This is a genomic window from Nonomuraea sp. 3N208, assembly GCF_052245935.1.
In the GTDB taxonomy this organism is placed as follows: Bacteria; Actinomycetota; Actinomycetes; order Streptosporangiales; family Streptosporangiaceae; genus Nonomuraea.
On sequence record NZ_JBQQBR010000024.1, the window covers coordinates 1 to 56,027 of the forward strand.

The 56,027-nt window shown below is 67.0% G+C and carries 55 protein-coding genes and 1 pseudogene (1 of these 56 running past the window's edge); 28 read left to right on the forward strand and 28 right to left on the reverse strand.

Annotated features, from left to right (window positions below; genetic code table 11):
- Window positions 1-257 precede the first annotated feature (257 nt).
- The 5 genes from ACTWPT_RS32395 to ACTWPT_RS32415 all read right to left on the reverse strand — a co-directional run bounded on the left by ACTWPT_RS32395 (window position 258) and on the right by ACTWPT_RS32415 (window position 11,171).
- The gene (locus tag ACTWPT_RS32395; protein WP_443181300.1) at window positions 258-2,489 is read right to left on the reverse strand and encodes a hypothetical protein; all 2,232 of its coding nucleotides are present in this window, start codon (window positions 2,487-2,489) and stop codon (window positions 258-260) included.
- Between the two features lie 477 nt (window positions 2,490-2,966).
- Window positions 2,967-4,193: an IS30 family transposase gene (locus ACTWPT_RS32400; RefSeq protein ID WP_443181301.1), complete on the reverse strand. Its 1,227-nt coding sequence runs from the start codon at window positions 4,191-4,193 to the stop codon at window positions 2,967-2,969.
- Between the two features lie 609 nt (window positions 4,194-4,802).
- Complete coding sequence (locus ACTWPT_RS32405; RefSeq protein ID WP_443181302.1) at window positions 4,803-5,831, reverse strand: MFS transporter; 1,029 nt, start codon at window positions 5,829-5,831, stop codon at window positions 4,803-4,805.
- Between the two features lie 371 nt (window positions 5,832-6,202).
- On the reverse strand, window positions 6,203-10,471 hold the full coding sequence (locus ACTWPT_RS32410) for a rhamnogalacturonan lyase family protein (protein ID WP_443181303.1): 4,269 nt from the start codon (window positions 10,469-10,471) through the stop codon (window positions 6,203-6,205).
- Between the two features lie 292 nt (window positions 10,472-10,763).
- Window positions 10,764-11,171 carry a MerR family transcriptional regulator gene (locus tag ACTWPT_RS32415; RefSeq protein ID WP_443181304.1) on the reverse strand — a complete coding sequence of 136 codons (408 nt, stop codon included), beginning with the start codon at window positions 11,169-11,171 and terminating at the stop codon, window positions 10,764-10,766.
- A 50-nt stretch (window positions 11,172-11,221) separates the two neighbouring features.
- Between ACTWPT_RS32415 and ACTWPT_RS32420 the strand changes: the two genes are divergently transcribed.
- From ACTWPT_RS32420 to ACTWPT_RS32435, 4 genes are all read left to right on the forward strand, one after another.
- Window positions 11,222-12,151, forward strand: a complete 930-nt coding sequence (locus ACTWPT_RS32420) for an NAD(P)-dependent oxidoreductase (RefSeq protein WP_443181305.1) — start codon at window positions 11,222-11,224, stop codon at window positions 12,149-12,151.
- A complete protein-coding gene (locus tag ACTWPT_RS32425) occupies window positions 12,148-12,579 on the forward strand; it encodes a PPOX class F420-dependent oxidoreductase (protein WP_443181306.1) in 432 nt (143 codons plus the stop codon). The genes ACTWPT_RS32420 and ACTWPT_RS32425 overlap by 4 nt, the downstream gene beginning before the upstream one ends.
- A 171-nt stretch (window positions 12,580-12,750) precedes the next feature.
- Window positions 12,751-13,149 (forward strand): hypothetical protein, encoded by a 399-nt coding sequence (locus tag ACTWPT_RS32430; protein ID WP_443181307.1) that lies wholly within the window; start codon window positions 12,751-12,753, stop codon window positions 13,147-13,149.
- 65 nt (window positions 13,150-13,214) lie between these two features.
- Entirely contained in the window at window positions 13,215-13,844 is a 630-nt protein-coding gene (locus tag ACTWPT_RS32435) for a GNAT family N-acetyltransferase (RefSeq protein WP_443181308.1), read from the forward strand.
- Window positions 13,845-13,890: 46 nt separating this feature from the next.
- Here the strand turns inward: ACTWPT_RS32435 and ACTWPT_RS32440 are convergent, their stop codons facing one another.
- Window positions 13,891-14,373 (reverse strand): GNAT family N-acetyltransferase, encoded by a 483-nt coding sequence (locus tag ACTWPT_RS32440; RefSeq protein ID WP_443181309.1) that lies wholly within the window; start codon window positions 14,371-14,373, stop codon window positions 13,891-13,893.
- 30 nt (window positions 14,374-14,403) lie between these two features.
- Between ACTWPT_RS32440 and ACTWPT_RS32445 the strand changes: the two genes are divergently transcribed.
- Together ACTWPT_RS32445 and ACTWPT_RS32450 are read left to right on the forward strand one after the other, a co-directional pair.
- Window positions 14,404-14,709 (forward strand): Cpe/LpqF family protein, encoded by a 306-nt coding sequence (locus ACTWPT_RS32445; protein WP_443181310.1) that lies wholly within the window; start codon window positions 14,404-14,406, stop codon window positions 14,707-14,709.
- Window positions 14,706-15,245, forward strand: a complete 540-nt coding sequence (locus ACTWPT_RS32450) for an ATP-binding protein (protein WP_443181311.1) — start codon at window positions 14,706-14,708, stop codon at window positions 15,243-15,245. Before ACTWPT_RS32445 ends, ACTWPT_RS32450 begins: the two co-directional genes overlap by 4 nt.
- Window positions 15,246-15,255: 10 nt before the next feature.
- Here ACTWPT_RS32450 and ACTWPT_RS32455 read toward each other — a convergent pair whose 3' ends face one another.
- The 4 genes from ACTWPT_RS32455 to ACTWPT_RS32470 form a co-directional block, all read right to left on the reverse strand.
- Window positions 15,256-16,653: an MFS transporter gene (locus tag ACTWPT_RS32455; RefSeq protein WP_443181312.1), complete on the reverse strand. Its 1,398-nt coding sequence runs from the start codon at window positions 16,651-16,653 to the stop codon at window positions 15,256-15,258.
- 4 nt (window positions 16,654-16,657) lie between these two features.
- Complete coding sequence (locus ACTWPT_RS32460; RefSeq protein WP_443181313.1) at window positions 16,658-18,010, reverse strand: DNA-3-methyladenine glycosylase 2 family protein; 1,353 nt, start codon at window positions 18,008-18,010, stop codon at window positions 16,658-16,660.
- Window positions 18,011-18,185: 175 nt separating this feature from the next.
- Window positions 18,186-18,623 carry a GbsR/MarR family transcriptional regulator gene (locus tag ACTWPT_RS32465; RefSeq protein ID WP_443181314.1) on the reverse strand — a complete coding sequence of 146 codons (438 nt, stop codon included), beginning with the start codon at window positions 18,621-18,623 and terminating at the stop codon, window positions 18,186-18,188.
- Between the two features lie 9 nt (window positions 18,624-18,632).
- On the reverse strand, window positions 18,633-19,256 hold the full coding sequence (locus tag ACTWPT_RS32470) for an FMN-binding negative transcriptional regulator (protein ID WP_443181315.1): 624 nt from the start codon (window positions 19,254-19,256) through the stop codon (window positions 18,633-18,635).
- 34 nt (window positions 19,257-19,290) lie between these two features.
- Between ACTWPT_RS32470 and ACTWPT_RS32475 the strand changes: the two genes are divergently transcribed.
- Window positions 19,291-20,619 (forward strand): aminotransferase class I/II-fold pyridoxal phosphate-dependent enzyme, encoded by a 1,329-nt coding sequence (locus ACTWPT_RS32475; protein ID WP_443181316.1) that lies wholly within the window; start codon window positions 19,291-19,293, stop codon window positions 20,617-20,619.
- A gap of 3 nt (window positions 20,620-20,622) precedes the next feature.
- Here the strand turns inward: ACTWPT_RS32475 and ACTWPT_RS32480 are convergent, their stop codons facing one another.
- Complete coding sequence (locus ACTWPT_RS32480; RefSeq protein ID WP_443181317.1) at window positions 20,623-21,969, reverse strand: MFS transporter; 1,347 nt, start codon at window positions 21,967-21,969, stop codon at window positions 20,623-20,625.
- A gap of 214 nt (window positions 21,970-22,183) precedes the next feature.
- Window positions 22,184-22,327: a hypothetical protein gene (locus tag ACTWPT_RS32485; protein ID WP_443181318.1), complete on the reverse strand. Its 144-nt coding sequence runs from the start codon at window positions 22,325-22,327 to the stop codon at window positions 22,184-22,186.
- Between the two features lie 830 nt (window positions 22,328-23,157).
- Between ACTWPT_RS32485 and ACTWPT_RS32490 the strand changes: the two genes are divergently transcribed.
- Window positions 23,158-23,550, forward strand: coding sequence for an ImmA/IrrE family metallo-endopeptidase (locus tag ACTWPT_RS32490; protein WP_443181319.1), 393 nt, complete (start codon window positions 23,158-23,160; stop codon window positions 23,548-23,550).
- A gap of 437 nt (window positions 23,551-23,987) precedes the next feature.
- Window positions 23,988-24,269, forward strand: coding sequence for a hypothetical protein (locus tag ACTWPT_RS32495; RefSeq protein WP_443181320.1), 282 nt, complete (start codon window positions 23,988-23,990; stop codon window positions 24,267-24,269).
- Between the two features lie 192 nt (window positions 24,270-24,461).
- Here ACTWPT_RS32495 and ACTWPT_RS32500 read toward each other — a convergent pair whose 3' ends face one another.
- The 3 genes from ACTWPT_RS32500 to ACTWPT_RS32510 form a co-directional block, all read right to left on the reverse strand.
- Window positions 24,462-24,941, reverse strand: coding sequence for an RICIN domain-containing protein (locus tag ACTWPT_RS32500; protein WP_443181321.1), 480 nt, complete (start codon window positions 24,939-24,941; stop codon window positions 24,462-24,464).
- 423 nt (window positions 24,942-25,364) lie between these two features.
- Window positions 25,365-25,649 carry an ATP-binding cassette domain-containing protein gene (locus ACTWPT_RS32505; RefSeq protein ID WP_443181322.1) on the reverse strand — a complete coding sequence of 95 codons (285 nt, stop codon included), beginning with the start codon at window positions 25,647-25,649 and terminating at the stop codon, window positions 25,365-25,367.
- Entirely contained in the window at window positions 25,646-25,885 is a 240-nt protein-coding gene (locus ACTWPT_RS32510; RefSeq protein ID WP_443181323.1) for a hypothetical protein, read from the reverse strand. Before ACTWPT_RS32510 ends, ACTWPT_RS32505 begins: the two co-directional genes overlap by 4 nt.
- Before the next feature lie 465 nt (window positions 25,886-26,350).
- Here ACTWPT_RS32510 and ACTWPT_RS32515 point away from each other — a divergent pair, with 465 nt between their 5' ends.
- Both ACTWPT_RS32515 and ACTWPT_RS32520 read left to right on the forward strand, forming a co-directional pair.
- Complete coding sequence (locus tag ACTWPT_RS32515; RefSeq protein ID WP_443181324.1) at window positions 26,351-26,887, forward strand: LuxR C-terminal-related transcriptional regulator; 537 nt, start codon at window positions 26,351-26,353, stop codon at window positions 26,885-26,887.
- Window positions 26,888-27,208: 321 nt separating this feature from the next.
- A complete protein-coding gene (locus ACTWPT_RS32520) occupies window positions 27,209-28,087 on the forward strand; it encodes a hypothetical protein (protein ID WP_443181325.1) in 879 nt (292 codons plus the stop codon).
- Between the two features lie 836 nt (window positions 28,088-28,923).
- Here the strand turns inward: ACTWPT_RS32520 and ACTWPT_RS32525 are convergent.
- The gene (locus ACTWPT_RS32525) at window positions 28,924-29,331 is read right to left on the reverse strand and encodes a hypothetical protein (RefSeq protein WP_443181326.1); all 408 of its coding nucleotides are present in this window, start codon (window positions 29,329-29,331) and stop codon (window positions 28,924-28,926) included.
- A 708-nt stretch (window positions 29,332-30,039) separates the two neighbouring features.
- On the opposite strand from ACTWPT_RS32525, the gene ACTWPT_RS32530 reads away from it, so the two are divergent.
- On the forward strand, window positions 30,040-30,687 hold the full coding sequence (locus ACTWPT_RS32530; RefSeq protein WP_443181327.1) for a M23 family metallopeptidase: 648 nt from the start codon (window positions 30,040-30,042) through the stop codon (window positions 30,685-30,687).
- A 427-nt stretch (window positions 30,688-31,114) separates the two neighbouring features.
- On the opposite strand, the gene ACTWPT_RS32535 is transcribed toward ACTWPT_RS32530, so the two are convergent.
- Entirely contained in the window at window positions 31,115-32,431 is a 1,317-nt protein-coding gene (locus ACTWPT_RS32535) for a hypothetical protein (protein ID WP_443181328.1), read from the reverse strand.
- A gap of 811 nt (window positions 32,432-33,242) precedes the next feature.
- Entirely contained in the window at window positions 33,243-34,277 is a 1,035-nt protein-coding gene (locus ACTWPT_RS32540) for a hypothetical protein (protein WP_443181329.1), read from the reverse strand.
- Between ACTWPT_RS32540 and ACTWPT_RS32545 the strand changes: the two genes are divergently transcribed.
- The 5 genes from ACTWPT_RS32545 (at window position 34,276) to ACTWPT_RS32565 (ending at window position 36,553) form a co-directional block, all read left to right on the forward strand.
- Window positions 34,276-34,599, forward strand: coding sequence for a hypothetical protein (locus ACTWPT_RS32545; RefSeq protein ID WP_443181330.1), 324 nt, complete (start codon window positions 34,276-34,278; stop codon window positions 34,597-34,599). The two genes, ACTWPT_RS32540 and ACTWPT_RS32545, sit on opposite strands and share 2 nt — an antisense overlap.
- 1 nt (window position 34,600) lies before the next feature.
- Window positions 34,601-35,053, forward strand: coding sequence for an NUDIX hydrolase (locus ACTWPT_RS32550; protein WP_443181485.1), 453 nt, complete (start codon window positions 34,601-34,603; stop codon window positions 35,051-35,053).
- Between the two features lie 215 nt (window positions 35,054-35,268).
- Window positions 35,269-35,721: an SRPBCC family protein gene (locus ACTWPT_RS32555; RefSeq protein WP_443181331.1), complete on the forward strand. Its 453-nt coding sequence runs from the start codon at window positions 35,269-35,271 to the stop codon at window positions 35,719-35,721.
- Window positions 35,718-36,062: an ArsR/SmtB family transcription factor gene (locus ACTWPT_RS32560; RefSeq protein ID WP_443181332.1), complete on the forward strand. Its 345-nt coding sequence runs from the start codon at window positions 35,718-35,720 to the stop codon at window positions 36,060-36,062. Before ACTWPT_RS32555 ends, ACTWPT_RS32560 begins: the two co-directional genes overlap by 4 nt.
- Before the next feature lie 47 nt (window positions 36,063-36,109).
- The gene (locus ACTWPT_RS32565; protein ID WP_443181333.1) at window positions 36,110-36,553 is read left to right on the forward strand and encodes an SRPBCC family protein; all 444 of its coding nucleotides are present in this window, start codon (window positions 36,110-36,112) and stop codon (window positions 36,551-36,553) included.
- Window positions 36,554-36,819: 266 nt separating this feature from the next.
- Here the strand turns inward: ACTWPT_RS32565 and ACTWPT_RS32570 are convergent, their stop codons facing one another.
- Complete coding sequence (locus ACTWPT_RS32570) at window positions 36,820-37,599, reverse strand: L,D-transpeptidase (RefSeq protein ID WP_443181334.1); 780 nt, start codon at window positions 37,597-37,599, stop codon at window positions 36,820-36,822.
- Between the two features lie 217 nt (window positions 37,600-37,816).
- Between ACTWPT_RS32570 and ACTWPT_RS32575 the strand changes: the two genes are divergently transcribed.
- Both ACTWPT_RS32575 and ACTWPT_RS32580 read left to right on the forward strand, forming a co-directional pair.
- The gene (locus ACTWPT_RS32575) at window positions 37,817-38,617 is read left to right on the forward strand and encodes a hypothetical protein (protein WP_443181335.1); all 801 of its coding nucleotides are present in this window, start codon (window positions 37,817-37,819) and stop codon (window positions 38,615-38,617) included.
- A 268-nt stretch (window positions 38,618-38,885) separates the two neighbouring features.
- On the forward strand, window positions 38,886-39,206 hold the full coding sequence (locus ACTWPT_RS32580) for a type II toxin-antitoxin system Phd/YefM family antitoxin (RefSeq protein ID WP_443181336.1): 321 nt from the start codon (window positions 38,886-38,888) through the stop codon (window positions 39,204-39,206).
- Between the two features lie 241 nt (window positions 39,207-39,447).
- On the opposite strand, the gene ACTWPT_RS32585 is transcribed toward ACTWPT_RS32580, so the two are convergent.
- From ACTWPT_RS32585 to ACTWPT_RS32595, 3 genes are read right to left on the reverse strand one after another with little or no spacing between them, the layout of a single operon-like run.
- Window positions 39,448-40,953, reverse strand: a complete 1,506-nt coding sequence (locus ACTWPT_RS32585; protein WP_443181337.1) for a tripartite tricarboxylate transporter permease — start codon at window positions 40,951-40,953, stop codon at window positions 39,448-39,450.
- 20 nt (window positions 40,954-40,973) lie between these two features.
- Entirely contained in the window at window positions 40,974-41,435 is a 462-nt protein-coding gene (locus tag ACTWPT_RS32590) for a tripartite tricarboxylate transporter TctB family protein (RefSeq protein ID WP_443181338.1), read from the reverse strand.
- Window position 41,436: 1 nt separating this feature from the next.
- Entirely contained in the window at window positions 41,437-42,462 is a 1,026-nt protein-coding gene (locus ACTWPT_RS32595) for a tripartite tricarboxylate transporter substrate-binding protein (RefSeq protein WP_443181339.1), read from the reverse strand.
- A 173-nt stretch (window positions 42,463-42,635) separates the two neighbouring features.
- On the opposite strand from ACTWPT_RS32595, the gene ACTWPT_RS32600 reads away from it, so the two are divergent.
- Both ACTWPT_RS32600 and ACTWPT_RS32605 read left to right on the forward strand, forming a co-directional pair.
- Window positions 42,636-43,319 carry a response regulator transcription factor gene (locus ACTWPT_RS32600; RefSeq protein WP_443181340.1) on the forward strand — a complete coding sequence of 228 codons (684 nt, stop codon included), beginning with the start codon at window positions 42,636-42,638 and terminating at the stop codon, window positions 43,317-43,319.
- 6 nt (window positions 43,320-43,325) lie between these two features.
- Window positions 43,326-44,801, forward strand: a complete 1,476-nt coding sequence (locus ACTWPT_RS32605; protein WP_443181341.1) for a sensor histidine kinase — start codon at window positions 43,326-43,328, stop codon at window positions 44,799-44,801.
- 102 nt (window positions 44,802-44,903) lie between these two features.
- Here ACTWPT_RS32605 and ACTWPT_RS32610 read toward each other — a convergent pair whose 3' ends face one another.
- Window positions 44,904-46,424, reverse strand: coding sequence for a carboxylesterase/lipase family protein (locus tag ACTWPT_RS32610; protein ID WP_443181342.1), 1,521 nt, complete (start codon window positions 46,422-46,424; stop codon window positions 44,904-44,906).
- A gap of 80 nt (window positions 46,425-46,504) precedes the next feature.
- On the opposite strand from ACTWPT_RS32610, the gene ACTWPT_RS32615 reads away from it, so the two are divergent.
- Complete coding sequence (locus ACTWPT_RS32615; protein WP_443181343.1) at window positions 46,505-47,101, forward strand: TetR/AcrR family transcriptional regulator; 597 nt, start codon at window positions 46,505-46,507, stop codon at window positions 47,099-47,101.
- Window positions 47,101-48,732, forward strand: coding sequence for a CocE/NonD family hydrolase (locus tag ACTWPT_RS32620; RefSeq protein WP_443181486.1), 1,632 nt, complete (start codon window positions 47,101-47,103; stop codon window positions 48,730-48,732). The genes ACTWPT_RS32615 and ACTWPT_RS32620 overlap by 1 nt, the downstream gene beginning before the upstream one ends.
- 46 nt (window positions 48,733-48,778) lie before the next feature.
- On the opposite strand, the gene ACTWPT_RS32625 is transcribed toward ACTWPT_RS32620, so the two are convergent.
- Window positions 48,779-49,726, reverse strand: coding sequence for an NAD(+)/NADH kinase (locus ACTWPT_RS32625; RefSeq protein ID WP_443181344.1), 948 nt, complete (start codon window positions 49,724-49,726; stop codon window positions 48,779-48,781).
- Window positions 49,727-49,749: 23 nt separating this feature from the next.
- Between ACTWPT_RS32625 and ACTWPT_RS32630 the strand changes: the two genes are divergently transcribed.
- Window positions 49,750-50,040 (forward strand): hypothetical protein, encoded by a 291-nt coding sequence (locus ACTWPT_RS32630; protein ID WP_443181345.1) that lies wholly within the window; start codon window positions 49,750-49,752, stop codon window positions 50,038-50,040.
- A 4-nt stretch (window positions 50,041-50,044) separates the two neighbouring features.
- Here the strand turns inward: ACTWPT_RS32630 and ACTWPT_RS32635 are convergent, their stop codons facing one another.
- The 3 genes from ACTWPT_RS32635 to ACTWPT_RS32645 form a co-directional block, all read right to left on the reverse strand.
- The gene (locus ACTWPT_RS32635; protein ID WP_443181346.1) at window positions 50,045-51,004 is read right to left on the reverse strand and encodes a TAXI family TRAP transporter solute-binding subunit; all 960 of its coding nucleotides are present in this window, start codon (window positions 51,002-51,004) and stop codon (window positions 50,045-50,047) included.
- Between the two features lie 265 nt (window positions 51,005-51,269).
- Complete coding sequence (locus tag ACTWPT_RS32640) at window positions 51,270-51,950, reverse strand: hypothetical protein (RefSeq protein ID WP_443181347.1); 681 nt, start codon at window positions 51,948-51,950, stop codon at window positions 51,270-51,272.
- Between the two features lie 95 nt (window positions 51,951-52,045).
- A complete protein-coding gene (locus ACTWPT_RS32645; protein WP_443181348.1) occupies window positions 52,046-52,900 on the reverse strand; it encodes a helix-turn-helix transcriptional regulator in 855 nt (284 codons plus the stop codon).
- Window positions 52,901-53,036: 136 nt separating this feature from the next.
- On the opposite strand from ACTWPT_RS32645, the gene ACTWPT_RS32650 reads away from it, so the two are divergent.
- Together ACTWPT_RS32650 and ACTWPT_RS32655 are read left to right on the forward strand one after the other, a co-directional pair.
- Entirely contained in the window at window positions 53,037-53,921 is an 885-nt protein-coding gene (locus tag ACTWPT_RS32650; RefSeq protein WP_443181349.1) for an NmrA/HSCARG family protein, read from the forward strand.
- A gap of 19 nt (window positions 53,922-53,940) precedes the next feature.
- Window positions 53,941-54,453 (forward strand): cupin domain-containing protein, encoded by a 513-nt coding sequence (locus tag ACTWPT_RS32655; RefSeq protein ID WP_443181350.1) that lies wholly within the window; start codon window positions 53,941-53,943, stop codon window positions 54,451-54,453.
- A 112-nt stretch (window positions 54,454-54,565) separates the two neighbouring features.
- Here ACTWPT_RS32655 and ACTWPT_RS32660 read toward each other — a convergent pair whose 3' ends face one another.
- Window positions 54,566-55,174 carry a flavin reductase family protein gene (locus tag ACTWPT_RS32660; protein ID WP_443181351.1) on the reverse strand — a complete coding sequence of 203 codons (609 nt, stop codon included), beginning with the start codon at window positions 55,172-55,174 and terminating at the stop codon, window positions 54,566-54,568.
- 105 nt (window positions 55,175-55,279) lie between these two features.
- Between ACTWPT_RS32660 and ACTWPT_RS32665 the strand changes: the two are divergent.
- Window positions 55,280-55,531 (forward strand): annotated as a pseudogene (locus ACTWPT_RS32665) (IS110 family transposase); the annotation flags it as partial.
- A 362-nt stretch (window positions 55,532-55,893) separates the two neighbouring features.
- Window positions 55,894-56,027, forward strand: partial view of a hypothetical protein gene (locus ACTWPT_RS32670; RefSeq protein ID WP_443181352.1) — the 5' end (the start) only. It continues 1,411 nt past the right edge of the window; only the first 134 of its 1,545 coding nucleotides appear in the window; it begins with the start codon at window positions 55,894-55,896; its stop codon lies beyond the right edge, outside the window.

A 56,027-nucleotide genomic window follows, 5' to 3' on the forward strand; every position in this document is an offset into this window, starting at 1 on the left:
GGCCGGTGGCGAACCCTCCAGCACATCACCGTCAGCCCCAGCCGAATCGGCGACATCGCCCGCGCAGCGCTTGTCCTCACCCATTTCGAGCACGACTACCTACCGGCAATTGGCTGAGATCACGTCAGTGCAGTTCCTGGATACTGCTGGAACACGGTCCCCGGCGGTACCGGCGCCCCCTGGTGTTTCAGCACTTGCGCATGGTGGCCCTGCGGTTTTGGCCTCTCGGCCGATCAATCCCACGTTGCGGCGGACGTTTAGGTTAGGTATCCCGGAACGTGTAGTCCCCAGCTGTGCCGAAAATCATCGATCAGTCGTGCGGCGAGTTCGGGGTTGACTCCAAACGCTAGGCGTGCCGAGGCCATGTAGTTGAAAGTAGCAGGGTAGGCTTCATCATCTGTAGCCATGGCAACGTTATGGTTGGCGAGCTTTTGGTCGAAAACATCACTTACCGTTAAGCAGAAATATATGTATGTCGCTAGTTCTTTCCGAAGAGCCTGCGCCGTTTCTGCTTCGTCCTCGGTGCTGGAACTTAGTTCGTCGAGTAGGTCTTCTATCGGCACGGCAGATCTGATGTCGTGAGCCAGGCGATGAAGCTGCCGTAGTAGTGCAGTCGCATCCCTGGCGGCAGGATTTGTGAGTGCCGCTACAGTTTTGCCATAAATTTCGTTCCTGGCGATTCGCTCCGAGATTTCGGCTAGTGACGACTTCTCGCTTCCGATCCGGATAACTTGCCGAGCTACCCGAATTAGATCGCGTGCTAGGCCGCCAGATAGTACGTGACACAGGGCTACATACGGTTCGGTTAACCCTATAACGCGTTCGTAGAGAAGTCGGCGAGACTCAGCGTACGTAAGCGGTGCGACTCGGATGATCTCATCAAAGGCGCTATCGAAAACATCTCTCAATGGAAAACCTCGGCGCTCGAAGGCCATAAGAGCATCATCCGACACCGATACGAGGAAGTATACGTTGGGTACTCCAAAGACGCTCTTGATTTCATTGAGAAATCTCTCAACCTGCTCGCCGGAGCCTATCTTATCTAGCTCATCGACGCCGATGAAAAGCTGGTCATCCGTCTGGCGAAGATGACGGCCTACGGTCTCTGTGAAGGCACGGAACTCTCGGACGAGTTCGGGATAGGTGTACGGCTGCTCTGCGCTTGCGTAACCGTGTGATGCTTGCACCTCTAGCCCTATACCGAGCTTGAGGCCTCCACTCCACCCCGATGTGCGTGTCTGGAGATAGCGAATACGCTTTAAGTTGCGCTTCGCACGTGAGCGAAGCCGTCGCTCCGCACGGAAGGATAATTCGCGTACCAGGATGTTGCGCACGTCGCGATATGTGGTCCAGGTCACGACAGAGAGTCCGAGTGTGATGGCTGCTAATGATAGAAATGGTGACAAGTTGGCGTAGAATCCGACAAGCAGCAGCACTACCGTCCAGAGCAGCTTGAACGTAAAGACGCCAAGGCCGTAGATCGTGTCAGCGACTAGCCATAGCAGGCGTTTACTCCACGTGATTTGACGCTTCCATGCTGTCTGTCGCCGTTTCCAACTGCGTCTCGGATGGCGGAAGCGCGAATGGACTGCCCGGCATAAGGCTGCAAATAGATAAAGAACAAACTCGCGGGCTACGTAATCGACCGGTGCAGATACGAGGCAGCTCACGTCGCTTGGATAACTGTGGCTCCCGACTCGGCAATAGGCGCGTATTAGGGCGGACTTGCCTGCGCCGCGCTGTCCCGCGATCCCGATGCTTCCGCCTTGTAGCATCTCGACAAGTTCGTCAACCCGCTCATATGCTGACGTAGATACATAATATTCAGTTCCATGTAGGTCGCTCAGTCCAGGGCTTGAGGTGACGGCGAACTGTTGCGTAAGTCGATCCTCGCGCGCCTCATTTATGGCGAGGCGTAGCAGCCGGATAATGAGTCCACTCGTCTGCACTCTGCTGATGAGGGTGGCGCGTGTCTTCTTCAAGACCGCAGCAGCATCGTGATCGTATATTTTTAGAAGCGCACTTACGCCGCGCTCGCGAGAAAGCACGGTCTTTGTGCCCGTCGCTAGGCCAGCCAAGAGTAATGCCATAAGTCCCAGATCGCGGACGGAGCTGAAGAAGGTAAGCCAAATGCTAAGAAATCCTCCGAGCATTATCATGAGGAATCCTGTCGCGCTGGCCCATTTGGCAACTCGCTGCAGAAGTCCCGTGCGCATATCTTGTGAGGCTCGGTCGATGAATTCCTGCACTGTGGTGTTGAACTGATTAAGTGCCCTTTTGTAGGCGCGATAGCCCTGAACTTCGTTGATGGGAAGATCTAGGAGCATGCTGAAAGAAATGGTTTTTAGTCGTTGTTGGTTAATGGCGAGATCTTTGGATGCCGACTGAATTTCGTCTGTAAAAAGCTCTGCCAGTACGAGCCTCTCCAGCGATCTTCTTAGGCGGGTGTCACGAGAGAGCCAATGAGCTGGAGCGTTCGATTCGGGCACGGGTGCCTCACGGCTTAATTCGAGTTTGGGATGACCGTAGCTGAGGTCAGCGAGTCAGCAATAGGCTCGCACATGCCAATCAGGTACTCGATGTCTTTCGGACAAAGGTACATAGACATACCTCTAGCGCCATGGCCAATCTGGCCGATCTGGTCGCTTAGCTCGCAGTCGAGAGGTCGTTCACCCTTGGGCTGCTCGACATCGGCAGGACGCAGGAGCGTTGCGGGACGTGCTGATGAAGGAGGCGGTGTCTCAGATGAGTGACGTTCTGCGTGACAACGGCCGCAGATCAAGATGGACGTCAGCGAACGTTGGCGGCCCGTCGTCGCAGGCGGCAGTCTTTCCGCTCCCGAGACGAGACAGTGTTCGAGTTGCCTGATAAGGAAGAGGTCCCAGGTTCAAGTCCTGGTAGCCCCACCCAGCTAGAAGCCCCGTCAGGATGATGGCGAATTCCAGGGGTCGTCGCAACACGCATGATCAATTAGTGGTTGCGAGCAGCATAGCGAGTCGCTCGGCTGGGGTTTCCCAGTCGAGCGTCTTTCTGGGTCTGGCGTTCAATTCAGCAGCGACGGCGTCGAGCTGGTCGCGGGTGTGGACCGACAGGTCCGTTCCCTTGGGGAAGTACTGGCGCAGCAGGCCGTTCGTGTTCTCGTTGGAGCCGCGCTGCCACGGGCTGGCCGGGTCGCAGAAGTAGACCGGCATGTCAGCGGCGACGGAGAACTCGTGGTGGCGGCCCATCTCGCTGCCCTGGTCCCAGGTCAGGGAGCGCTTGAGATGGGTCGGCAGCGTCGCGACCGTGTCTAGCAGGGCGTCGCGCATGCGCTCGGCGCTGCGGTCGATCGGCAGGTGGACGAGCATCACGTAGCGCGTGGTGCGCTCGACCAGGGTGCCGATGGCCGAGCTGCCGTTCTTGCCGATGATGCAGTCGCCTTCCCAGTGGCCGGGCACGGCCCGGTCATCGGCCTCGGCCGGTCGCTCGCTGAGCATGACCATGGGCGCGCTGTAGCGGGGCTGACGCTGCTGGGCCAGGCGGCGCGGCTTGCGCATCGTGCGGCCGGTGCGCAGTGCCCGGATCAGCTCGCGACGCAGTTCGCCGCGGCCTTGGACGTAGAGCGCCTGGTAGATGGTCTCGTGACACACATGCATCGCCGCCCGCTCGGGGAAGGTCCTGCGCAGGCTCTGGACGATCTGCTCGGGACTCCAGCGCTGGTGCAGGTGGTCTTGAATGTATGCCCGTAACTCCGGGTTCTGGCCGATCTTGCTGGGCTTGGGGCGGGGCCGGCGCGCGTCGGCGCGGGCCTGGGCCGCGTGCGGGCGGTACTGGCCGCCTGTGGGGTGGCGGTTGCGGCGGATCTCCCGGCTGATGGTCGAGGGCGCACGGCCGAGCTCGCGCGCGATCTCCCGGATCGACGCCTTCTCCCGCACCCGGTCGGCGATGTGGATCCGCTCGTCTTCTCGCAGGTAGCGGGACGCGTCAGAAGGGGGCACCGTCGGTCGTCTGACCGGCGGTGCCCCCTTCTTCTTCGCCTTGTTCGGCGCCGAGCCGTTCCGCCACCGCTTCCCGGTCCGCCGGTTGATCCCGACGATCCGGCACGCCTCCTGGCTGCTGAACCCTTGATCCATAAGGCGGAAGTATGCCTCCCGCTCTCGGGTTAGCTTCTTCCGCCCCTGAGGCGTCCGAATCTCGCGGATCTCGAACTCCATCGCACTCCCCAAGCTGGGGTGTTGCGACGACCGCTAGAACGGAAGGATCCGGACGGGGCTTTGACGGCAGTAGAGACGGCAACGCTACCCGTCCCCGAAGAGCTCTCCCAAGATTCTTCCGATGGCATCCCTGTGTGCTTCCTGATCTCCGTGCGTGTAGATCTCCATCGTGACGGCAATGCGCGCGTGTGGCTGAGGTGAGCCCGATCTTCCCGCCCGCCACGTCCAGGCAGGAGAGAATGTGCTTGATCGCACCAGCAACCGGAGCGTGAACGTGCCGACCTTGCCCCCGAAGCCTTCCAACGCCATACGGCTCACCGTTAGCGCCGTCCACAATGAGACAACATTGATCTTCGAACCATGGGGGACTGAACTCGTCATTCCTCTTGGCACGCATGTGATCGTCGAGCTTCACGAGAGCGTGAGGGACCCTGTTGAGAGGACACCTCTCGATCTCGTTGAGGTCTCACATGTAGATAACGGGATCATCTTTGCGTGTAACGATCCGCATCCTAGGGTGTGGAGCGCGTCAGGCGACGAGATCCCGCTGAAAGGATCGTGACGGCAGTGGAGACGGCAACGTCCCCGAACTTCGCCCGTTGATTCCGGTCAAAAGCCGCCGAAGATCACCCGGGCATAGCCGTACCGGTTCACCAGACGGGGTGTGAGGATGGGTGCCAGCACGGCGTCGCAGCCCATCACGATCAGGGCGATCGCGGTCTGCAGCGGGGACCAGCCGCGCAACTCCTGCAGGTATAGCGTGACGATGAACTGGAAGCCGAAGAACGCACCCAGGAAGAGCAGCGCGCCGACGTTGGCCCGCACCATCGCGGCCTTGCGGAAGATCCCCAGCCGGACGAGCGGCGCCTTGGCACGCAGTTCGATCACGATGAAGGCCGCCACGAGCGCCAGCCCGGAGGCGAGCGCGCCGAGGGTCAGCCCGAGCCCTTCACCGCGATGCTCGATCCGGACGATGCCATAGGCGAGCAGCAGCATCGCGGCGGCGGCGCTGGCCGCGCCGGCCAGGTCGTAGCCGCGCTGCGCGGGCTCGGGGCGGGCCTCGGCGGGCAGCAGCTTGAGCGCCGCGAGCAGGATGGCGCCGGCCAGGAATACGGGGGCGAAGAACACCCAGCGCCAGCCGAGTTCGGTCAGCAGCCCACCGATGACGAGGCCCAGCGAGAAGCCGCCGGCGCCGACGCCGGCGAAGACCAGCAGGGCCTTGTTGCGCTGTGGCCCCTCCGGATAAGAGGTAGTGATGATCGACATAGCCGCGGGGGTCATGAAGGCCGCCGCCACGCCGGTGACGAAGCGGGCTAAGACCAGCATCCAGCCGTCGGTCGCGAAGCCGCCCAGCATGGAGAAAACCAGAAAGACGCCGAGCCAGGTCAGGAACATCCGCCGCCTGCCCAGCAGGTCGGCGGCCCGGCCGCCGAGCAGGGTGAAGCCGGCGTAACCGAGCACGTAGCCGCTCATCACCCACGCGGCGGTACCGGTAGTCAGGCCCAGGTCGGCGCGGATGGCGGGGACGGCGACGGCCAGCATGGCGACGTCGCTGCCCTCAAGAAAGATCGTGCCGCACAGCACGAGCAGCAGGACCCAGTTCCGTCCGCTCATGCGGGCCGCGTGGGTGGTGGGCACTGATGCGCTCCTCTCCGGTTGAGTCGCTTGCACGTCGCCGGAAGGGACTGACCATGGAAAGCTTAAAGCTCACCCGGGTGCCGGTCGCCAAGACCGCGATGCTCCTCCGCGGAGGTGTCCGGGGCCACTGTCAACCCGGACCTCACGACCCAGTTCTGGTTCACCAAAGGCAGTGGCCGGCTTGAGGTCGGCAGGCCGGTGCAGTGGGTCTGGGGGACGTACGACGTGGAATGGACGTTCGTCGAAGTCACCGAGTCGGATTCACCGGCGATGGCGATGACGGATCAGGTACGTCGCCGACTCGAGGGGAGGACCTCCGTGTGGTGCGGAACCTGGGTCCGGCACCACGGCGGAGGTCCTCCGGGTACGGGCTAGCGCGCCCGCGTGTAGATGATGCGCGGGGCCTCCGGGGCGGCCATGCCGTTCCCGATGAAGAAGCCCGCCTGCGGGGGCTGGTTGTAGCCGACGTTCTGCCACGCCACTGAGAGCCGGTAGACCGGGTCGTGCATCAGCGTGGGGATTCTCAGGTCGGTCACGTCGACGGTCGTGTAGAGGCGCAGCTTGGTGCTGTCCTGGGACCGCCAGATGATCTCCTCCCGCCAGTCCCCGACCAGGTCGGCCTGAAGCGTCGGCGTCCCCTTGGTGGAGTTGTTCGAGTAGGTGCCCTCCGCGCGGAGGATCTCCTTGCTCGTCGTGCCGTCCCACTTGGAGATCGTGCCCACGCCGACGCCCTTGGCCTGGTCGTAGGTGTGGTCGACGATCTCGCGCAGCGGGTCGCCGTCCCACCAGGCGAGGAAGTTCGCAGCCGGGATCGACTGCCCGAGCAGTTCGCCGGAGGCGGAGCGTAGCTCACCCTGCCTGGAGTTCCATTCGCCCGTCGCGGTGACCGCCCACGCCTCGGCGCCCGGGTGCTTGGGGTCGATGTCGGCGGAGGCGGCGCGGCCGGTGTCCTTCGTGGCCGGCATCGACCACAGCACCTCGCCCGTGTCGGCGTCCCTGAAGGTGGCGCCGCGGCTGCCGCTGGAGCCCATGTCCTCGTGGGCTGCGAACACCTCGTACCCGGGCCGGCTCGGGTCCAGGTCGGTGACGTGCAGCGCGTCGCCGTGACCCAGGCGGGTGCTGTACAGGCCCTCGCCGTCGTCGTCGACGGCCATCGAGCCGAACACGATCTCGTCCTTCTGGTCGCCGTCGAGGTCCAGGACGGACAGGTTGTGGTTGCCCTGTCCCGCGAAGGCGCCGTTGCCGGGGGTGTTGGAGTCGAAGACCCACCGCTGCTTCAGGTCCTTGCCGTCGAAGTCGTAGGCGGCCAGGACGGTGCGCGTGTAATAACCGCGGCTGAAGACGACCGACGGGTGCTCGCCATCGAGGTAGGCGACGGCCGCGAGGAAGCGGTCCACGCGGTTGCCGTACGCGTCGCCCCACGCCGCCACGTCGCCGCGCGGGGGAGTGTAGTCGACGGTGTCGATCGCCTTGCCGGTGTCCCCTTCGAAGACCGTCAGGTACTCGGGACCCGACAGCACGTACCCGCTGGAGTTGCGGTAGTCCCGGCTGGGGTTGCCCAGGACGGTGCCCGTGGCGTCGACGGTGCCGTCGGCGGTCTTCATGACCACCTCCGACGTGCCGTCGCCGTCGAGGTCGTAGACCATCAGCTGGGTGTAGTGGGCTCCCGCGCGGATGTTCTTGCCGAGCGAGATGCGCCACTTCCGCTTGCCCGCCATCGTGTACGCGTCCACGTAGACGAGCCCGGTGTAGCCGGCCTGGGAGTTGTCCTTGGCGTTGCTCGGGTTCCAGACGAGGACCAGCTCGAGCTCGCCGTCGCCGTCCAGGTCGCCGACCGAGGCGTCGCCCGCGCTGTAGGTGTGGGGCTGGCCGTCCTTGGTGTAGTCGTCGGCCGGCTTGTCCAGCGGGATCTCCGCGTACGGCTGGCTCCACACGCCGAACTCGGCCGTCGGGTCGCCGCCCACGGGGACCACCCGATAGACGGATTGTGCTGTTCCCTCAGGGTCGAGGTGGTTCGTGGCGCCGGTGATGTCCTTGATCTTCTTTCCGTCGCGCCAGATCTCGAACGCCTGGCCGGCGTCGTCCAGCCCGAGCAGCCGCCAGCCGAGGTAGACCCCCGAGCCGGTGGCGACGGCGACCGGCGCCCGGTTCAGGCGCTCCATCTGCCGCTTCAGCTTGGCGGCCGCCCGCGAGGCGGTCGACGGCGAGGGCTCGGAGGCGCCGCCCCTGTTGACGGCCACGATCCGGTAGTGGAAGGGGACCGTCGTGAGGACCTTGTCGTCGGTGAACGACGGGTCCTGCGTGCTCCCGATCAGCTTGTACGGCCCCTCCTCCTTCTCGGCCCGCTGGACCCGGTACAGCAGCGCGCCCTCGACCCCGGTCCAGCGCAGTTCCACGCTGTCCTTCTCGACCTGGCCCAGGCGGGGCGCCTGCGGCACGGCCGGCGGCGTCACCGAGTCGTCCACAGTGGCGACCTTGACCGCGGCCGAGGGCACCGACTCGTCTCCGGCTGGGTCGAGAGCGGTCACTGTGTAGTCGTAGCGGGAGCCGATCTGAGCGGTCGTGTCGGTGTAGGAGGTGTCCGTCACCTTGCCGAGCAGGGTGGGCTTCGCGTCGCCCTCCTCGGCCCGGAAGACCCGGTAGCCGGCCGCCCCGTCCGTCGCGGTCCAGGTCAACGGGACGCTGGCGGTGATCCCTTCGAAGGAGACCGTTCCGGCAGCCAGGCCCTCGGGGGCCGTCAGGATCGGGGTGATCTCCAGGCCGTTGAGGTGGGCGGTGGTGCCCGACACCACGACGTTCAGCTGCCCGTCGGTGACCTTGATCCCGGAGATGGCGGTCGTGGCGACGCTTCTGCTGCCGGAGACGGCGACGGCGGTGCCGCCCTCCGCGGAGATGTTCGTTCGCGCGGTGCCCAGCAGGTCGCCCACGTACGCCTTCAGGCCGTACAGGCCGTTCGGCACGTCCACCTTGAACTCGTAGGAGCCGCCGAAATAGGCCACGAAGTCCCTGCCGAGGTCGTCCAGCGCGCTGCCGCGGTCCCGGTCGATCATGTTCGCGGAGCTGGTGAGGCCGAAGCCCTTCTCAGGGGTGTAGATCGTCGCCCGCGTGACCTGGGTGTACCCGGCGGCGACCGGCCCGGTGGCGGGACCGAAGTCGTACTTGTACAGGGCGCGCTTGGTGGTGATCGTCACGGGGTCGGACGGCTCGGAGTCGCCGCGCCCGTTCACCGCCACCACGCGGAACTCGTAGGTCTTGCCCTCTGCCAGGCCCGAGACCGAGGCCTGCGGGATCGCCGAGGTCGTTGCCAGGGCGCCGTCGCGGAGCACCTTGTAGACGTCGGCGGACTCGGTGGCGTCCCACTTCAGCACGGCGCCCGCGTTAGAGATGCCGCCCGCCACCAGTCCGGTGGGCTTGGCGGGGACGGCGGCGGGCGGCTCGATCTCCCGCACCAGCCCCGACAGCGGCAGTCCCAGCGCCTTCACGCCGCCCGCGACCAGGCGAGCCATCTGGATGGCACCGTACTCCTGGAAGTGGGTGTTGTCCGTGGCGCCGTTCGGCCAGGCGCCGTAGACGCCCGCGGGGACGTGCAGGAACACCGACTTGGCGGCCTCCGGCCCGATGCCGTCCAGGTATTCCCTGCTCAGGGTGGACAGGTCGACCAGGGCGACGTTCTCCTCCTGGGCCAGCTCCTTCATCTTCGCCACGTAATCCGGGAAGGAGACGTTGAACTTGCCGGTCGTGGCGTTGTAGTCGAGCCGGGAGACGGGCGTGACCAGGATCGGGGTCGCGCCCCGCTGCTTGGCGCCGTTGACGTAGACCTTCAGGTACTCCTTGTAGTCCGCGGGGGAGGCGTACCTGTCGGGGATGCCGACCGTCGCGTCGTTGTGCCCGAACTGGACGAAGAAGTAGTCGCCGGGCCTGATGGCGCGCAGGACCGTGTCGAGGCGGCCCTGGGTGATGAAGTTCTTGGAGCTGCGGCCGCCGATGGCGTGGTTGTCGAAGGCGACGCCGGTGGTGAAGAACTGCTCGATCATCTGGCCCCACCCGGCCTCGGGCGCCCAGTACGGGTCATAGGTCTGGACGGTCGAGTCGCCCGCGATGTAGGCCGTCGGGATCGTGCCGGGGGTGCGGTCGGCCTGCCGCGTGATCGCCAGCGAGTTGATTTTGGGGGCGGTCCCGGAGAAGACGAAGTCCATCTTCCCGTCCACCAGGGCGATGCCGAAGGACATCTCCAGGTACTGGCCGGCCGCCTTGGCGGTCTGCTGCACCTTGGTCATCGACTCGACCGTGATGGCGAGGTCGGACGCCTCAGTGGCGTCACCGGCGATGAGCGAGACGGTGTAGTCGCCGTTGGGCAGGTCGACGCTGAAGGTGGCGCCACCGGTGGCGACGAAGTCGGATCGGAGCGCGTCGCCCGTGGCTCGGTCGGCCGAGGTCAGACCTGAGGTGTCGGCGAAGCCGTATCCCTGGGCGGAGCTGTAGCCGGTGGTCTCGGTGACGCGTGTGTAGCCCTGCTGAAGAGCGCTGTCGGAGGTGCCGAAGTCGAAGGCACGGTCAGCCTCCCCGGCCTGGGCCTGGGCCTGGGTCGGTGTTAACGTTAACAAGCCCAGCATGAGGGCAATGGCCGCGGTCTTGCGCATGGGGCGTCCATTCGGGGTGGTGCTTTGGGGGGAAAGGGGGTTTCGGCGCTATTGAATCGTTTTAATCGAAGGTCCGAAACCAAGTGTGATCGGAAACTCACACCGATGTCAACGGGGAAGTGACTCCGTCGCTGATGTCCGCGCACGAGGTGTCATCTCCAGGGCTTCTCGCCGCTGGCCCGCATCGGCCCACGCCTCGTGGGCGGCTACCGCGCCAGCACGATTTGAGCCCTTGTACCCGGTAGAGGTCCAGGCCCGTTACGCAGCTTCCGACGTGTCCGCCGGAGCGGGATCACGCTGGTGTCGACTCCAGCGTGGGGGAGTCGCATCGCTGATAGTGCTGGGACACACGCTGTTCTGTGGCGTCGATGTAGTCGTGGAGGGCCTGGCGGGAGCGGATGAGCGTGTCGATGTGCTCGTCCAGCCCGTGCAGGCGTGCCCGGAGGGCGTCCAGGAGCTCGGGGCAGGGCTCGAGCTCGGGGGCGGCGCCGGTGGCGCAGGGCAGCATGAACCCGATTTCCTGGGTCGACAGTCCGGCTTCGAGAAGCCTCCTGATCTGAGTCACGGTCAGGACGGCATCGTCGGCGTATTCGCGGTAGCCATTGGCGCCGCGCCTCGGCTCGAGCAAGCCCTGCGCCTCGTAGTAACGCAGCTGATGTGCATGGACTCCGGTCAGCCGGCTGAGCTCCCCGATCAGCATGCTCGCTCCCCCTTGACCTTCATACCGGTGTGAACGTTCAAGATTCTGCCATGACCACCAACCCATCCAGGGGGCACATGATGCAGAGTCGCGATACCGGCAACACTCCCGTGACGGTCATAGGGCTGGGCCTGATGGGCCAGGCGCTGGCTGGAGCGTTCCTGCGCGACGGGCACCCCACGACCGTGTGGAACCGCACGGCGGCGAAGGCCGAACAACTCGTCGCGCAGGGCGCGAGGCTCGCCGGGTCGGTCGGCGACGCCGTCTCGGCCAGCCCGCTCGTGGTCGTCTGCGTCTCGGATTACGACGCCGTGCACACGCTCCTCGATCCGCTGGGCGAGGTCCTCGACGGTCGGGTCCTGGTGAACCTGACGTCGGGCACGTCGCAGGTGGCTCGTGAGCGTGCCGAGTGGGCGGAGCGGCGGGGCAGCGCCTACCTCGACGGCGCGATCATGGCGATCCCTCAGGGCATCGGCACGGCGGACGCCGCCATCCTCTACAGCGGGTCGCAGTCGGCCTTCGACCGGTACGAGCCGGCCCTGAGGCGCCTGGGTGCGGGAACGACGTACCTCGGCGGCGACCCCGGCCTGGCGTCGCTGTACGAGGTGGCCGTGCTGAGCCTGATGTGGAACATTCTGAACGGCTTCCTGCAGGGTGCCGCCTTGCTGGGCGCGGCGGGTGTGGACGCCGCGACGTTCGCTCCCATCGCGAAGGCCGGGATCGGGACCGTGGCCGACTGGCTGTCCGGCTACGCGCAGCAGATCGACGACGGCACGTACCCGGCCCTTGATTCCACCATCGACACTCACCTGGCCGCCATGGAGCACGTCATCCACGAGAGCGAGTTCCTCGGTGTCAATGTCGAGCTTCCGAGGTTCGTCAAGGCCCTGACCGACCGGGCGGTAGCCGATGGGCATGGCGGCAACGGCTACGCGGCGATGATCGAGCTGTTCCGCAAGCCTTCAGAGGTGCGCTCATGATCGCCGCACCGTTCAACCCACAGACGCTGCTCGCGGAAAGCCGGCTCGGTGTCCTCGCCACGATCAAGTCGGACGGCCGCCCGCAGCTTTCCCCCGTCATGCCCTTCTACGACCAGGACGCCGGTGTCATCTACGTGTCGATGAACGAGGGAGCAGCCAAGACGGCGAACCTGCGCCGGGACCCGCGAGCCGCACTGGAGGTCACCAGCCCCGACGGCTGGGCGTGGGCCACCGCCGAGGGCACGGCGATACTCACCGGGCCGGGAACCGATCCTTACGGTCCCGAGGTCGAGGCACTGGTGGACTACTACCGCATCGCCGCTGGGGAGCACCCGAATTGGGACGAGTATCGGTCGGTGATGGTGTCCGACCGTAGGGTGCTGATGGTGATGAGGGTGGAGCACGTGTACGGCGCCCAGATCCGCTGACAGCGCACCTAAGAGGTGGGGCCGGCCCTTCGTCCGCGGCTTGTTCCGGATGTGTGGGACTGATCACCTCCGATGTGTGGACTCCTGCACAGAGAGCCGCGCGGGATCTCCGTAATGTCCCTGCTGCCGGATCAACCGGCGCACACATCAGAGAACGGGGAGGCACCCATCATGCGTAAGACCCTTGCCGCCGTCACGCTCGCCGGCTCCATGGCCGTCACCGCGCTCGCGCTGACCCCCGCGGCCCAGGCCGCCACCCACAGCGCCAGCACCACCACGGTCAGCTGGGGCAAGTTCTTCTCCAGCGACCACAAGGCCTACACCTTCGGCAAGACGTTCAACCACGGCGGCGCCGTGCACACCACCTGGTACGGCGTCGACAAGGTCGGCGGGAAGAAGGGCTGGGTGTGGTTCGAGTACTACAAGAACGGCTCCTGGCACCGCTTCAACCACTCCTGGGACGGCAAGGCCACCGGCAGCTGGAAGGGCCACGGGATCAAGAAGATCTACACCTTCACCTGCTGGGCCGGCAAGTTCGACAACTGCGGCAAGAAGTACCGCATCTACTAGATTCCTGGCCATCCGCCTGTACGTGCCCGGCGTGCAGTACCAACTGACTGTCCTACCGTCGGTGGATGATCCGTTTGCACGACATTCTCGCCGATGCTGCCAGAGGGCACCTGCCCCAGCCAGGAGCGGGTCCCACCATCGTTCCGCAGCCATCCCGTCGTGACGCGGGAGTGATCGCCTTTACCGCTCACAACGTCATCTTCGCCGACCTCGACCAGGCGTGGATCAGCTCCCGGCTTCCCGTTGGGGACCTTTCGGCCCCGCTCAACCCACCGTTCCTCAGGGAATTGGAAGCGCGCATGGAGCGCAGGGTGAACAACATCGACATGCTGGCCATGGCCAGCCCCCGCGCCGGCCGTCCGCCGATCGATCTGGTTGAAGTCATGGACGATGCTCATCCTCGTGTCCAGCGTGCGCGCCGGTATCGCGACGAGGTGCGTGTCTGGAACTGCCCGGGAGGGGTTCTGATCATCGGGCGTGGCGTTGCCGGTCGGTGGGAGGTCGCGATCGAAGTCGATCCGGCCAGCCAGGGACGCGGCCTGGGCCGGGCCCTTGCCGGTGCGGCGAGGCAGCTCACCGGGCATCCGCTCTGGGCTCAGATCGCTCCGGGCAACGCGGCGAGCGTCCGGGCGTTTCTCGCGGCCGGGTACGTCCCGATCGGGGCAGAAGCACTCCTTGTCCCAGTTTCTCCCTGATCGCCGAACTCTGGAGGCTCAGGCTGCCCGAGGCCCTACACGGGTTTCATGCGGTCCATTCCCAGCGGACTTCGCCGTAGTGCCATCGCTCAGTAGGCCGCAGGCCGGCTGAGGTGGCGACGGCAGCGGACGCCGCATGGTCGGGGTGGATGTGCGCGACGATCGTGCCGATCCCCCGTCTCTTGAGCCAGTCGACCAGGGCCTTGGCGGATGCGGTGGCCAGGCCGCGGCCCTGCCATGGTGTCCCGATCACCCAGGCGATTTCGGCGGTTCCGTCGTCGATCGTGGCCTGCACATATCCGACGAGAAGTTCTTCCTCACAGGACCAGACCACCCAGTTGCACCAGCCGGGAGGTCCGGCGATCAACCGCTCGTAGCGAGCGCGTAGTTCCCCAGCGGTGAGTGGGGCGCCCCCGGTGAACGTGTAGAGGCCGGGGTCGGACAGTACGACGGCCATCTCATCGGCGTACTCGGCACGTAGCGGGAGAAGGGTAAGGACCGGGGTCTCGATGGTGTCTATTGGTAGCATTTCCGCCTTGCCGCTTGATCGCTAGGAGTCTTGGGTGCGACTGCCCTCGGCATAACTGGTCTGCTCGTTCTGTTCGCTGTCTTTTTGACGGGATGTGCGGGTGCTGACGGAGCCAACGAGGTTGCTGTCCCGGACAGCCCGGCCGGCGAGCAACTGCAGTGGTACATGGGAGCCGTCAACCGCATACCGATTTCCGGGGATGAGCTTAACGAGCACCTGAGCCAGGATTTCCTCAAGGGTGTGCCGCCGGAGAAGTTCAATGAGCTCGCAGAGAGCCTGGCCGGTCTGAAGCTGAATGAGCTGAGCAGCGCGAAGCCGACTAGAGTCACGACATGATCATTTGGTTGAACGGGACGTTCGGCGCAGGAAAGACCAGCACTGCGAAGGAGCTCGTCCCGCTCGTCCCCGATGCCCGACACTTCGATCCCGAGAAGGTCGGCGAGATGTTGACGACCGTCTCGGACATGCCGAGGCTCGGCGACTTCCAGCACTGGCCGCCCTGGCGCAGGCTCGTCGTGGAGGCGGCCGCGCAGCTGCTCGACTACGTCGGCGGGGTGCTCGTCATGCCGCAGACCGTCCTGATCGAGGACTACTGGAAGGAGATCCGGGGGGGTTTGCGGGATGCGGGGATCCCCGTTCACCACTTCGTGCTGCACACCGACCACGACACGCTGGCGCGCAGGATCATGGGGGACCCGCCGATCTCGCAGTGGCGGATGGATCATCTCCCCGTCTACCGCGAGGCGTTCTCCTGGCTCAGCCGGGAGGGCAAGGTCGTCGACACGACCCACATCCCGCCGGTCGAGGTGGCCAGGAGCATCGCGGCCGTGGTGGGCGGAATGCCACCCCGGTCATCCACAGGGTGTGCGTAGCCGACCTCGTTCAGCCGGACGACGGGTCAGCCTCCCCGGAAGGCCTCTCCGGCGCTGCCTCTATCACGCCGTGAGGCCCGGCGGAGCCGGGGCTGTGCTGCGGAGATGCCTTCGAGATGGCCGGTGCTGGACCGTCGGTCGGATGCCCGGCCGACGCCGTGCATGGGGTGACGGGTGAGAGCTTTATCCACAGAGATCGCGGGTTATCCACAGGTGTGGATTCCGGGGCGCGCGGCTTGTCGCGCAGGAACAGCAGGGCGAAGGCCGGTACGGCGGCCAGGGCCGTCATCAGGGTCACGGCCGCCGGCAGGTCGCCCGCTACCAACAGCGGGGTGACCAGGGCGGCGCCGATGGGCGGGGTGGCCTGCATCATCGTGCGGAAGACGCTGAAGACCCGGCCGCGTTGCGCTGGGGGGACACGCTCCATGCGCAGCGACTGGGCCCACACCGTCATGGGGGCGCTGAACGTACCCATGATCAGGAAGGCTGCGGTCACCGGGATCCAGCTGGGGCTGCCCAGGAGGGCGAGGATGCCGGCGGCCGCGACCAGCTCGACGAGGGCGATCGCGGTCAGTCTGCCGATTCTGGGCCGCCACGCGCCTGCCGCGAATCCGCCCAGCAGTTCCCCCGCAGACAGGGCCGCCATCAGGAGCGACAGGGTGGCGCCGTCGCCAGGGAGGTGCTCCTTTGCCAGCCAGGGAGCCACCACCATGGTCATCGCGCCTTCGGCGATGTTGAACGCCATGAAGGCGACGGTCGTGGCGACGAGGACTTTGTCGCGGAAGACCGGGACGTTCGGGGAAGCCGTGATCTTCCGCGGGCGCAGGGGAGTGCGAACCAGGGTCAGCGCGATGGTGAAGCAGGCGTACGTGGCGGCGTCGAGGGCCAGCATGTTGGCCGGGCCCATGGTGGTCAGGAGCGGGGCGGCCAGGGTGAAGCCGATGATGCCCGACAAGGAGTAGCTCACGGACTCCAGGGCGTTGGCGGCGTCGCGCTGCCCCTCGGTCACCAGGTCGGGGATGGCCGCGGGGACGGCGGCCATGGGGACCATCTTCAGGAGGCCGTAAACCGCCGCGACCAGGAAAGGCAGCCACTCGGGCACGCCGCCGACGGCCGCGGCGATCGGGATCGACGCCACCGCGGCGCCGCGCAGGACGTTGTCGACGATCAGGACCGTCCGCTTGTCGAAGCGGTCGAGCACAAAGCTCGCCGCCAGGCCGCCGATCAGCACGGGGGCGGTGTAGCAGACGGCCAGCACACCGAGCTTCGCGGTGCCGTCCCGCTGGGCGAGCACGAGCCAGGACAGGGCGATGTAGGTCATGCTGTCGCCCATCACGGAGACGGACGCGCCCAACCACAGACGGCGGAAGTCCGGCCTGCTCTTGAGGAGCGGCATATAGGTCGACACGTCCTCAGCTCCGGTCGCGTAGGTGTTGCATCGCGTACGAACGCCACGGGCGCCACCGTTGTGCGTGCGGCTCCGCCGCCGGTCCGAGGCGAGCGGCGGGGTCCACGGGCAGGAAGACATCGGGGTCGGCAAGGGCCCGCATGCGGATCCGCCCCACCGCGTCCGCCGTCACGCCGGGGAGCGTGAGGAGCTCGAGTTCGACCTGGTCGCGGTCGGCTTCGAGGTGTACGGCTCCGGCGGTCAACGCCCGGGCGAGGGCGGCGACCGGGGCCGGCACATCGGCGTCTGTCAGGGCCTCCATGGGTGGGAAGACATAGCGGATGTCCGGATCGGAGCTCACGGGAGTGCCGTGGCGCTGGACGAGGTCGGTGAGCAGGGCCCGGCCCGCGCTGGTCTCCTCGTTCACGATTGCACGAACCGCCATCTCGGCCGCGTCGACGTGGCCGGGCACCCGTCTGCCGGGCGCTGCCACGATCAAGGGAGCCAGGAGCGGGTCGGCACCAAGGTGGTCGTTGATGTCTCGGGGGTCGGCATCCAGGTCCAGGAGGCGGCGGCAGCGCCGTACCGCCGCCGGGAGGTCGCGCAGGGAGTCGAGGCGCAGCTCGCAGGACACGGATGTCTCGCCTGGCCGCAGTGTGACGATGCCGAGGCCGTGCGGGAGGGTGAGGGCCCGCCGGTAGAAGTCATCGCCAGTCTGCTCCAGGCCGGGGATCGCGCGGTCGGCCAGGTATCGGAACAGGTCGGCCAGGTCCAGGGGCGGGCGATAGGCGAGGCGCAGGTGGAGCACCCCACGCGTCCGCCGGGTGGAGGGGCGCAGCGCGGTGGGGGTGGTGCCGTAGACCTTGCGGATCGTGTCGTTGAACTGGCGGATCGTGGAGAAGCCCGCCGCGAAGGCGATCTCGCCGGCCGGCAGGTCCGTGGATTCCAGGAGCGTTCTGGCGTTGGCCGCGCGTTGGGCCCTGGCCAGCGCCTGCGGGCCTGCCCCCAGGTCGGCGAGGAGCTGACGGCGTAGCTGGCGCTCACTGTAGCCGAGCCGGGCCGCGAGTCCGGTGACGCCTTCGCGGTCCACGAGCCCGTCGGCGATCAGCTGCATGGCGCGGCCGGTGACGTCGGCGCGGACGTTCCAGTCGGGGGAGCCGGGGACGGTGTCGGGGCGGCAGCGTCTGCACGCGCGGAAGCCGGCCTCCTGAGCGGCTGCGGCGGAGGGGAAGAAGCGGACGTTTTCCGGCTTGGGCAGGGCAGCTGGGCAACTGGGGCGGCAGTAGATGCCGGTGGTCACGACGGCGACGAAGAAACGGCCGTCGAAGCGGCCGTCCCGGCTCCTGAGCACGGCGTACGCGTCTTCGTGTGCGAGCATGCGCCCTACTTTTCCCGCTCACCGGCCGCTGCCTCTAGTGAGGATCGGACATCAAGCCCGGTAACAGGCGGCCATGGAGATCACCAGTGGTGTCGGAACTGCAGGCAGAGGCCGTCCCCTACGGCGCGCGCGGCGACCGGCGCCCAGCCGGAACCGCCGACGCCGACTCCCTGAGTCAGCGGTCGAGGAATGCGGCGATCGAGGCGCGGGCAGCCCGGATGCGCCTGGTCTGCGCCTCGTCGGTCCAGCCCAGCTCCAGCCCTTCGGCGGCCAGCCCGTCGAACACGGTGAACGCGGCCAGCTTCTGCCTGGCCACCTTGGACCAGGCGTCGTCCTCGATCACGTAGTAGACGTTCCGCTCCCCGGGCTTGCGCACCCTCCGGATGAGCTTGATGGACGTCAGGAGCTGCAAGTTCGTGGTCAGCGACGCGCGGCTCGCGCCGATCGCCGCGGCGATCTCGCCGCCGGTCTGCTCCGGCGGGTCGCACGCCATGAGCCAGCCCAGGATGCGGCCGGTGATGGGCGCGAGTCCCCACTCCTCGGAGACGAACGTCGCCACCCGCTCGACCCAGGCGAGCACCTGCTCACGGTCGGGACCGTCCTGCACACTCACGGTTACCAGTCAACCATTACCCATCCGCCTGAGTTGCTGCTCCCGCGCCCCAGCGTCCCCAGGCAGGTCCCGCTCGGACAGCTCTCCCGCGATCCGCTCGCGGAACTCGACCGGCCGATGATCGTCGAACTTGAACTTGGCCCGCACCCCTACGACCTCCAACCGCAGCCCGCGGATCGCCGACAACATCTTGCGGTACGGTCCCTCCTCGGCGGCCACCACCCCATGCCCGCCGTCCGGCTGGTGATGGGCCAGCTGGCGGCGCAGGATCTCCGCCTTCCCCTCCTTGTCGTCCACGACGTTCGCCGTGCACGTGAGCTGAACGGAGGCGTAATAGCTGGTCGGCACGCCGTTGTCGGGGGAGTCCGAGCGCCACGTCGACGGGATGTAGGCGTAGTCGTCGTGCACGCTCACCACCACCGTCGGGTTCGCCTCCAGAGCGCCCCAGATCGGGTTCGGCCTGGCCAGGTGGAGCACGACCTCGCCGTCGCCGTCGAACAGGAAGTGCGTCGGCACCACCACCGGTGGGCCGCCGTCCACGCCGTTCGCCGCCAGTTGCCCGAAGTCGCGGGTACGCAGCCAGCTCCGCCACTCGTTCCCGTCGCGGGCCGCGTCCCATGGATGAATGAGCACCGGAACCTCTTTGTATTAGTACATAATAAATTTTGTGCTAGAAACATATCGGATCACCGGTGGGACGGCCAGCGAGATAGCGGCCGGCGTCGAGGCCGCCGTGTCGGATGGGCGGCTGGTGCCGGGTGCGCCGCTGCCACCGGTCCGCGAGCTGGCCGCGCTGGCCCAGGTCAGCCCCAACACGGCGGCGGCCGCGTACCGGCTGCTGCGTGAGCGCGGCGTCGTGGAGACCGGTGGGCGGCGCGGCACCAGGGTCAGGCCCAGGCCCCCCAGCACGACCCGCGAGGACATCCGCATCGAGGCGCCGCCGGGCGTCCGCGACCTGTCCAAGGGCAACCCCGATCCCGTTCTGCTGCCGCCCCTGCACGAGGCGCTTGCCGCCGCCGCCCGCGTGCACCAGGACCGGCCCGCCATGTACGGGACGGACGATGACGAGGAACTCCTCGCCCTGGCCGGGGCCCGCCTGGGTGGAGACGGCGTACCGGCCGCGCCGCTGGCGATCAGCTCGGGAACCCTCGACGCGGTCGAACGTGTGCTGAACGCCTACCTTCGTCCCGGCGACGCGGTCGCGGTGGAGGACCCCGGCTGGACGGCGCTGCTGGACCTGGTGGCCGCGCTCGGCCTGCGTCCCGTGCCGATGCGGCTCGACGACGACGGCCCACTGCCCGGCGATCTCGGCAGGGCGCTGCGGGCCGGGGCCCGAGCCGTGGTGATCACTGCCCGCGCGCAGAACCCGACCGGCGCCGCCGTCACCGCCGATCGTGCCGCCGCCCTGCGAGCCGAGCTGACCGCGCACCCAGGGGTGCTGCTCGTCGAGGATGACCACGGCGACGGCTTCGTGGACGTCCCCCTGCATCCGCTGGCCGGGGCCACGGCCCGCTGGATACTCGTCCGCTCCACGGCCAAGGCGTTCGGTCCCGACCTGCGGCTCGCTCTGATCACTGGGGACCCGGTGACGCTGGATCGGCTGCGCGGGCGGCAGCGGCTGGCCGCGGGCTGGGTCAGCCACCTGCTGCAGCGGGCCGTGGCTCACCTGTGGCGCACGGGGGCGGTGGACACCGCCGCGGTGGCGGCCTCGTACGCCGAGCGGCGGGATGGGCTGGTCGCGGCGCTGGCCGCGCGTGGCGTCCCGGCACACGGCCGTACCGGGCTCAACGTGTGGGTGCCCGTCCCGGACGAGGCCGCCGCGATCACCCATCTGCTGGCCCGCGGCTGGGCCGCCGCGCCAGGCGCACGCAACCGGGTCGCCACGCCGCCCGCGCTCCGCCTCACCGTCTCCCCGTTGCGGCCGGGGGACATCCCGCAGCTGGCCGACGACCTCGCCGCCGCCGTACACCCGCCGTCACGCGGCCGGTACGGCTGAGCATCACTGGTGCTGATTCACGTGAATCACGGGCTTCGAAGGCACCAGACAGTGGGCCAGCACGCCGAGGGCTCCCACCACCAGCACCGCCAGCCCGGCCAGCGTCGCAGCGGCCCATCCGCCGTCCAGCGTGCCGAAGAACGCCGCACCGGTCACCGTGCCGCCGAGCACGCCCCCGGCCTCCTGCACGGTTCCGAGCACCCCTGCCGCGGCGCCCGCGCGCTCCCGCCGTACCCGGGACAGGACGGAGGAGATCAGCGGCGACATCAACAACCCCATCCCACCTCCGATCACGAGCAACGCCCCCGCCAACAGGTACGCCCCCGCCCCCCGTCCCACCACGTATCCCAGCAGCGCCAGCCCCGCCACCACCATCAGCGCGGCGACCGGCGGCGGCACCCGGCCGGCCCGCAGCGACGTGAGGAAGAAACCGGCGTTCAGCGCGGTGCACACGGCACCGGCGGCCAGCGGGCTCAGCGCGAGACCCTCCTGCAGGTACAGGGCGAGCACGAACGACAACCCCGCCGACGTGCCGAACAACAATGCCACCGCTACCAGCCCGCTTGCGAACCCCTTCTCCGCGAACACCGCCAGATCGAGCAGCGGCACCCGTCCGGAGGCCGCCAGCCGCCGTTGCCGCCGCACGAAGCCGGCCAGAAGCGGTGCCGCGGTAACCAGGCACCACCACGTCCACCCCTGCTCCCTCCCTTCGACCAGCGGCAGCACCACGGCCACCAGCCCGGCCGCGACCAGCGCGGCCCCGGTCAGGTCGAGATCGCGCCGATTGCCGGAGCCCGGAGTGCGGGGGAGCACCCGGCCGGTCAACGCCAGGGCCGCCGCCCCGATCGGCACGTTGACCAGGAAACAGGCCCGCCAGCCCAGCCCCAGGGGATCGGCGGCCACCAGCAGCCCGCCGATCGCCTGACCACTCACGCCGGCCAGGCCGACGGCGGTGCCGTACCAGCCGAACGCCCTGGCCCGGGCCGCGCCCTCGAACAGCTCGCCGAGCAGCGTGAGCGCCTGCGGCGCGAGCAGCGCTGCCGCGACGCCCTGCGCGACCCTGGCCAGCACCAGCGACCCGGCGTCGGGGGAGAGCCCGCAGGCCGCCGACGCCACCGTGAACAGTGCCAGCCCGGCGGCGAACACGCGGCGCCGGCCGTACAGGTCGCCGAGCCGCCCGGAGACGATCAGGCCGGCGGCGTAGGCGAGCCCGTACCCGGTGATCACGAGCTGCACGGCGGTGTCGCCCGCGCCCAGACCGGTCCGGATCGACGGTACGGCCAGGTTGGCGATGAAGAAGTCGAGGGTGGTCATGTACACGGCGACCAGCACGACAGGCAGCGCGATCATGGGACTCCAGGGGAAACGTCGGGCCATGGGAGAACACCGGCGGACGCCGAACGGTTGACCCTCACCCTGGAGCCGGCGGGTTTCGATCCCGTGCTGATCCGCTACGGACGCGTGCGCCCACCCATCCACCGATCGGTGGATATCGCCGACCGCGCTCACACGGTGGTTGAGATCGAGGCGCGGACCGTCATCGGCTGGCGGCTCAGGTCGGGCCTTAGGCGTCGCGGCTGTGCAGCAGCAGGCCGCCGACCAACAGCGCCGCGGCGGCCCACTCAACGGTCACGCCGAGGCCGGCCCAGGGACTGATGGGCAGGCTACGGAGATCGGTGGTGGCTTGGATGGCGAGCCCGGCGCTCATCGGCGCGATCTTCTGGAGCAGGCGCTGCGACCTTCCAGAAGTTGTGCATGATCACAAACTAGGAGGGGCCCGGGCCGTGCCACATCTGTCTTTCGGCCTATCTTGAGTCGGCACGGCTACTTCACCCGGGCCGTGCCAGCGGTTGGCCACGACTGTGATGTCCTGAGCCATCGATGACAGGCGTGCCGGCAAAGTTCGATGAACCCTCGAAACACGCTGGCGACCGGAGTCTTCCCCGCGTCTGCAGGGAAGATTCCGACGTCATTTTCACGCTGCAGATGACGACGAACGTCCGGCGACACTGGTAGTCGGCCACTGGGTCGTCTGGCAGGCGGAGGAGAACGCCGAAGGCGTGATCCGCCTGCTGGTGACCGAGGAACGGCTCGACCGTAATCCCGTACACGGGCGGTTCCTGACGCATCCGGGCGATGGCCGAGGGACATGTGGATGCCTTCCTCGGCCGAGCTCTACACGAGCCGTTCCGATTCAGCCCACACCAGTGACAGGGATGAGATGAAGCCTGACGCGTGCGGTGTTCGACTCGCGAACAAGCCCCGATACGCCGAACATTCGACAGCCGAATCGTGCGATCGAACGATTGGGCGCGGCAGGGCAGTCGAGATCATGATGTGCATGGTCGCTACCGATTCTGGAGGGGCGCAGTCGGCTCTGTTGATGACGGGCAGGCGAGGCGGTCGGTGTGAGGTGACCGAAGCGACTTTCGGCATTCTGGGCCCGGTACGGGTTCGCGTGGACGACCGGCGGTTACACACCACGGAGCGATCATCAGCACACTCGACCGCGAACACGGTTTGCACGCCGATTCCCTAGTGGCGCTAACCGAATACCAACAGCACTGGTCGGCGATCACCGTTCGCACGCCGAACGTTCCGGTCATCATCAACAACCCACAGCACAGCGCTGGCCGCCAGAACAGCAACATCACCCACGAGTTGGCGCACCTCATCCTGAAACACAGGCCAGGCGCCATCCAGACGATCTACGGATGCGTAATGCGCGACTTCGACGAGGTACAAGAAGCCGAGGCCGCCCTTCTTGGAGAGGCCCTCCTCGTGCCATGCGTCTCGCTCGAATGGGCCGCGCGTCGGCAGATGGATCTTCCCATGACCGCACGCTGGCTCGGCGCTTCGGAAGACCTGGTCCGCTATCGCGCCAACGCCACGGGCGTCAAGCGACAGTACAGGGGTTGCATCGCGGGTTGACGAACATCTTCGGACGGGGCAAGCAGCCGAGAGAGGCGCGCCTCAACGTTCAACTCGACATCGGCCGGTCTCGTTCGAAGGTTCACCTGCTGTCGTTGTGGTTTGATCTCTGTCACCTGGTGACAGGCGATCTTGGTGGCAAATTGATGGCAAACGATCAAAAGGCCGCCCCCCGATCTCCGGGAAACGGCCTCTGAGCTGGGCAAACTCTGTGGGGCTACCAGGACTTGAACCTGGGACCTCTTCCTTATCAGGCAAATCGAACACATATACGGATCACGACGAGCGCGCCTGTGACCTGCATTCGACCGTCCACCAACGTCTGTGATCAACCTGGGTCGTTGTCACGCAGTTGGACACTCAGGCTGTAACACTGGAGGGCATGTGACCTGCCCCGACGTTCACCGCGAACCCTCATAGCGATACATCAGAAACATTTGATCGGTACCGAGCTGAGCGGGCAGTGGCCGCTGCTATGGGAGCGTGAAATGGGACTTTTAGTCTTTATCATCAAGACCGCCGAAACCGAGGAGACCGTGACCTACGGGTACGGCGGAGGCCCCGACGACCTCGTGGGCGTGGTGAGCCTTCATAAGGCGACCTGCACCCCAGAGGATGAAGACGCCCTGCCGAGGGAGGCCCGGATCGCTCTTCGGGCCATCTTCAGAGGAAAGTCGAAGACCGGCGACTGGCCGCACTACTACACCTACGCAGCCTGACCACCGCCCCCCAATGTTACAGCTCAATCGTGCGAAGCACGCAGGAGACGCGCGAAGCGCCTTTCATGCTGTTCCCTCGACCGTCCGGGACACCGGGGACAGGGTGTCCCCCGACACTGTCCCCGGACGCACCCGCTTGCGGCAGCCGCTACCCGCGCAGCACTTCCGGGCATAACCTCACTTAACGCCCGCTCAGTACCACTTCTGGTAAGAGGTGCTGTTACAGTCTCTGAGTTTGACGCCCAGGGAGACGCTCGCTGCGAGGCACTTACCGCTCTGCAGATTTTCAATCCTGTCGTACTGGGTCCAGTACCACCGCTGGTACAAGTTGCCCCTGCAGTCGACGAGTCTGATGCCCTTCTCGACGCTCCCGTCGAGGCACTTGCGGCTCTGCTGGTGAACGATACTTATACCGTTCATCGACCACTCGCTGTACCACTTCTGGTAGGTGGTGCCGTTGCAGTCTCTGAGTACGACGCCGATGACCTCGGACGCGGCGAGGCACTTACCGCTCTGCGCGTGCTTAATTTCCGGGAACGCATTGGCAAGGACGGAAGCCTCGGACAACTGCGACGATCCTGATTGCTGTTGGGCGGCGGCCGGTGTGGCGACAGTCATGGTGATCGCAGTTGCTGCCACAGCTGCGGTTTGGATAATGGCACGGTAATCCATCGTTCTCCCCGGGGATATCGCGGCTGCCGGTTGGACAGCAAGAAACGTCTGCCGACATGCGGGCTGTCGTCCCGGCTGACGTTAGCGAGGGGCGGTATATCGCGGGTATGTCAGTGCTCCGGACAAGCCAAGTCGGACACCGACTTCGTCGATCTTGACCATGGTCAACCGCTACACACACGCGTCGCCCGAGGGTCTGTACGGTGTGTGAAAGCGCACAGGTCATGGGGCAGCAGGCGCCACTGGCAGCTGGTCCGGCTCTGAGAGTGTGTCCCTGAGATGTCCCTCTTGACCACTGACATTGTTGCAGGTCAAACCGGAAACAGGGTGGGCCGCGCGGCGCCTGCTTGGCAGGGCCTTTTCCAGCGCGGCCTCCCTCCGAACCACGCGGACTGGTTTCCCAGTACGTGGCTCTCCAGCGATCTATGCCGCGTGGTGGCGGAGACCTTCACCGTCGCCTGGCGGCGCGTGGAGGAACGTACGCCTGGTCTCCGACAGCCCGCTGACGTCCGTCCCGCCGATCAGGACCGAGCCCGAGGTGGGCGGGTCCAGGGCGGCGGCACAGTTCAGCATCGTGCTCTTCCCCGAGCCCGACGGACCCATCACCGCCACGAACCTGCCCCGCGGAAAGGCCAGCGTGACCTCGTCCAGCGCGACCAGGTCGCCGTAGCGTTTGGTGACCCGGTCCAGGGTGACGAGCGGCGTCACGAGCGGCGCCGGTTGACGTGGTACACCACCAGGCCCACCCCGGCGGCCAGGCCCACCACCCCGCCCGCCAACCCGATCAGGGTGAGCTCGCCGCCCATGGCGATGTTCGACACCAAGTTCACCGCCACCCCCACGACGAGCACCACCCACAGCAGCGCGCCCAGCACGGAACCACCCCGCTTGCGCGGGGGCGCAGACGGACGGGAAAGGGGATCGATTCGATACGGATCACTCATGAGGACAACGCTAGGAATCAGCCCCGTGAGGGAGAATCCCGCTCTCCACCCGATCGCAGGTACAGCTTGCTGTAGTACCGGCGTTCACGCGCCGCCGACGGGTTCTTCGGGCTTGTCTTCCGGCCCGGGAAGCTTCGGCCTCATGGCGATGCGCCAGAGAGTGATCCGTTTAGCAGGAAATTTCGTGATCGAGGCGGCTCCTGGCATGGGTACGGGAATCTGCACAACTGTCCCGGCCATCCCCGCGGAGCTGAAGTCCGGGCCCCGCCCCGGCCGTCTCCCCGACGCCGGCCTGGAGTCCGACCCCCGCCCCGACTCCCTTGTGGGAACGTGACCATGCCGCCGATACGTTTGATCATCGTGGACGACCACCCGATCGTCCGCGACGGCCTACGCGGCATCTGCGCCGCCGACGAGGCCTTCGAGATCGTCGGCTAGGCCGCCGACGGCCCTGAGGCCCTTGCGGTGGCCCTGCGCACCAACCCCAACGTCGTGCTCTTGGACCTCCGTATGCCGAGGATGACCGGCGCGGAGGTCATCCGCCGCCTCCGTGAGCAGACCCCCGGCATCCATGTCCTGGTGCTGACGACTTTCGACGACGACGCCGACGTCCTGCCCGCGATCGAGCAGGGCGCCACCGGTTACCTCCTCAAGGACACACCCCGCGCAGAACTCCGTCGTGCCGTGCAGGCGGCGGCCCGCGGCGAAACCGTGCTGTCCCCGGCCGTGGTCGGCGTCCTGCGGCACAAGGCCCAGGAGCCGGAACCGCGGACGCTCAGCCCGCGTGAGCTCGAGGTGCTCAGGCTCATCGCCCGCGGGGCGACCAACCGAGAGATCGCCGGCCGGTTGTTCATCACTGAGGCGACGGTGAAGACGCATTTGCTGCATGTCTTCGCCAAGCTCGAGGTGAAGGACCCGGGCGGCCGCGGTGGCGGCGGCGTACGAGACAGGTCTGCTCAAGCCGGCGGCCGGCGACTGAGCCGACTCCACAAGTCATCCTGACAGGCCTCCACATCTCGCCTTGCGCGAAACGACCCTAATCACCTGTGGCAAACCTCCGGGTGACCAGGGGATTCGAGCAGGATGAACGGCGAATGACGGCGGAGCGACATCCTTCCGCCGAGCCGCTGCGGCCAGCTGTCGTGCCCATTGACCTGGCAAAACATGAGCATCCCTCTGAGGGTGTCCGTCTTGCCCCGAAACCTGAGGTTTTCTGACACAGGAATGTTTCGATCATGGTGACGGATGGTCAACTTGCCCTCATTCTCTGTTATGGTCCCTTCTTGTCCAAAAATTGGGACAACCTATACCTATAGGAGGATCATGAGGCGCACACAGAGGATGGTCGCCCTTACCACGGCGCTGGCGGCGGTCACCGCTCCCCTGCTGGCCATCGCCTCTCCGGCGGCCGCCCAGCCCGCCAAGACCACTGCCACCCAGTCGGTGCAGAACCTGCCGCTGGACTGGCTCACCCTCGACGCCCTCACCGGCACCCAGCTGACGCAGCGTGTCAAGCAGCTGCTGGGCAAGGGCTATGTTCCCGAGGCGTTGAGCGTGTCGAATGCGGCGAACCCGCAGTACACGTCCGTGTGGATCAAGGACACCACCCGCAAGGTGAACGTCCTGCAGGGCCTGTCGGGCACCAACCTGCAGAAGACCATCAGCGACCAGGTGAAGGCCGGCTTCCAGCCCGCCATGATCACCGGTACCGGCGTGGGCGCGGAAGCGGTCTTCGCGGCGGTCTTCGAGAAGACCACGGCGCAGGTCAAGTCCCAGCTGAGCATGACCGCGGAGGCCTTCGCCAAGGTCAACGCCGAGTTCAGCGCCGCCGGCTACGCCATCTCTTCGCTGGACGTGTACGGCACGGTCGAGAGGCCGCTGTACGCGGCCGTCTGGGTCGCCGGCGCCGCCTCGGGCAGCGTCCAGGTGACCCTGGGCCAGACCGTGCAGCAGCGCGGGCAGGAGCTCCTGGCGAAGGCGAAGCAGGGCCTGCGTCCCGTCGTCATGGCCGTCGAGCCCGGCAAGCTCTACGCCACCGTGTGGAGCAAGGGCAGCGCGACCGGGCTGAAGGAACACCTGAACCTGTCCCGTCTGACCTACACGCTCCAGGCCACGAAGATGAAGGCGCTGGGGTACCAGCCGACCATCCTGGACACCGAGGGTGGCGTCTTCGCGTCGATCTGGGCCAAGGCCAGCAGTTAAGACCCGTCGGTCCGCCCGATGATCGATATCAGCGACGGCAGGCCGGCGATCGTGGGCTGAGTCCGGCACAGGAAGAGTGTGCCGGACTCAGCACCACGATAATGCAGGTCAGCGTCGACTGGGGCCGCCAGAGCGCCAGGCGTGCCATCTGATGGGCACGAGAGCGGCGTTCGCCCGGGTGAGGGGCTACGTCTTCTGGTAGCTGTCGACGTCGTTCACCTCGAACTCCAGGGTGAAGCTCCCCGTCCCAGCGGTGGACATCGAAACCTGGCACCGACCTGCTCCAACTGACCGGCCAGCGCTCTACAAGCAAGCGTGCATAGCTTTCTCGCCATGAGAAAGCGATCTTCCGTACTCGCCCTCCTGGCGGCCACCGCCGTGCTCCCCGCGCCCTCGGCCGCGTCCGCCTCCCCGGGCTCGCCCGCCGGACAGGCCAAAACCTTCTCTTTCCGCGGGATGAACCTGAAGCTCCCGCCCCGTTTCGGTAGACCTGCGACAGCGTCGTAGTGGTGACCGGCCTGTTGTGCAGAGGCCCGATTGCCCGTTCAATTCCAAGCTCAGCTGGTACGCGGGCGGAAAGGCCACCTATAGGGGGCTGCGGCAGCTCGGCCACGGGCACACGGCGAGGTTCACCACCCGGCCGAACAAAGCGTGCTCCCGGAAGGCGTCTGGAGCACCCTCGCCGGCTTGCGCTGGTGCGAGATCACTGGACTCCAGCGGGGGATCCCCACGCTGGACGCTGGAACCGTCCGGGTAGAGCATCCACTTGATCCAGATCATGGTAAGGGATGGCCGATCTTCACCCCGCGCAAGCCGGCAGTGGGCAAGCGGCTAGCTCAGCAGCCCTTGACTCGGGTCACGGAATACGGCTTGTAGACGGCGGCGTAGAACTTCTTCTTGCCCTTGGTGTGGGCGTTGACCGTCATGCAACGGTACTTGGCTGCCTTGTCACCGACCGAGCCCTTCCTGACGAACATGATCCGGACACTGACCTTGTGGCTGCAGTGGTTGTTGAAGTAGATGGTCACAGTCGTATTGCCCTCGCCCCAGGAGTAGTTGGCCCACTTGCTCCTGGGCTTGGTGCACCTGACACTGTCGCGCTCGATCGCGGCTCCGGCTGATGTCGTTGCGGCGGTGGCCTTTGCGGTGCCTACCTGTGCGGAGGCGGCCGTTGCCGGGGTCAGCAGCAGGCCTGCCGCAGCGGCGGAGCCGAGGAGAACGGATACGAGCTTCTTGCGATGCATGCTTCAACCTCATGAAGGTGAATAGATCTTGACTAGATCACCATACAGGCCATCCCAAATCCGAGTAAAGGTCGGGCCTTATCGATCCATCGAACGGCTCGGCGCCCAGCGTCGTCCGGGATGTGGGGGTGTGGAAGGCGTCTTGGATGGGTGCCAGGCGGTCTTGGGCCAGACCCGAATCTGTGATTTTGGACGCATATAAAGGCATGACGTGGAGAGCCGCAAAATTTCATGTCGCGGAGATTGATGAAAAGAACTTTCAGGGATATGTTCATGATCGACCCGCCCTTCCCAATGGGCGGTGAGATGTCGAAATGTTCCCTGGCGGCGATCTTCCCCTCCCGTCGAGGTTGATCACCATGCCGCCAACGTAGTTCGTCGCCATGGGCTCATCGACATCAAGGAACTGGGCGCCTAACCGTATCCCCCCATACGCACCTGTTCAGAGAGGTGAGCATGCCCACAACCGCCAGACCGAGCCGGCCGACGACCCTCAGATCCGCGATCACTGCCCTGTTATTCACTCTCGCGGCAGCGCTGATTCCCCAGGCCGCCTCAGCACAGAGCATCAGCGTCCTGGCTGTGTCTCACAAGAGCCCGTTCAATTGCGGGAAGACCTTCTACGCCAACAATTGGACCCCCAGTCACAACCCATCGGGTTCCATCGACTGGCAGGACTATGGGGGCGATGACATCAACGGTGAAACGGTGCGTGCCACCGCCTCGGGCACCGCGTACTTCTACGACGCGGGCAGCACGAGCTACGGCAAGTGGATAGAGGTCCGGCACAGTGACGGCAGCAGAACCCGCTATGCCCACCTCGCGACCATGGTGAGGTCGGCCGGCGGCTCGATGAGCGTCAGCCAGGGCACCACGATCGGGACCGTCGGCTCGACGGGCGGCTCAAACGCTCCGCACCTGCACTACGAACAGCGGACCTCCACCGGCGCGGTGGACACCAGCCCGACCGTGGACGGCGTGACCGTGTCCTTGGGCGAGAAGAAGGCCATTACGAGCACCAACGCCTGCAGCAGCAACCCCTACACCCCTGAGGAGGTCTGCGGCAGCGGTTACACGGTCATCGACTCCGCCGGCCTCACTGGTGGTCGCACTTACCTGCTCTACAACTCGGGCAACGGCTACAACTGCGTCGTGACTCTGAAGACGACGAACCTCGGCTCACCGTCCGCGATGTCGGCCTTCTTGGAGCCGCAAGGGGAAAGCAGGACGACCGACTCGGGCAGCTACGGCTACTACGCGGGGCCTGTTAGGCGCGACGCGGCCGCACAATGCGTCAGGTGGGGCGGCTCGATCGGCAGCAGCTCATACACCAGCCCCTTCGAACACTGCGGTTGAGAACGTGACCCATTTGCTGGCCGGTCCTTGAAGCGTTCCTCCAGCGACTGGCCTCTCAGCTGCACAACAGGTCAAAGGCTACTGCCCGATCATGCTGGGGCGTGGCCTTTGACCTGTGGTGGAGCAGCCTGGCGACTCCGGCAGCCGGTGAGGAATCCGGCGAGCCCAAGCCTGAGCGGCTCCCCTCATTCGCACAGGGTCAGCCTGGATTCGACGTATTCGCCATCGCTCTCTTCCCAGCGTCCTCCATCTCCTCTACAGCGCCCCATGACCGCAGTCGCCGGATCTTCGCCTTCATCTCATCGAGCTCGTCCATGTGTGTCTCCAAGCTCGTCAGGTCTGATGGTGGTGCCGCTCAGCAACCACCAGGCACACAGCAAGACGAACCCATCGGCGACATACTGCGAGTGGGATGCGGCGCCGTCGGTCATTTCAGGCCGGCGAGGAAGGCTTTGGCCAGCTTCGCTACGGCCTGTTGCGCGACGGAGGACTCGAAGACCGGCTCCTGGTAGCCTTCGGCGCCGATGACGCCGCCGCCGGTCGTCGTACCTCTGAAGGCGAACTCGACCGTCCGGTCGCCGATCAGTGCCTTGATCAGGACCTCCTGTGTGGGGCCCTCATCCGTCCTGCCCGGCCTGGTGGTGGAGGAGACCACGGCGAACGCCTTTTCACCGAGCCCGGAGAGCTCTTGGCGGGGCTCGTAGTCAGTGTGGATGTTGTCATCGCCGATGCCGCCCTTGCCGTGGTAGCGGTCGTACTTCTTGGCATCTCGATCGAACTGGAACTTCGATCCGAGGCCGTCGCTGCCCCAGTCGACCACGTGGATGCGCAGCTCGCCGCCGCGAGCGGTGAACTCCTGCCCGGGCTTGTGCTCGACCGCCTCCCCGATGCTCCAGGTGCAGGTGGTCTGCTTGATCCTGCCGTCATTACCGCTGACGGATGGTCCTTCAGCGGTGGGGAAGAATGCCGACTCGACGTCTTTTGCGGTCAGGATCGCGCACGGCCCGGCAAGCTTTACCTTGCCGGCGTCCTTGGCCATTTCCGCGGTGATGCGTTCGGCGACCTTACCGGCCTCGGCCCGCACCTCGTCGCCGGAGGGGTACTTGTCGCCCGTCCGGTTGCTGCCGCCATACTCGACCTGGATCAGCCAGGGCCCCTGCCGGACGAACACGGTGGTCTTGAGTCCGCTGTGTCCGATCCAGGTCTGGCTGTACGCCGCGTCACCGTACTCCAGCTCCTTGAGCTCGCCGAACGCCGAGCCGGAGGTCTTTCCGTCGATCCGCTTGCCGTCCCGGACGTTGACCCGCCGCTCGTGCCCTTCCTTGTCTTTGTCGAACTGATCCTTGGCGTACTCGACCGCGCTCTGGCTTTCGGTGCTCCGGGCTCCCACTGAGAAGCTCAGTGTGCGATGGCCGATGATGCCGTTCCCGACGTCCATCTTGGAGTTGTGCCACTCGCAGGCCGCCCGCTTCTCCCTTTCGGTGGCGGCGCCTGTGGACGAATCCCTCCCGCCGTACCGGCCATCGGTGACCAGGCTCTTGCGGAGGCCGTCCGGAATGGCGGCGCAGAGCTGGTCGCCGGTGATCGGCCGCAACTTCACCTTCTCGGCCGCCGGCGACGGCGACCGGACCGGATCACGCCGGTCGTAGGTGAAGCTCGAAGATGGCTCGGGTTCGCCGCCACCGCTGCGGAGGAGCACCCAGGCCCCGGCCAGTCCGGCGATCAGGACGACGACGCCGAGCACGGCGAGGATGGCGATCAGCGGCCCCTTCCCACCGCCGCCGCTACGCCGGGGAGGCGACCACTGCCCGCCAGGACCGTGTGGTGCAGGCGCCCCCGGCCCTCCAGGACCACCCGGTGCAAACCCTCTCGGCGCGATCGGCGGAAATCCACCGGCATGCCGGCCCGGAGCTCCAGCCAGGCCCGGTGTTCCTGGCGCACCGGGGCCTTGCGGCTGCCGGGCGGGCGGGAATGGTGTGGACATCGGCGACCTCTCGGAACAGACCAGCGATTGTTCGAGGGAACCCCAGTGCAATGCGGGCCCTCGCCAAGTGAAAGGAAGCGACCGAAACCATGCTCGGCGATGTCACACCAAGGCCACCTGAGCCATTCGTGCCGCATGTGGCAGCCGCACCTGGTGCGCAGCCGTGACGGCTGCGCCGGCCGACGGACCGTGTCGCATGTCCTCCACTTTGCGTCCTGGGACGAAAGGGCACCTGCTGTCCCCTGTTGTCGGCAGCTACCCCGGCCGCAAGGCATGCTTCGCCTCGTGCGCCTGCACCGTGACTGTTGCGAGCCTACGGACAGTGGGAATGCGGGCGTGTCAGGTGAACTCCTGACAACGAGGTCACGGTTCGATTGAGTCGTGTGAAGCGCCGGGATGGAGCGCTAGTCGCCAAACCTCCGGCCATTCCGGTCCGCTCGCCTTAGCTCGTGATCGTTTGCAACCGTCTCGACCAGCAGCAGACACACCAATGGGGCTTTTGCACGGCTCGCCCGGCCGGGGTTGCCCGGAGGGCCCACCGCCGTCGTCGGTGGAGAACCGGCCCTGGTTCCTACGGGATGATGATCGACAGGTTGGTCTGCCAGTCCACGGGGAGTTTCCTGATGGACAGCGTGCCGTCACCGGGCGTCCAGGCGACGATCATGCTGGCGTAGTCGCTCTCCTGCGGATAGGCGTCCGCGGTCGTGACAAATGCGCCTGCGAACACCAGCCGCCCGTCCGGCGTCCAGCGCATCCTGCGGGTCTTGACGTCGATGGGCACGGGCATCGACGGGAGGTGCGCCCATTCCAGGGTCTCGGTGTCCAGCACCCAGACGTCGAGATACTCATGCGGGCCCGAGGTGGGGGCGAGGAACGGGACGGCGATGTACCTGCCGTCGGGGCTGACCTCGCCGTCCTTGACTTCGCCCGCGGCGGTCGGCCTGGCGATCGGCCGCTCCTTCTCGGTGCCGGGGATCACCAGGGCGAGGTTCTTGCCCGGCCGCTCCACCAGCACCTCCTGGGACGTCGCCGCCACAATCCGGGGGTACCTGGTGGTCTTCCGCAAGCTGGCATGGGCTAGGAGGATGGACTCGTCCCTGTGCCTGGCGTGCAGGCCGTACGGCGTGTCGTCGAACGGCAGGGCACCGCAGTAGCTCCAGCGGGGACGGCGCAGGATCTTCCCGTCCTCGGCCTGCTTCCGTATCGCGCACGGACCGTCGTAGACCGGCTGGTCCGTGATCCAGAAGCCCGAGTCGTCGAAGGCGGGAAACGCATTCCAGCCGGTGGCCAGCTTCCGCGCCTCGTAACCCTTGAGCAGGTACAGCCGTCCTTGGTTGACTGCGGGTCCGCTCACGACTATCAGGGTGTGTCTGCCGTGGACGAAGGTCGAGAGGGTGACGCGCGGATCCAGATCCGGCAGGCCCGAGACGGGCGTCGAGGCGCCGGTGTCGACATCCAATATCGCCGGGGCCATGCTGGCCGGACCGTTGCCGCTGACGAGCAGACGAATCCCGTTACCGGGGCCGAGCGGCTGTCCGGAGAAGGGGCCATAGCGGCTCTGGATGGGGCTTGCTGTGACCTGCGCGGCCGCCGCGGTGGGCCGCATGGCCGGGGGTGTGGAGGCGCAGCCGACCAAGCACGCCAGGACCAACAGCGGAAATTTCCTGATCGCCCCCGACGAGGCCCGCGCCATGGGGAGAAGCTACATGATGATTGCCGAAAAGGAGCCTCGGCATGGCAATTCCTACCCCTCTTCGATCTCTCCCCGCCTGCGCATCACCTCGATGAGCATCGGGATATCAATATTCATGATCGGGACGTTAGGTGATCGCTTCCCGGACCGGCGCGTGGTGCTTCAGGTCCGCGTGGTGATCAAGTCATCATGGCTTTCCCGTAAAGTGCATGAACATGGGCATTCCCACACCTGACATGACGGCTTGCCTGACCCGAGGGGGTCGACCGGCCTTTGTCGTGAACGTTGAGGTGTTCTTGGAGCGGGATAGCCGCTGGCTGCTCATCCAGCGCGGCAGCGGGGAAGCTCATGCTGCTGGTTTGCTCGCTGGCGTCGGCGGAAAGGTCGAGACCGACGGTGCCGGGGTCGATGTGCTCGAGGAGACCGCGCGCCGGGAGGTGGCGGAGGAGATCGGCGTCGACCTGACCGGAGTCGAGCTCGCCTACGTGGAGAGTGGGTTCTTCGTGACCGACGATGGCGACCCGGTGATCAATGTGGTGTTCCGGGGGCAGATGCCTGCTCACGCCACGCCCGTGGCCGCCTCGCCGCAGGAGGTGGCCGGGTTCGTCTGGCTCACGGCCGCTGAGGCCGAGGCAGACGATGACTGCCCGCCGTGGGTTGTACGCAGTCTGCGGCGTGCGGCGTACTGACTCAAGGACACCTCTCGTTCCTGAACGTGGAATGGGTTTCGCCCAACCGCCCTGCGATGGGCAGCGCACCGGCCTCACCATGCCCGAGCAGCGGTCGGGGCGGGGCCTCGAACGGCTCGACTGTCGCGCAAGCGCAACTGATGGTTGCACAACCGTGGATCGCGCGCTAGCGTGAGGTGCAACCAAACGTTGCGTGTCGAGAGAGAGTGAAGAGTATGGAGTACGGCAGCATAGAACGCGAGATCCATGTCGACGCCTCACCCGAGGTGGTCTTCGAGGTCGTCAGCCGCCCTGAGCACATCTCGAAATGGTGGACCGACGAGGCCGACGTCGAAGCGACTCCTGGCGCTGTCGGTGAGCTTGTCTGGGGCGACCGGGTAGACGTCGTTCCGATCATGGTGGTGAACGCCGAGCCGCCTCGATTGTTCTCGTTCCGCTGGTGCCATCCCGACGGCAAGGTCGACGACTCCGCCAACTCACTGCTGGTCACCTTCGAGCTCACCCCGTCGGGCACGGGCACGAGGATTCGGCTCACAGAGACCGGATTCCGGGAGATGGGCTGGGAGGCCGCCAAGTTGGAGGAGCAGTACCGCGAACACAGCGTCGGCTGGGACACCTTTGTGCCCCGGCTCGGGGAGTACGTCGCGCGGCTGGTGTCAACCCCATGACCGCCGCCGTCGACGACGACCTGTGGTCCGCGGTCGGGGATCCGACCCGTCGGCGAATGCTCGACCTACTCCTGGCGGATGGCAGTGGCACCGCCACCAGCCTCAGCGAGCAGCTGCCCGTGACACGGCAGGCCATCGCGAAACATCTCGGCGTGCTCGACCGCGTCGGATTGGTGCACGCGTCGCCTGCCGGGCGAGAGCGGAGGTACCGGGTGGATGAAGAGCAACTAGCCCGCGCGGTCGCTCAGTTGTCCTCGGTAGGGGCAGCGTGGGACGCCAGGCTCCGGCGCATCAAGCAGATCGCCGAGGCGATCCAGCGCAGCAAAGACACACAGCAGTGAATTCACAAAATTCAGCCGAGAACCAACTCTGGAAAGAGGAATCGAAAATGGTAGACATCCTGCACAGAGTGGGAATCAAATCGTCGGTGGCCGAGGTCTACACGGCCTTGACCACCGTCGAGGGGCTTGCCGGCTGGTGGGCGACCAACACACAAGGCGAAGGCGACGACCTCGGCGGCGTGCTCCAATTCCGGTTCGAAGCCGGCGGATTCGACATGAAGGTCCTCGAGCTTCACCCAGGCAAGCGCGTGCTGTGGGAGGTGGTCGACGGACCCGAAGAATGGATCGGCACGCACGTGATCTGGGATCTCAACCAGGTCGACGACGACACCATCGTTCTCTTCAAGCACGAAGGCTGGAAGGAGCCGGTGGAATTCATGCACCACTGCAGCACCAAGTGGGCGCTCTTTCTGATGAGCCTGAAGTCGCTGATCGAAACCGGGAAAGGCGCTCCGGATCCCCACGACGTCAAGATCGACAACTGGAACTGACGTTCCGGTCGATTCAGAAGCGAATCCGGGGTCTGGCACCGTCGTCGGAATCAAGACACCGCCTCCACTGGCAGCATCGATGCCGGTGGAGGTGGTTCGTGGTGGTGGTGTACCGCAGGGGGTGTGTGGAGCTGTTGGCGTGGGCATGGGCGTTGCCGTCACCCGTCGCCTACTGCCTGCTTCATGCCCCCGGCCGGGCGATGGTAGGGGGCTTCAAGGAGCTCGCGTTGGTGCATGGCGAGGACCGTTGGCCGCCGCCCTCATCCTCAGGGAGCGATCAGAACCGGAGTCCCCAGAGGCAGTCCTGCCAGCACCTTGAGCGCGCGAGCAGGCACCCGGATGCAGCCGTGCGTGACCGCCTTGCCGAACACCTTCCGGTCCGGCCAGCCGTGGAAGGCAACAGTGCCGGGACCCCCGCCGAAGGTGTCGAGCGTCGCCGAGTGCGTGCCGAGCGGCAGGATCAGCGGGCTGTAGGTCTTCTTCTTCGGCGACATCAGGGCCAGCAGGAAGGTTCTGCCCACCGGGGTGGGCGTCTCAGGGCCGCCGATGGCCACCGTCCAGGTGCCGAGCTTCTTGCTCGCGTTCATCACGGTCAGCTGCTTGGTGCCCAGCTTCACGATGGCGCGGTAGTTGCTGCGCGCCTTCTTCAGGCCCTTGGCCTTGATCCAGCCGGTCACGTGGTTGGGCTTGCTGGGCAGGAGCACGCGGTACCAGCCCTTGCGCGCCTCCACCACCGGGACCCAGGTCTGGCTGCCGAGCTGCTCCGCCGGGAGGGTGGCCGCGGGCTTGCCGCCGGGTTGGGCGTAGACGGCCACCGTGCGTGCGGGGTGGACCACGAGGCCGCTCAGCTTGCCGTACGTGTCGGTGTCCTGCGGGAGGCCGCTCAACACCGTGAACGTGGTGGCCTTGGGGAGTGCGGACGCCGTGACCGAGGCGTCGGCGGCGAGGGTGACGGGTGACGCGGCGACGCCGGCGGGGGTCGAGGCGACGAGGCTCATGGCGACGAGCGTGGCGCCGATGAGTCGGCGGGGGGCATCGAGCGGCACGATCGGCTCCTGAGGTTCTATGACGCATACAACACGAACGCGTAACCATCTGACCTGCTAGATAACGGTTTGGAACGTTTGAAGCTCATTGGCCAGCAGGTGTGACATTTTTACACAGATGAGCCCTGTGAGGCTCCAGCTCACTCATACACCCCGAGGTGCGGCCGTGACACCCCCCAGACTTTCCTTAGTTCGTCGCTGGATCACAGCGGCACTCATGCTCGCAGTGGCAGCGCTCGCGGTGCTCGCCATCTCCAATACGGCCTCGGCTGGAGCGGTCCAGGGAACGCCGCGCGGCGACAACGGCGACGTCAAGGTCCACAAGTGGACGACGCCGGAGGACGACCAGAGCAACGAGCCGCACGTCTGCGTGTTCTATCTGGTCGGGTTCAAATTCGACAAGGGCGAGCAGGTGAACTGGTGGATCAAGTCCTGGCCGCCCACGGGCAACCAGACGACGGTGAAGAGCGGTGCCCTCGTGCTCGACAAGGACGGGCATGGCCGTACCGTCGACATGACCCTGCCGAACGGGCACTACAAGCTGTTCTGGAGCTTCGAGGGCCAGAAGGGCGGGCCCAAGCACAAGGAGTTCAAGGTCGAGTGTGAGCCCACGCCGACGCCGACGGTGACGCCCACTCAGACGGTCACCCCGACGGTGACGCCCACTCCGACGGTCACTCCGACGGTGACGCCCACTCCGACGGTCACTCCGACGGTCACTCCGACGGTCACTCCGACGGTGACGCCCTCCGAGACACCCACGCCGACGGGCACTCCGACTCCGACGTCCACACCCACTGCGACGCCCACGGTGACCCTCACTCCCACGCGGACGCCCACCTCGACGCCGACGCCGAGCAACACGCCGACCCCCACCCACCCCGGTAAGGGTGATCATGGGACGACGGTGACCCACGAATGGCTCGAGTGGGACGAGAACGTCCCGCAGACGCAGGACCAGCCCAAGCCCGCTCCCACCCCGACGCCGGTGAAGACCAACATCCCGGTCACCGGCTGACACGCGACACCGAACGACGGAGGGCCCGGATCAACGCGATCCGGGCCCTCCGTCCTCTCTCAGCTCCAGACGAGTATGCCCAGCGGATCCGCGAGCATCGCGTTCACGCCGAACTCCTGACTCTCTGCCGGCAAACGTGAGCCGGTCACCACCCGGAGAGGCAACGTCGGCCCGGGAAGCGATATCCCCCCGCGTCCGGTCGCTTCACCAGCTACGGCCCGGGTGCAACCTTGTAGCGCCGAATGGCACAACGCTGGAGACTCCAGATGTGAGCGCTCCTGAGTCTGGTCACTCCCATGAGATCTCTCAACGCGACCTGCGCAATCGGTCAGCGGAGATCATGGATGGCCTGGAACGTGGGGAGCGGTACGCCGTTACCCGTAATGGCCATCACATCGGTGATCTGGTCCCTCTCCGCCGCCGGCGCCGGGCCGTGTCACGCGCCGAGTTCGCTGCCGTGTCGTGTGGCATGCCACGACTAGACGACCGTAAATATCGCGAGGACATGGACAGCCACGTCAACGACGATCTCTACGACCCTTACGATCGCGCATACGGCAGGCGCGAATTCGCGGAAGACGAGGGATGACCCACGCCCTAGGGCTGCTCGACACCAACATCCTCATCCTGCGCGCCGGCATCGACCGAACCCGCTTCCTCTGTACACCTGTAATTCCAAGGATTTCAAAGACCTTGATCGTCTGCTCACCGTAGTCCCGGTAACCCGTCCGCAGCGGGCCGGTGCATGAATGGAAAGCACTCAAGAAGCGGCAGCGCACAGCTGGACCGGCGACCCCTGATTTCCGGCTTGCACACGGGATCCAGCAGACCTACTCCTCCTCGGCGAACACGATCTCGCGCCGCTTGCGGATCGTCGGGAGGACGGCGACGACGAGCGCTGCCGCGGCCAGGGCCAGGAGCACCGCGGAGATCGGTCGGGTCAGGAAGACCGACGCGTCGCCGCGGTGGATGATGAGCGCCCGCCGCAGGTTCTCCTCAACCAACGGCCCGAGGACGAAGCCGAGCAGTAGTGGCGCCGGCTCGCAGCCGCACTTGATCAGGATGTAGCCCAGGGTCCCGAAGAACACGATCGCGTAGACGTCATACGCGTTGAACCCCAGGGAGTACGTGCCGATCGAGGCGAACAGGATGATCATCGGGAACAGCACCTGGTACGGGATGCGTAGCATGCGCACCCAGACGCCGATCAGCGGCAGGTTCAGCAGCACGAGCAGCACGTTGCCGATCCACATCGACGCGATCAGGCCCCAGAACAGCTCCGGTTCATCGACGATGACGTTCGGGCCGGGGGTTATGCCGTGGACGATGAAGGCGCCGACCATCAGCGCCATGACCGGGTGGGCGGGCAGACCCAGGGTGAGCAGCGGGATGAACGACGTCTGTGCGGCGGCGTTGTTCGCCGACTCGGGGCCGGCGACGCCCTCGATCGCGCCGTGCCCGAACTCCTGCTGCCGCTTGGAGATCCGCTTCTCGACCGCGTACGAGGTGAACGAGGCCAGCACGTGACCACCGCCGGGCAAGACGCCGAGCGCGGCGCCGAGACCGGTACCTCGCAGGATCGGGCCGACGATCCGGCGCCGGTCCTCGCGGGTCGGCCAGAGGTTCTTCACCTTGCTGATGACCGCCGTGCGAGTCTGCTCGTTCTCCAGATTGCGAAGGATCTCGGCCACCCCGAACATGCCGACGGCGACCGACACGAAATCGATGCCGCCGTACAGCTCGCGCTGGTCGAACACGAACCGGGGCGTGCCGGTGTAGATGTCCTGGCCGACCGTGCCGAGCAGGACGCCGAGCGCGATCATCGCCAGTGCCTTGAGCGCCGAGCCACGCGCCAGCGCGATCGACACGATCAGGCCGAGCAGCACCAGCGAGAAGTATTCGGCCGGGCCGAACTGCAAGGCGACGCGGGCCAGCGGTGGGGCCGCGACAGCCAGCGCGACCGTGGCCACCGTACCCGCGATGAAGGACCCGACCGCGGCGGCGGCCAGCGCCGCGCCGGCCCGGCCCTGCCGGGCCATCTCGTGCCCGTCCAGCGCGGTGACCGCCGCCGACGACTCACCGGGCAGGTTGATCAGGATGGCGGTCGTCGAGCCGCCGTACTGTGCGCCGTAATAGATGCCGGCCAGCATGATCAGCGCCGTCACGGGCTCGAAGCTGAACGTGATCGGCAGCAGCATCGCCACCGTCGCCGTCGGTCCGATGCCGGGCAGCACGCCGACCGCCGTCCCGAGGAGCACTCCTACGAAGCAGTAGAGGACGTTCTGGACCAGGAGGGCGGTGGAGAAGCCCAGGGCGAGGTTGTCGAGAAGTTCCATGCCTCAATCCGGATGCCGCGTCAGAACCCCAGCCACGGGCCCCATAGCGGGATCCGCAGCTGAAGTCCGACGACGAAGATGAGTGTGCTGGCCACGGTCAGCCCGGCGGCCACGGCCACGGCCGTGAGCGGCCGTACGCGCGAGCTGGCCAGCGTGGTGAGCAAGGCGGTCACCGCCGAAGTCGGTACGAATCCGAGGCCCCGGACGGTGAATCCGAAGAACAGGACCGCGACCACGATGACGGCGACCGCACGCCAGGGGATCGGCCCGAACGAGATCACCTCGCCGGCGATGAGTCCCTTGATGACGATCGCCAGGCCCAGGGCGGCCACGATCGCGCCGACCAGCAGCGGGAAGGCGCCGGGGCCCATCCGCAGCGGGGTGCCCAGCTCGTAGCCGAGCGCCCCCACCACGAATGCGCCACCGATCACGACGAAGATTCCCCCGGCGAGGACGTCGGGGAAGGACCGGCGGCGCTCCACCTCAGGAGGCCTTGACGCCGGCGTCGGCGATGACCTTTGCCCAGGTGCCGAGCTGCTCTTCGAGCTTGGCCCGGTGCGCCTGAGGGGTCGCGTCCTCGGCCGGGACCGGCGTGGTGCCGAGCTTGGCCATCTGATCGATGACCTTCTGGTCGGCCAGTGCCACCTTCAGCGCCTCGGTCAGCTTCTGGACGACCTCCTGTGGCGTGCCCTTCGGGACGTAGAGACCGTGCCACACGCTGACCTGGAGCTGGGGCAGCCCGGCCTCGGTCGTGGTGGGCACGTCGGGCAGGCTCTTCACCCGCTCCGGCGTGGTGACCGCGTACGCCTTCACCTCACCCGCGGAGATCTGGCCGCTGGTGTTGGTGGTCTGGTCGCACATGAAGTCGACTTGGCCACCGACGAGGTCGGTCAGCGCGGGGCCGGTGCCTTCGTACGGGACCTCCTGGAGCTTGACACCGGCGGCCGTCTGGAACAGCAGGCCGCACAGGTGAGATGCGGCGCCGATGCCGGCGTTGGCCAGCGTGACCTTGTTGGCGTTCGCCTTCACGTAGGTCACGAGGTCCTTGAGCGTCGCGGGCGCGAAGTCCTTGCGAGCGACGATCGTCATCGGCACCTCGGTGACGAGCCCGACCATCTCGAAGTTCTCGAGCGGCTTGTAGCCCAGGTCCTTGTACAGGGCGGGCGCCGTTGACATGCCGATGTGGTGCATGAGCACGGTGTAGCCGTCGGGCTCGGCGCGCGCGACCTCGCCGGCGCCGACCGTGCCGCCCGCGCCCTCGACGTTCTGGACGACGATCTTGGTGCCGAGCTTGCCGGCCATCGGCGCGGCGATCATGCGGGTGACGGTGTCCGTCGGGCCGCCCGCGCTGAACGGCACGACGAACGTGATGTTCTGGTCCGGGTAGCCACCGCTGGTGGCGCCTCCGCCGGCGGTGCCTCCGTTGCCGGAACAGGCGGCGACAAGCGAAACGACGCCGATCGCGGCGATCATCCGGGCGGCGACCCAGTACCTGCTGGTCGTTCTCATTTCGCGGCCTCCTCGTCAGCGCATGCGCATTTGTCGGTGAGTGCGCGGCCTCAGTCTCGGCTGGCGGGGACGCGGATGGTGTCAGAGGAATCCCAAGGTATGCGCCGGATGTCAGAGAAATCCCAAGAACTGAAGGGCTAACACGAGCGTCGATCCCGGCCGTACAATCCGGTATGCGGATCACCATCATCGAAGATGACGACCGCGTTGCGCGGGGTCTGGTGACCGTCCTGGCCCAAGCGGGTTTCGAGGTTCACCGCGTCGCCACCGCCGCCGAAGCCGTGCGTGCCGCCCCATCCGATGTGGTCCTCGTCGACCTGGGTCTGCCCGACGGCGACGGACTCGACGTGATCCGCAAGCTGCGTGACCGCCCGGAGACCGCCGTCATCGCCGTGACAGCACGATCGGAAGAGCACGAGCGAGTCCGTGGCTTACGCGCCGGCGCCGACGACTATATCGTGAAGCCGTTCGGCATCCCGGAGTTGCTGGCCCGGATCGACGCCGTCCTGCGGCGCACCCGGGTGGCTCGTGCCCTGAGCCATCCAGATGAGCCGCTCGTACTCGGCCCGATGCGGATCGGCGTCGGCACCCGTGAGGTCACCGTCGACGGCATGCCCGTGACGCTGACCCGCAAGGAGTTCGAGCTGCTCCTGCTGCTGGCCCGGCGGGCGCCGAACGTGGTGAGCCGTGACGTCATCCTCGACCAGATCTGGGGCGCGACCTGGGAGTCCTCGAGTCGCACCCTGGACACCCACATCGCGGCTCTGCGGCACAAGGTCGGGCCGGCCGTGCTCATTCGCACGATCCACGGGGTCGGCTATCGGCTCCAGGCCGACCAGCCGGGGCTGATCGGGTGACGCGCCGTGCACCGTCGCCTGCTCGTCGTCCTGGTGCCCCTCGCGGTGCTGCTCGTCGCGGCGCTCGGGGTGCCGCTCAGCGTCACCGTGGCCGAACGGGAGATGCAGGAGACTTACGTCGACCGGCTCAACGACGTCGGCCGGTTCGCGTCGCTGGCCGAGACCGCGCTGTCCACTGGGCGGACCGAGGCGCTCCAGCAGGAGCTGGCGCGCTACCACGAGCTGTACGGCATCCCGGTCGCGGTGATCGACACGTCGGGCACGGTGTTGCTCGGGCCAGCCGGTGCGTACCAGGAGGCGGCGCGGGCCGAGCCGGCATTGCCCCGGATCGTGACCGCGGCACTGGCCGGGGCGAGGCCTGAACCGTCCGGGAAATGGGCGCCGTGGGACGACTCCACACTCGTGGTCGCGGAGCCGGTGGGCCGGGATAGCGAGGTCATCGGCGCCGTCGTGACGATTTCCGACCTGTCGAAGACGCGCTATCGCATCCTCGTGCGATGGGCCCAGCTCGCCGGGCTCGGGCTGCTGCCGTTGATCGCGCTGGTGGCCGTCGCCTGGCCGGTGTCGGCGTGGGTACTGCGGCCGGTACGGGAGCTCGACGCGGCGAGCTCGCGGATCTCACAGGGCGACCTCACGATCCGGGCGGACGCCGAGGCCGGCCCGGTCGAGCTGCGTCGGCTGGCGGAGTCGTTCAACACCATGATGGACGCGGTCGAGAACGCCGTACAGCGGCAGCGGGCTTTCGTGTCCGACGCGTCGCATCAGTTGCGCAATCCGCTGACCAGCCTCCGGCTCGCTGTGGAGAGTCTGGAACCGCATCTGCGCGCGGCCGGCAACGGGCTGCAGGTGTACGACGTCGCCGTCGACGAGTTGAAGGCGATGCAGCGGCTACTGAACTCGTTGCAAGCCAGTGCGCGGATGGAGAGCATACGGACGGCGTCGCCGGTGGATCTCGACGCGGTGCTGGCGACCCGGGTGGACCGGTGGCGGGCGTTGACGGCGACGGCGGGGCAGACACTGGCGGTCGACGTGCCGCCGGGGCTGCGGTTGCTGGAGCCGCCGGGCGGACTGGGCAGCATCCTGGACGAGCTGATCAGCAACGCGTTACGGCTATCGGACGCGCAGGTGGTGGAGGTGACCGCCCAAGTCGTTCCCGGTGGTACGGGCGCCGGACACGGCGACGCCTCCGGAGGCGTGGTCACGATCGCTGTCCGTGACGACGGCCAGGGGATCGAGGAGTCCGAGCGGGCACAGGCACTACGGCGGTTCTGGCGGTCGCCGCGGCACCAGAACGTCTCCGGGACCGGCCTGGGACTGGCGATCTGCGCCGACCTGGTCGGGGCGGCCGGGGGCGAGCTGCGGCTGGAGGAAGGCCTGCCGCGTCCGGACGGGTCCGGGCACGGATTCGCCGCGGTGGTCGCGTTGCCTGTCGTTCCGCGGGTGTCGTCGTCGTCCGACGCCCCGGCTCCGTCGCCGGTCTGAGGACCGGTTCGGTGCCACCGCCACCCCGGCGATCCTGGACGATCTCAGCGGAAGACTCGCGCGCACGGGGGTGTGCGCGCAACTTCAGCACCGACCGCGGGCTCAGGCGGTCAGCAGGGGAAGCGCCTCGAAGACGTGGTCCTGCCACAGGCGGCGGGAGGTCTCGTCGGGGTACGCCGTGACCGACGGGGGCGCGTCGAAGACCCGGGTCAGGCGCTGCTGAGAGTCGTACGCGGGCCAGCCCGGGGTGCCCGAGGTCGCGAAGGATGTCCAGGCCGTGCGGATCTGAGAGGTCAGGTCTCGGGCCTCGGCAGTGGGCTCGGGGCCTATGGCCAGCGGGCCCAGGTGTGCGTCGTAGGTGCCGAACAGCAGCGGGCCGTCGAGGCCGTGGCAGGCGCGCATCACTCCGCCGCTGCCCGGGGACTGCCAGGTCAGCTCGTACAGGTACGCTTGCCCGCCCCCGGCGACCTGGGCTTCGGCCAGGTGCAGCGTCGGCATGCGGAACAGCCAGTCGGTCTGCACCAGTTCGTACAGCTCCTCGGCGGATGCGTCCGGGAACGCCGCGCGGTAGGCCCGCTCGCCGTCCTCGCCGGGGCCGAACAGGCGCAGCGCCTCCGCCGCCTGCTCCTCGGTGATCTTGCCGAGTTGTCCGGTGAAGAGGAGGAACGTGCGCCACTCGTCGCGGTTGTGACCCACGATCAGCTCCACGTCGCGTCCCGCACCGCGCGCCAGCGCCTGCCAGGGTGCGGCCGGGAGCACCTCGCCGTCGACAACGGGGGAGAACAGGGACAGCGTGTGCGCGAATGAGCCCCAGCGGTCCTCGTACTGCCGCATCTTCGAATCCAGCGCCTGCCCAGCCGCCGGCAGCTTGCGTGGGTCGACGCCGGACAGGTCTCTGGCCGTAGGACGCAGGCCGGCCTCGGCCGCGAGGGCTGTCGCGACGTCCCTGGCCAGGGCGTCGGAGAAGAACGTGCCCGGCACGCTCTGCCCGACGGCCCTCCGGAACAGCCCCGCCGCGCTCGGCATGGCCAGCAGCGCGGCGATGGACCCGGCGCCGGCCGAATCACCCAGGACGGTCACCTGGCCGGGATCGCCGCCGAACGCCGTGATGTTCTCCCGCACCCACTCCAGGGCCGCGACCTGGTCGAGCAGGCCCCGGTTGGCGGGCGCGCCGTCGATGAGGAGGAAGCCCTCCACGCCGAGGCGGTAGTTGAGCGACACGAACACCACGTCGCCGTCGCGGGCGATGTGCCGGGCATCGTAGCCGGGGCTGCCGGAGAAGCCGAGCTTGTAGGCGCCGCCGTGGATCCACACCATCACGGGGCGGCGGGCGGCAGGGTCCGGGTCGGGCGTCCAGACGTTGACCGTCAGCCAGTCGTCGCCGGTGTCCATGAGGAACTCCCCGCCGCCGCGGCCGGCCATGTTCACATCCTGCGGAGCCGGCGGACCGAAGGCGTACCCCTCCCGTACGCCGTCCCAGCCGCGCACGGGCCGCGGCGCCTGGAAGCGGGCCTCGCCGATCGGGGGTTCGGCGTACGGGATGCCGCGGAAGACGGCCAGGCCGTCCTCCGTGCGGCCGCGCACCACACCGGCGGTGGTACGGACCTGGGGGACTGCGGACATCGGTGACTCCTCGCTGGGGAACTCAAAAGCAGGCGATTTAACAATTGTATGTTTTTTAACAGATGTCTAGTATCTAAGGCATGCCGGATCGACAAGACCGCCGAGTGCTCCGCTCCCGCGCCGCCCTCATGGCCGCCGCCATACGCCTGGTGACCGAGCGCGGCACCACCGCACTCCCCGTCGGCGATCTCGCTGACGCCGCGGACGTCAGCCGGCAACTGGTGTACCTGCAGTTCGGCGACCGTGACGCGCTCCTTGTGGCGGCCGCGGCCGACTTGGCCGAACGGGAGCTCATCCCCGAAGTCGAGGATGGCGGCGCACCGCGCCGCGCGCGCATGCTGGCGATGGCCCGGCACTTCGTCCGGCACCGGCCCTTCTATCGCGCGATGCTCACCGGATCCTGCGCCTTTCCCATGACCAGGGCCCTGAACAAGCTGTTCGGCTCGCTCATCACCATGACGGGCCTGCGGGAGGTGTTCGGCGACCTCGACGAGACCACGGCACAGGACCTGGCGACGCTGCTCTCCGGCGGAACCGGCGTGATCGTCAACGACTGGCTGATCGACGCCGACGACCCCCTCGACCCCGAGGAACTGGCAGACCGCCTGGTGCGCCTCTCGACCGCCCTCGCCCCCGACCATGCCGCCCTCGCCCGCACACCCGGAGACCGCCCGTGATGAACCTGAGCAGCCATCTCGTCCAGCGCATGCTGCGCCTTCCCCCGCCTCTTACCAGGGACCTGACCGTCGACCGCGACCTGCGCGTCCCGATGCGCGACGGGGCCGTCCTGCTCGCCGACCGCTGGACCCCGAAAACAGGCGGCAACGGCCTGCCCACCGCGCTCATCCGCATCCCGTACGGCAGGGCCGGCATGATCGCGGGCCCGATGGTCCGGCCGCTGGCCGAACGCGGCTTCCAGGTGCTCATCCAGTCCACCCGCGGCACCTTCGGCTCCGACGGTCCCTTCGACCCGCTGCGCCGCGAGCGAGAGGACGGCCTCGACACCCTGGACTGGGTGATCAAGCAGCCCTGGTTCGGCGAGTCGATGATCCTGTACGGCCTCAGCTACCTCGGCTTCGTCCAGTGGGCGGTCGCCGACGCCGTACCACCCCAGGTCAAAGCCATGATCCCGGCGGTCTCCGAATCGGCACTCACTCTGGAATTCCTCCGCGCGGACGGCTTCTCCCTGGAGACCCCGTTCGGCTGGGGCGTCCAGGTCGCCGGCCAGGAACGCCCCTTCGCGATGCCGCGCCAGATGCTCGGGGGGAAGAAACTCCAACGCGCCCTGCACACACTGCCGCTGAACCAGGCCGACACCGCCGCCATGGGCCAGCGCTCCGACTACATCCAGAACATCCTCGACCACGACGCCGGCATGCCGTTCTGGCAGGGCCTCGACCACCGCCACCGGGTCGCCGACATCACCGTGCCGGTGAGTTCCGTCGGCGGCTGGTACGACATCTTCCTGCCCGGCCAGCTCCGGGACTACCGGACCCTGCAGGACGCCGGACGCTCCCCCGTCCGCCTCACCGTCGGCCCCTGGGCCCACATCTCCATGGGTGTCGGACAGACGGCCGCCGCCGAGGCCCTCGACTTCGGCCTGGCGCTGGCCCGGGGCGAGGAACCGGCCGAGCGCGCCCAGGTACGCCTGTTCGTCATGGGCGAGGAGAAGTGGCGCGACTTCCCGACCTGGCCGCCACCGGGGTACGAGCCCCAGCGCTTCCACCTCCAGCCGGGCGGCGCCCTCGCCACCGAAGCACCCGCCGAATCATCCCCCGACGGCTACCGCTACGACCCCGCCGACCCCACCCCCGCCCTCGGCGGCGTCCGCATGGCCTCCGGCGTCAAGTCCGGCCGCGTCGACAACGCCTCCCTCGAAGCCCGCCCCGACGTCCTCACCTACACCACTCCCGTACTGGACGAGGACGTCGAGGTCATCGGCGAGGTCAGTGCCGAGATCTTCTTCCGCTCCAGCCTGTCCTACGCCGACGTCTTCGTCCGCCTGTGCGACGTCGACCCTCGCGGCCGCTCGACCAACATCTGCGACGGCCTGACCAGCCTGACCGGCGCCGACGAGCTCACCCGCGCCAGGGTGACCCTGTGGCCGACCGCGTACCGCTTCAACCGCGGTCATCGCATCCGCGTCCAGGTCTCCAGCGGCGCCTTCCCCCGCTACAACCGCAACCCCGGCACCGGCGAACCCCGCGCCACCGCCACCACCCTGCGCGTCGCCGACCAGCAGGTCTTCCACGACCTGCGGCACCCATCCGCCGTGATCCTCCCCGTCCGCCAGAACCGGCCCGCATGACAGGGCACTCCAGTGCCGCGCCTCCGCGATGGCGCGGCGGACGCGCCTAATGGGGCCGGTCTGCCGGGCGAGCCTGGCGTAGGCGTTCGGCCTGCTCGCGCAGCGGCTGGGGGATGAGCTCCACGAGCTGGTCCGGTTTGAGCGGCAGGTCCAGCAGGCTGAGCTTGACCCGGTTGCGCTGGAGGTGGGTGTCGGCGTCGAACCGGACGATGTCCACGGCATCGGTGCGCAGCCGTAGGGACAGTCCGGCCCTGGGCTGGAGCGGGTCGGCGGGGGTGCCGTCCACCGAGAAGATCAGCGGCACGCTCTCTGACGGGTTGCGCAGGACGATGTGGTCGTCCTTGCCCAGGATGACGCAGCGGCTGATGCCGGACATCGGTGCGACGGGGGTGAGGGCCACCACAGGCGCGGACGGCGAGATGACCGGGCCGCCTGCGGCGTAGTTGTAGGCCGTCGAGCCCGTCGGTGTGCAGGCGATCACCGCGTCCCCCCGGTAGTAGCCGTGCCGCAGCCCGTTGACCTCGAGGTCGAGCGTCAGGCTCGACAGCGGCTCGGCCGAGGTGACCACGATGTCGTTGAACGCGGTGAAGTCGCCCGCCTCCAGGCAGCTGTGCGGCTCGATCGTGTAGCGTCCCTGGGCCATGCGGTCGAGGGCCTGCTCCAGCTCCGAAGGGGTGACCTCGATGAGGAAGCCCAGGTGGCCGTGGTTGACGCCGAGCACCGGCACGTTGCGGCCGACGACCAGGCGCATCGCGCCCAGCATGGTGCCGTCGCCGCCGAGGCTGATCACGCCGTCCACCCGGTCGGCGAACTCCTCAGGCGCGACGGTGTCGACTTCCGGCCCCACCCGGTCGGCGTCGCATCGGCGGGCGATGACGGCGGCCCCGGTGCGCCGCGCGTACCGAGTGATCACCTGTACGGAGTCCAGGACCGGCCGGTCCGGGTGCACCACCAGCCCTAGGGTGAGGCGCTGCCGGCCTGACGAGCTCTTCACAAAGAGCCCCCTACCCAAACCTGATGCCCATTCGAGGCACCAGCCGCCCTGGTCAAGACTTCGTCCTTTCGGCCGCGGTGGTCGCCGCCCGCCACATTTCCGGAGAGGGGGAGGCGTTTGACGCAGCCGGATACGACGCATCACTCATCGAGGTCGCGCGTTCGGCCGGGGTCGGGCAGGGCTGTCTCTCCCGGCATGTCCCCGATGGGGTCAGCCTCGCAGCGGCCGTGTTCGAAGGCAACGTCGCCGAGCTGGGGGCACTGGCCGCCAGGCCGGGCACCACTCTTGACGAGGCGCTGGACCTGATCACCTGAGCAGTCAGCGCTTGCGGTCGCGGAACCAGGCGGCCGCGCCCGGATGAAGCGGGATCGATGCGGTGGAGATCCCGGTACGCACGTTGATCTGCCACGCTTCGGGAACGGCTTCGGCGTCGTCGCGGCTGGCGGAGGTGATCGTGCCGGTGTGCGTGAAGATTGTGTCGGTGATGGCGTTGACCAGGTCATCGGGCAGGTCGTTGCGCACGAGAAGCACGTTCGGCACCGCGACGGTGCGGGTGGCGGGGACGCCGGCGTAGGCAGTCGCGGGGATCATGGCCGGAGTGTAGGGACCTGGGAACGCCGTGAAGAGCGCGTCTGCCTGTGCGTCCAACCGGATCAGCCGGATCGGGTGCCGCTGCGCCAGCTCCGTGATGGCGGGTGTCGGGACACCGGTCAGGGAGAACATCGCGTCGATCTCGCCGTCCCGCAGTGCCGCCGCCGATTCGGCCTGGCTGAGGTACCGGCCGTCGGCGTTCACCAGGCCGAGCTTCAGAACCCGCAGTGACGTGAACTCTGTGCCCGAGTCGCGGGCACCGAGGGATATGCGTTTGCCCTCGAGGTCCCGGAACTCGTCGATCGCTGAACCGGCCATGACCACGAGGTGCAGGTGACTGTCGTAGAGCCGGCAGATCGCCGAGAGCCCCTCGGGCGCGCTGCCGTCGGTTGTGATCAGCGCGTCCAGGCTCGTCAGTCCAAGGTGCACCTCTCCGGCCCGCAACATCCGGATGTTGTCGGTGGACGCCCCGCTCGGCACGGTGACCAAGGTGGCACCCGGCACGTGCTCGGAGATGTGTTCGGCCAGCGCACCGCCGATGCGCCGGTACACCGCCCCTGCCGGGCCGGTGGCCAGTCGCAGGTGGACCTGGTCGACCTCGGGCTGCTGGGAGCAACCGGCGAGCAGCCCTCCGGCGGCCAGGAGCACCGCCCGCCGGCTGAGCCGTAACTCCGGGTTCTGCACCATGCCGAGATGATACGGACGGCGGCCGTCGGTCGCCGATGACATCGGCGTCTCATTCAATGCACCGCATCCGCGTCGTCAAGGAAGAGAACTGGGACAACCCATGGCATGAGCGGAGCCTGTGATCCCGAGGGCCGCCCTCAGGACTGGCGCGGATCCCAGCGTGGGTAGTTCAGGGCCAGATGAACGTCCGACCTCCGCAATTCGGGCAGGCCACTGCTGGAATCCAGCACCACCATGTAGCCCGGCTTACCGACCACCTGGGGACTCAGCCTGGACCGGTCGAGTCGCGGAAGAGGAAGTAGTTCGAGTGGTCCGTGTGCAGGTAGTGGTGGAACCGCGTGGCCTTCGCCTGGGCTGTCTTGTCGGCGGTGACGACCGTGAGGAGGACGTACCTCTTGGTCGCGCCCGACCGGATCTTGCCGTAGACGTACTTGCCGAGGATTTTGTCCCGGCGCCACTTCACGGCCCGGGAGGAGCTCGCCAGGTGGTTGGCCGTGGCCTTGGCGGCCTTCACGGTAGGGAAGGACATGATGACCTGGACCGCCGTGAGGTGCCCCCTGTAGGCCGAGTAGGCCAGCTGGACGGCGCTCTCGCACTTGTTCTTGGCCAGCACACCCTGCCTGTCGACCGGGGCACAGGAGTCGTACGTCCAGCCACCCACCCTCTCAGCCTGGAATGTGACGCTGCCCAGGCGGAAGTCCCAGTCGCCGAACTCGTCGTCGTCGATCGGTGAGCCCGGGCGTCCGTTCTCGCTGGGGCTCGGCTGGGCGGGCTCGAGTGTGGGGTCCGTGGTCGGCAGTGCCACGGCGGTGTCCGGGTCGGCGGCGTTCAGGTGCTTGTACAAGCTGAACGTGAAGCCGCTCGGCAGCAGCACTGCCAGGATCGCGACCAGGGTGGTGACCACACCGGGGTAGTCCCGCGCGTCGGGCTGCCGAGGGTATCCCATGCATTGATTGTGCTCTAGTTCATCACCTTATGCCCCATACGCCCCAGGAGTGATGCACCCCTGCAACGGCTGGTCCGACGTCGGCGTAGCTCATGTCACGGGCGGCCAAGCAACGATGTGACTCGCTGTAGATCATCTTGGCTCGCGGGTACTTGCAGGACCATCAGCAGGTCCGGGTGCTCGACCGGGTGAAGTTGAAACATCTCCAGGTCGAGCCGACCGATCTGAGGGTGATCGATCTTGATGGTCGCGGGTCGGAAGTCGCGGATGGGGTACTCCGCCCACCATTCCCGGAATTTCGGGCTGGCGTTGGCCAGCTCGGCCACCAGCATCACGAATCGCGGGTCGTCCGGTCGCCGGCCGACGGCGGTTCTGAACTGGCCGAGTACGGCACGCGCGGCCGATTCCCAGTGGACCATGCGGGCGCGGTTCTCCACGTCGGTGAACATCATCCATAGGAGATTGCGCCGATCATCGGGGAGCCTCGCGGGGTCATGCCGGATTCGCGTGTAGGGCGTGTTCCATACCAGGAAGTCGAGGTGCACGTCATAGATGGAGGCGATGTTGGGGGCGGCCGCGTCGACCAGCCGCTGCAGTCGAGGAAGTACGTCGTCGACGTGCGTTTCGCCCGACGTGGTGACAAGACCGGCCAGGCTACGGAGGTGCCGGCGCTGGTCGGGGTCGAGCAGTAGTGCTCGGGCGAGTGCATCGATCACCTGTTCCGACGCCGAGATGTTCCTGCCTTGTTCCAGCCACGTGTACCAGGTGACGCCTACACCCGAGAGCTGGGCGACTTCTTCGCGCCGCAGGCCGGGAGTCCGGCGAAGACCGGGTTCGAGGTCCTCCGGGAGTCCCACGTCAGCCGGCCGCAGCCGGGCCCGCTGAGTGCGGAGAAAAGCGGCCAGCTCGGTACGGCGTGCGGACTGTGAGGTCTCATGGCCATTCGTCACGCCGATTCGACTCCCGAGCGGAATGGGTAGTTGACAGGCCGCAAGCTAGCAGTATCGGTAACAGGACCGGCCGGGCCTGTCCGCCTACTCTGGCGATCGTCACCATTCAGCCGAAGCCTGACATGAGGAGCTTTGTATGGCCGATGACAGGGGGCCGGTGTTGGTCATCGGTGCCACCGGCCAGCAAGGTGGCGCGACCGCGCAGCACCTCCTCGAACGTGGCCGGACGGTGCGCGCTCTCGTGCGAGCCCCCGATTCGCCCGCAGCCGAAGCGCTGCGGGAGGCGGGAGCCGAGCTGCTCGTCGGTGACCTGGATGATCCGGCTTCGCTCCGGGCGGCGATGGAGGGCGTGCACGGGATCTTCCTCGTACTGACCATGATGGTCGGCCCGAGGATCAGCCCCGAAGGCGTGGTGGCGGAGGAACGGCGGGGAAAGATGGTGGCGGACCTCGCCCGGGAGTCCGGCGTCGAGCATCTCGTGTACAGCTCGCTCAATGGCGCCGGCGCCCATTCCGGAATCCCCTACTACGAGAGCAAGTCGCGGATCGAAGAGCACATTCACGCGCTCGGTCTTCCGGCGACCATCCTGCGTCCGGTTTCTTTCATGGAGAATTTCGCCACGTACAATCGCCCGGTGCTCATCGATGGCGCGCTGGTGGTCAACCTCGCCGTCCGACCAGAGCTACCGATGCAGCTGATTTCTGTGAGCGACATCGGCGCGTTCGCGGCGATCGCGTTCGACCGGCCCGACCGGTTCCTCGGCCGGACCGTCGAGCTCGCCGGAGACGTACTCACACCTCCGGAGATCGCCGAGACCTTCGGCCGCGTCTGCGGTCTGCCGGTGAGTTATCGGCAGACGCCCATCGAGCAGATCCGCGCCTTCGACGGCCAGCTGGCCCAGATGTTCACGTTCTTCAACGAGCATCCCTCCGAGCTGTCCGACCTCTCCGCGCTGCGGGCGGACCACCCGGGCCTGATGCGACTGGAGACCTGGTTGCGGACGACAGGCTGGACACCCTGAGCACAGAAAGCGAGCACATATGACCGATGGACTGCTGCTACCGCCCGGTGGCGGCCGCAGGATCCAGGCCATGACCCTGAAGGCGGGCGCCGAGCAGTCGAAGATCTGGTCGACGTTCGAGGCTGAGGTCGCCCCCGGGTTCGACGTCGGGGCGCACCTGCATCAGCAGGCTGAGGAGGTGTTCTACGTGCTTGAAGGCGAACTCGACCTGCTTGCCTTCCAGCCGACCGCCACTGCCAACGGCGACTGGCGCACCTGGGAATCGGAGACAGGCGCCACAGTGTTCCGGGGCGGCCCGGGAAGCTTCATGTTCGTGCCCGCCGGATGCCCGCATGCCTTCTTCAACCCATTAGCCGAACCCGCCCGGATGCTCTTCCTCGTATCCCCGGCTGGCCATGAGCTCTACCTCCAGGAACTCACAGACCTGCTCGCCGCCTCCGGACCACCAGACCAAGCCGAAATCGCGGCGCTTCGGGCCCGGCACGACATCCACCAACTCACTCCGCTCACCATCCACCCGCCAGGATCCTGAGCTGCGATCGGCAACCAGTTACGGCGATGGGGATCGCGTCCCGTCTCTTTGCTGTCGGTACGATCGCCAACGCTCGCAACGCTCCGACGCTCGCCGAGCAGGAGATGCTGGTTCATACGGCTTGCGGCTCCTCGTAAGGGATGCGGCTCAGGTGCAGGATCTCGCCCAGCGTCCCCCACTCGTCGCCGCCGAGCTTGGTCAACGGGCGCAACAGCTCGGCGTCAGGCCGGCCGTTGACGATGTAATCCTCGTGCACCGCCGCGAGGAAGACCCTGCCGAACACCAAGGTGGAGTTACCCATCCGCAGAGTGGTGTGCGAACGGCACTCCAGGACAACGGGGGAGGCGGCCACCCTGGACGGCCGCACATGACGGCTGGCTTCGCGTTCGACTCCCGCGAAGTTGAATTCGCTCACGGTCCGAGGGAAATCGGTGGCGGTGTCGCGGATCTGGTGCAGCAGCGGCTCGGAGGAGAAGTTGACGACGAACTCGCCGGTGTCCTCAACATTGCGCAGGGAGTCCTTTCGGCCGATTGAGGTGAACTGCACGATCGGCGGATCGGTACTGGCGATACTGAAGAAGGAGTGCGGAGCGAGGTTCTCCACCGCTCCATCGGGTGTGACGGTAGAGACCCACGCGATCGGACGCGGAACAACAACCGAGGTCAGGAACCGGTAGAAAGCTGGCCCGCCAAGGGCCGCGGGATCGAAGTCGACACGCATGCCGTTCAGTATTCATCGCGCTCACCTTGTGTAGCGGTCGCCACACGGAAAGCACGGGGTCATACTGCGGCGGGATGGACTCCACGCCAGCCACGCCGCGACGGCTCCAGCGGCAAAGCCGTCCGGCACCGACTCAACCGCGGCGGCGACCGACGCAGCAACAGCGCCCTCTACACCATCGTCGTCACCCGTCTCGGCCGCGATGCACGCACCCGTACCTACGCCGAACACCGAACCAGCGAGGGCGAATCCAAGAAAGAAATCATCCGCTGCCTCAAGCGCTACGTCGCCCGGGAAGTCTTCCCGATCATCACCGAAGCCCTATCACCTGCGCGTACTCTGCCCGCTGCGGCTTGACGGGCCACCTACGCGATCGGCTTGCCGGTCTCCTCGAAGATCCGAACCGCGCCATCCTGGAAGTCCTGATCGAACTTCCGCCGCTTCTCTGCCATCGCCGGTCCCCCTCATAGGGGAGGCCTCGACGATAGGAGGGGAGACTCACACCGTCGCCTCCCTATGAACAGGGCCTTTGACGATGGGCTTCGACCCAAACGTTTCCAGACGAACCCGCCAACTGACTGTTGTCCGGCTGCCATTGATCACGCTTTAATGACGATGAGTTTAGGCGGCCGCCGGCCCAGGGATGGGAAAGCGTGCGATCGATATTCGGGGAAACCGCGCCTGCACGGTCATGGGACAAGTGACGGCTTGGAGTCCAGATGTATGACGAACCGGCACCGGCGCCCTCCCTCGCCGCGCGCGCCTGGAGCCTATTACGACAGGTGGGGACGCTTTTTCGCCGACGCTTGGTGGTGATCGTCGTTGTTGTCGCCGTCCTGATATCCACTGTGGT

Excerpts from the sequence above, each read along its gene's own strand:
- ACTWPT_RS32400 (WP_443181301.1), bottom strand. The coding sequence starts at position 4,193 with ATGGAGTTCGAGATCCGCGAGATTCGGACGCCTCAGGGGCGGAAGAAG.
- ACTWPT_RS32410 (WP_443181303.1), bottom strand. The coding sequence starts at position 10,471 with ATGCGCAAGACCGCGGCCATTGCCCTCATGCTGGGCTTGTTAACGTTA.
- ACTWPT_RS32415 (WP_443181304.1), bottom strand. The coding sequence starts at position 11,171 with ATGCTGATCGGGGAGCTCAGCCGGCTGACCGGAGTCCATGCACATCAG.
- ACTWPT_RS32420 (WP_443181305.1), top strand. The coding sequence starts at position 11,222 with ATGACCACCAACCCATCCAGGGGGCACATGATGCAGAGTCGCGATACC.
- ACTWPT_RS32425 (WP_443181306.1), top strand. The coding sequence starts at position 12,148 with ATGATCGCCGCACCGTTCAACCCACAGACGCTGCTCGCGGAAAGCCGG.
- ACTWPT_RS32430 (WP_443181307.1), top strand. The coding sequence starts at position 12,751 with ATGCGTAAGACCCTTGCCGCCGTCACGCTCGCCGGCTCCATGGCCGTC.
- ACTWPT_RS32435 (WP_443181308.1), top strand. The coding sequence starts at position 13,215 with ATGATCCGTTTGCACGACATTCTCGCCGATGCTGCCAGAGGGCACCTG.
- ACTWPT_RS32440 (WP_443181309.1), bottom strand. The coding sequence starts at position 14,373 with ATGCTACCAATAGACACCATCGAGACCCCGGTCCTTACCCTTCTCCCG.
- ACTWPT_RS32450 (WP_443181311.1), top strand. The coding sequence starts at position 14,706 with ATGATCATTTGGTTGAACGGGACGTTCGGCGCAGGAAAGACCAGCACT.
- ACTWPT_RS32460 (WP_443181313.1), bottom strand. The coding sequence starts at position 18,010 with ATGCTCGCACACGAAGACGCGTACGCCGTGCTCAGGAGCCGGGACGGC.
- ACTWPT_RS32480 (WP_443181317.1), bottom strand. The coding sequence starts at position 21,969 with ATGATCGCGCTGCCTGTCGTGCTGGTCGCCGTGTACATGACCACCCTC.
- ACTWPT_RS32485 (WP_443181318.1), bottom strand. The coding sequence starts at position 22,327 with ATGAGCGCCGGGCTCGCCATCCAAGCCACCACCGATCTCCGTAGCCTG.
- ACTWPT_RS32500 (WP_443181321.1), bottom strand. The coding sequence starts at position 24,941 with ATGGATTACCGTGCCATTATCCAAACCGCAGCTGTGGCAGCAACTGCG.
- ACTWPT_RS32510 (WP_443181323.1), bottom strand. The coding sequence starts at position 25,885 with ATGAGTGATCCGTATCGAATCGATCCCCTTTCCCGTCCGTCTGCGCCC.
- ACTWPT_RS32520 (WP_443181325.1), top strand. The coding sequence starts at position 27,209 with ATGAGGCGCACACAGAGGATGGTCGCCCTTACCACGGCGCTGGCGGCG.
- ACTWPT_RS32525 (WP_443181326.1), bottom strand. The coding sequence starts at position 29,331 with ATGCATCGCAAGAAGCTCGTATCCGTTCTCCTCGGCTCCGCCGCTGCG.
- ACTWPT_RS32545 (WP_443181330.1), top strand. The coding sequence starts at position 34,276 with ATGGCCGGGGGTGTGGAGGCGCAGCCGACCAAGCACGCCAGGACCAAC.
- ACTWPT_RS32540 (WP_443181329.1), bottom strand. The coding sequence starts at position 34,277 with ATGCGGCCCACCGCGGCGGCCGCGCAGGTCACAGCAAGCCCCATCCAG.
- ACTWPT_RS32550 (WP_443181485.1), top strand. The coding sequence starts at position 34,601 with ATGACGGCTTGCCTGACCCGAGGGGGTCGACCGGCCTTTGTCGTGAAC.
- ACTWPT_RS32555 (WP_443181331.1), top strand. The coding sequence starts at position 35,269 with ATGGAGTACGGCAGCATAGAACGCGAGATCCATGTCGACGCCTCACCC.
- ACTWPT_RS32560 (WP_443181332.1), top strand. The coding sequence starts at position 35,718 with ATGACCGCCGCCGTCGACGACGACCTGTGGTCCGCGGTCGGGGATCCG.
- ACTWPT_RS32565 (WP_443181333.1), top strand. The coding sequence starts at position 36,110 with ATGGTAGACATCCTGCACAGAGTGGGAATCAAATCGTCGGTGGCCGAG.
- ACTWPT_RS32575 (WP_443181335.1), top strand. The coding sequence starts at position 37,817 with ATGCTCGCAGTGGCAGCGCTCGCGGTGCTCGCCATCTCCAATACGGCC.
- ACTWPT_RS32585 (WP_443181337.1), bottom strand. The coding sequence starts at position 40,953 with ATGGAACTTCTCGACAACCTCGCCCTGGGCTTCTCCACCGCCCTCCTG.
- ACTWPT_RS32595 (WP_443181339.1), bottom strand. The coding sequence starts at position 42,462 with ATGAGAACGACCAGCAGGTACTGGGTCGCCGCCCGGATGATCGCCGCG.
- ACTWPT_RS32600 (WP_443181340.1), top strand. The coding sequence starts at position 42,636 with ATGCGGATCACCATCATCGAAGATGACGACCGCGTTGCGCGGGGTCTG.
- ACTWPT_RS32610 (WP_443181342.1), bottom strand. The coding sequence starts at position 46,424 with ATGTCCGCAGTCCCCCAGGTCCGTACCACCGCCGGTGTGGTGCGCGGC.
- ACTWPT_RS32615 (WP_443181343.1), top strand. The coding sequence starts at position 46,505 with ATGCCGGATCGACAAGACCGCCGAGTGCTCCGCTCCCGCGCCGCCCTC.
- ACTWPT_RS32620 (WP_443181486.1), top strand. The coding sequence starts at position 47,101 with ATGAACCTGAGCAGCCATCTCGTCCAGCGCATGCTGCGCCTTCCCCCG.
- ACTWPT_RS32630 (WP_443181345.1), top strand. The coding sequence starts at position 49,750 with ATGCCCATTCGAGGCACCAGCCGCCCTGGTCAAGACTTCGTCCTTTCG.
- ACTWPT_RS32635 (WP_443181346.1), bottom strand. The coding sequence starts at position 51,004 with ATGGTGCAGAACCCGGAGTTACGGCTCAGCCGGCGGGCGGTGCTCCTG.
- ACTWPT_RS32640 (WP_443181347.1), bottom strand. The coding sequence starts at position 51,950 with ATGGGATACCCTCGGCAGCCCGACGCGCGGGACTACCCCGGTGTGGTC.
- ACTWPT_RS32650 (WP_443181349.1), top strand. The coding sequence starts at position 53,037 with ATGGCCGATGACAGGGGGCCGGTGTTGGTCATCGGTGCCACCGGCCAG.
- ACTWPT_RS32655 (WP_443181350.1), top strand. The coding sequence starts at position 53,941 with ATGACCGATGGACTGCTGCTACCGCCCGGTGGCGGCCGCAGGATCCAG.
- ACTWPT_RS32660 (WP_443181351.1), bottom strand. The coding sequence starts at position 55,174 with ATGCGTGTCGACTTCGATCCCGCGGCCCTTGGCGGGCCAGCTTTCTAC.